Source organism: Burkholderia sp. Bp8963, assembly GCF_003854275.1.
Classification (GTDB): domain Bacteria; phylum Pseudomonadota; class Gammaproteobacteria; order Burkholderiales; family Burkholderiaceae; genus Burkholderia.
Genome location: NZ_QTQP01000007.1, coordinates 1 through 55,893, shown reverse-complemented (window position 1 = coordinate 55,893; position 55,893 = coordinate 1). Strand labels below are relative to the sequence as shown.

52 protein-coding genes, 1 tRNA gene and 1 rRNA gene (1 of these 54 only partly in view) are annotated in these 55,893 nt (G+C 67.6%); 22 read left to right on the top strand and 32 right to left on the bottom strand.

Annotated features, from left to right (window positions below):
- A protein-coding gene (gene metF, locus DID96_RS07995) for a methylenetetrahydrofolate reductase [NAD(P)H] (RefSeq protein ID WP_124598820.1) crosses the window boundary here: on the top strand, window positions 1-125 show its 3' end. 706 nt of this gene lie to the left of the window's left edge; 125 of the gene's 831 nt are visible here — the last part of the coding sequence; its start codon lies beyond the left edge, outside the window; it ends in the stop codon at window positions 123-125.
- Window positions 126-206: 81 nt separating this feature from the next.
- On the opposite strand, the gene DID96_RS07990 is transcribed toward metF, so the two are convergent.
- Both DID96_RS07990 and DID96_RS07985 read right to left on the bottom strand, forming a co-directional pair.
- Window positions 207-1,679 (bottom strand): amidase, encoded by a 1,473-nt coding sequence (locus DID96_RS07990; protein WP_124598819.1) that lies wholly within the window; start codon window positions 1,677-1,679, stop codon window positions 207-209.
- 73 nt (window positions 1,680-1,752) lie between these two features.
- Window positions 1,753-2,445 (bottom strand): dienelactone hydrolase family protein, encoded by a 693-nt coding sequence (locus tag DID96_RS07985; RefSeq protein ID WP_124598818.1) that lies wholly within the window; start codon window positions 2,443-2,445, stop codon window positions 1,753-1,755.
- Window positions 2,446-2,687: 242 nt separating this feature from the next.
- Between DID96_RS07985 and DID96_RS07980 the strand changes: the two genes are divergently transcribed.
- Complete coding sequence (locus DID96_RS07980) at window positions 2,688-3,767, top strand: nitronate monooxygenase family protein (protein ID WP_124598817.1); 1,080 nt, start codon at window positions 2,688-2,690, stop codon at window positions 3,765-3,767.
- Window positions 3,768-4,183: 416 nt separating this feature from the next.
- Window positions 4,184-5,326 (top strand): branched-chain amino acid ABC transporter substrate-binding protein, encoded by a 1,143-nt coding sequence (locus DID96_RS07975; RefSeq protein ID WP_124598816.1) that lies wholly within the window; start codon window positions 4,184-4,186, stop codon window positions 5,324-5,326.
- Between the two features lie 128 nt (window positions 5,327-5,454).
- Here the strand turns inward: DID96_RS07975 and DID96_RS07970 are convergent, their stop codons facing one another.
- On the bottom strand, window positions 5,455-6,657 hold the full coding sequence (locus DID96_RS07970; RefSeq protein ID WP_124598815.1) for an MFS transporter: 1,203 nt from the start codon (window positions 6,655-6,657) through the stop codon (window positions 5,455-5,457).
- Between the two features lie 261 nt (window positions 6,658-6,918).
- On the opposite strand from DID96_RS07970, the gene DID96_RS07965 reads away from it, so the two are divergent.
- The 3 genes from DID96_RS07965 (at window position 6,919) to DID96_RS07955 (ending at window position 9,633) form a co-directional block, all read left to right on the top strand.
- Window positions 6,919-7,578, top strand: coding sequence for a HugZ family protein (locus tag DID96_RS07965; protein ID WP_124598814.1), 660 nt, complete (start codon window positions 6,919-6,921; stop codon window positions 7,576-7,578).
- Between the two features lie 357 nt (window positions 7,579-7,935).
- A complete protein-coding gene (locus DID96_RS07960; protein WP_124598948.1) occupies window positions 7,936-8,229 on the top strand; it encodes an H-NS family nucleoid-associated regulatory protein in 294 nt (97 codons plus the stop codon).
- Between the two features lie 237 nt (window positions 8,230-8,466).
- A complete protein-coding gene (locus DID96_RS07955) occupies window positions 8,467-9,633 on the top strand; it encodes a cation diffusion facilitator family transporter (protein WP_124598813.1) in 1,167 nt (388 codons plus the stop codon).
- 34 nt (window positions 9,634-9,667) lie between these two features.
- Here DID96_RS07955 and DID96_RS07950 read toward each other — a convergent pair whose 3' ends face one another.
- The 3 genes from DID96_RS07950 to DID96_RS07940 form a co-directional block, all read right to left on the bottom strand.
- A complete protein-coding gene (locus tag DID96_RS07950) occupies window positions 9,668-10,138 on the bottom strand; it encodes an Lrp/AsnC family transcriptional regulator (protein ID WP_006477376.1) in 471 nt (156 codons plus the stop codon).
- A gap of 79 nt (window positions 10,139-10,217) precedes the next feature.
- A complete protein-coding gene (locus DID96_RS07945; RefSeq protein WP_124598812.1) occupies window positions 10,218-10,889 on the bottom strand; it encodes an exonuclease in 672 nt (223 codons plus the stop codon).
- Window positions 10,886-11,530 (bottom strand): MBL fold metallo-hydrolase, encoded by a 645-nt coding sequence (locus tag DID96_RS07940; RefSeq protein WP_124598811.1) that lies wholly within the window; start codon window positions 11,528-11,530, stop codon window positions 10,886-10,888. The genes DID96_RS07945 and DID96_RS07940 overlap by 4 nt, the downstream gene beginning before the upstream one ends.
- Window positions 11,531-12,173: 643 nt before the next feature.
- Here DID96_RS07940 and DID96_RS07930 point away from each other — a divergent pair.
- Window positions 12,174-12,782 (top strand): septal ring lytic transglycosylase RlpA family protein, encoded by a 609-nt coding sequence (locus tag DID96_RS07930; protein WP_124598810.1) that lies wholly within the window; start codon window positions 12,174-12,176, stop codon window positions 12,780-12,782.
- Window positions 12,783-12,910: 128 nt separating this feature from the next.
- Here the strand turns inward: DID96_RS07930 and rsmI are convergent, their stop codons facing one another.
- The gene (gene rsmI / locus DID96_RS07925) at window positions 12,911-13,789 is read right to left on the bottom strand and encodes a 16S rRNA (cytidine(1402)-2'-O)-methyltransferase (RefSeq protein WP_124598809.1); all 879 of its coding nucleotides are present in this window, start codon (window positions 13,787-13,789) and stop codon (window positions 12,911-12,913) included.
- 46 nt (window positions 13,790-13,835) lie between these two features.
- On the opposite strand from rsmI, the gene DID96_RS07920 reads away from it, so the two are divergent.
- The 5 genes from DID96_RS07920 to DID96_RS07900 all read left to right on the top strand — a co-directional run bounded on the left by DID96_RS07920 (window position 13,836) and on the right by DID96_RS07900 (window position 16,304).
- Window positions 13,836-14,288: a YraN family protein gene (locus DID96_RS07920; protein WP_409333766.1), complete on the top strand. Its 453-nt coding sequence runs from the start codon at window positions 13,836-13,838 to the stop codon at window positions 14,286-14,288.
- Between the two features lie 140 nt (window positions 14,289-14,428).
- Window positions 14,429-15,013: an SIS domain-containing protein gene (locus tag DID96_RS07915; RefSeq protein ID WP_124598807.1), complete on the top strand. Its 585-nt coding sequence runs from the start codon at window positions 14,429-14,431 to the stop codon at window positions 15,011-15,013.
- A 17-nt stretch (window positions 15,014-15,030) separates the two neighbouring features.
- Window positions 15,031-15,825 (top strand): BON domain-containing protein, encoded by a 795-nt coding sequence (locus DID96_RS07910; protein ID WP_124598806.1) that lies wholly within the window; start codon window positions 15,031-15,033, stop codon window positions 15,823-15,825.
- Entirely contained in the window at window positions 15,822-16,166 is a 345-nt protein-coding gene (locus DID96_RS07905; protein ID WP_124598805.1) for a c-type cytochrome, read from the top strand. Before DID96_RS07910 ends, DID96_RS07905 begins: the two co-directional genes overlap by 4 nt.
- 62 nt (window positions 16,167-16,228) lie before the next feature.
- A tRNA-Ala gene (locus DID96_RS07900) sits at window positions 16,229-16,304 on the top strand.
- A gap of 193 nt (window positions 16,305-16,497) precedes the next feature.
- On the opposite strand, the gene DID96_RS07895 is transcribed toward DID96_RS07900, so the two are convergent.
- From DID96_RS07895 to DID96_RS07885, 3 genes are all read right to left on the bottom strand, one after another.
- Window positions 16,498-17,907 carry an enolase C-terminal domain-like protein gene (locus DID96_RS07895; RefSeq protein WP_124598804.1) on the bottom strand — a complete coding sequence of 470 codons (1,410 nt, stop codon included), beginning with the start codon at window positions 17,905-17,907 and terminating at the stop codon, window positions 16,498-16,500.
- A gap of 99 nt (window positions 17,908-18,006) precedes the next feature.
- Window positions 18,007-19,347 (bottom strand): MFS transporter, encoded by a 1,341-nt coding sequence (locus tag DID96_RS07890; RefSeq protein WP_124598803.1) that lies wholly within the window; start codon window positions 19,345-19,347, stop codon window positions 18,007-18,009.
- 258 nt (window positions 19,348-19,605) lie between these two features.
- Window positions 19,606-20,514, bottom strand: coding sequence for a LysR family transcriptional regulator (locus DID96_RS07885; RefSeq protein WP_124598802.1), 909 nt, complete (start codon window positions 20,512-20,514; stop codon window positions 19,606-19,608).
- Window positions 20,515-20,620: 106 nt separating this feature from the next.
- Between DID96_RS07885 and DID96_RS07880 the strand changes: the two genes are divergently transcribed.
- Window positions 20,621-21,331, top strand: a complete 711-nt coding sequence (locus tag DID96_RS07880; RefSeq protein WP_124598801.1) for a glutathione S-transferase family protein — start codon at window positions 20,621-20,623, stop codon at window positions 21,329-21,331.
- A 26-nt stretch (window positions 21,332-21,357) separates the two neighbouring features.
- Here the strand turns inward: DID96_RS07880 and DID96_RS07875 are convergent, their stop codons facing one another.
- From DID96_RS07875 to DID96_RS07860, 4 genes are read right to left on the bottom strand one after another with little or no spacing between them, the layout of a single operon-like run.
- A complete protein-coding gene (locus DID96_RS07875; RefSeq protein WP_124598800.1) occupies window positions 21,358-22,524 on the bottom strand; it encodes an ABC transporter permease in 1,167 nt (388 codons plus the stop codon).
- 8 nt (window positions 22,525-22,532) lie between these two features.
- Window positions 22,533-23,687 carry an ABC transporter permease gene (locus DID96_RS07870; RefSeq protein ID WP_124598799.1) on the bottom strand — a complete coding sequence of 385 codons (1,155 nt, stop codon included), beginning with the start codon at window positions 23,685-23,687 and terminating at the stop codon, window positions 22,533-22,535.
- Between the two features lie 21 nt (window positions 23,688-23,708).
- Window positions 23,709-24,407: an ABC transporter ATP-binding protein gene (locus tag DID96_RS07865; RefSeq protein ID WP_124598946.1), complete on the bottom strand. Its 699-nt coding sequence runs from the start codon at window positions 24,405-24,407 to the stop codon at window positions 23,709-23,711.
- A 22-nt stretch (window positions 24,408-24,429) separates the two neighbouring features.
- Complete coding sequence (locus DID96_RS07860) at window positions 24,430-25,635, bottom strand: efflux RND transporter periplasmic adaptor subunit (protein WP_124598798.1); 1,206 nt, start codon at window positions 25,633-25,635, stop codon at window positions 24,430-24,432.
- A 420-nt stretch (window positions 25,636-26,055) separates the two neighbouring features.
- Between DID96_RS07860 and DID96_RS07855 the strand changes: the two genes are divergently transcribed.
- Window positions 26,056-26,289, top strand: coding sequence for a hypothetical protein (locus DID96_RS07855; protein WP_124598797.1), 234 nt, complete (start codon window positions 26,056-26,058; stop codon window positions 26,287-26,289).
- A gap of 72 nt (window positions 26,290-26,361) precedes the next feature.
- Here DID96_RS07855 and DID96_RS07850 read toward each other — a convergent pair whose 3' ends face one another.
- Window positions 26,362-27,105 carry a Mut7-C RNAse domain-containing protein gene (locus DID96_RS07850; RefSeq protein ID WP_124598796.1) on the bottom strand — a complete coding sequence of 248 codons (744 nt, stop codon included), beginning with the start codon at window positions 27,103-27,105 and terminating at the stop codon, window positions 26,362-26,364.
- 74 nt (window positions 27,106-27,179) lie between these two features.
- Between DID96_RS07850 and DID96_RS07845 the strand changes: the two genes are divergently transcribed.
- Both DID96_RS07845 and DID96_RS07840 read left to right on the top strand, forming a co-directional pair.
- The gene (locus tag DID96_RS07845; protein WP_409333764.1) at window positions 27,180-28,067 is read left to right on the top strand and encodes an NAD(P)-dependent oxidoreductase; all 888 of its coding nucleotides are present in this window, start codon (window positions 27,180-27,182) and stop codon (window positions 28,065-28,067) included.
- Window positions 28,068-28,142: 75 nt separating this feature from the next.
- The gene (locus DID96_RS07840) at window positions 28,143-28,781 is read left to right on the top strand and encodes a LysE family translocator (RefSeq protein ID WP_124598794.1); all 639 of its coding nucleotides are present in this window, start codon (window positions 28,143-28,145) and stop codon (window positions 28,779-28,781) included.
- Between the two features lie 81 nt (window positions 28,782-28,862).
- Here DID96_RS07840 and DID96_RS07835 read toward each other — a convergent pair whose 3' ends face one another.
- Window positions 28,863-30,146, bottom strand: coding sequence for an MFS transporter (locus tag DID96_RS07835; RefSeq protein ID WP_124598793.1), 1,284 nt, complete (start codon window positions 30,144-30,146; stop codon window positions 28,863-28,865).
- A 94-nt stretch (window positions 30,147-30,240) separates the two neighbouring features.
- Between DID96_RS07835 and DID96_RS07830 the strand changes: the two genes are divergently transcribed.
- Window positions 30,241-31,167, top strand: a complete 927-nt coding sequence (locus tag DID96_RS07830; RefSeq protein WP_124598792.1) for a LysR family transcriptional regulator — start codon at window positions 30,241-30,243, stop codon at window positions 31,165-31,167.
- A gap of 161 nt (window positions 31,168-31,328) precedes the next feature.
- Here the strand turns inward: DID96_RS07830 and DID96_RS07825 are convergent, their stop codons facing one another.
- The 6 genes from DID96_RS07825 to DID96_RS07800 form a co-directional block, all read right to left on the bottom strand.
- On the bottom strand, window positions 31,329-32,171 hold the full coding sequence (locus DID96_RS07825; protein ID WP_124598791.1) for an OmpW family protein: 843 nt from the start codon (window positions 32,169-32,171) through the stop codon (window positions 31,329-31,331).
- A gap of 16 nt (window positions 32,172-32,187) precedes the next feature.
- Window positions 32,188-33,429 carry a DUF2957 domain-containing protein gene (locus DID96_RS07820; protein ID WP_185732197.1) on the bottom strand — a complete coding sequence of 414 codons (1,242 nt, stop codon included), beginning with the start codon at window positions 33,427-33,429 and terminating at the stop codon, window positions 32,188-32,190.
- A gap of 146 nt (window positions 33,430-33,575) precedes the next feature.
- The gene (locus DID96_RS07815) at window positions 33,576-34,997 is read right to left on the bottom strand and encodes a DUF2957 domain-containing protein (protein ID WP_124598790.1); all 1,422 of its coding nucleotides are present in this window, start codon (window positions 34,995-34,997) and stop codon (window positions 33,576-33,578) included.
- 442 nt (window positions 34,998-35,439) lie between these two features.
- Complete coding sequence (argC, locus tag DID96_RS07810) at window positions 35,440-36,390, bottom strand: N-acetyl-gamma-glutamyl-phosphate reductase (protein ID WP_124598789.1); 951 nt, start codon at window positions 36,388-36,390, stop codon at window positions 35,440-35,442.
- A 251-nt stretch (window positions 36,391-36,641) separates the two neighbouring features.
- Window positions 36,642-37,235 carry a YbhB/YbcL family Raf kinase inhibitor-like protein gene (locus DID96_RS07805; RefSeq protein WP_124598788.1) on the bottom strand — a complete coding sequence of 198 codons (594 nt, stop codon included), beginning with the start codon at window positions 37,233-37,235 and terminating at the stop codon, window positions 36,642-36,644.
- Window positions 37,236-37,628: 393 nt separating this feature from the next.
- Window positions 37,629-38,315 (bottom strand): orotate phosphoribosyltransferase, encoded by a 687-nt coding sequence (locus DID96_RS07800; protein WP_124598787.1) that lies wholly within the window; start codon window positions 38,313-38,315, stop codon window positions 37,629-37,631.
- 469 nt (window positions 38,316-38,784) lie between these two features.
- On the opposite strand from DID96_RS07800, the gene DID96_RS07795 reads away from it, so the two are divergent.
- A complete protein-coding gene (locus DID96_RS07795; RefSeq protein WP_124598786.1) occupies window positions 38,785-41,055 on the top strand; it encodes an NADP-dependent malic enzyme in 2,271 nt (756 codons plus the stop codon).
- Window positions 41,056-41,197: 142 nt separating this feature from the next.
- Here DID96_RS07795 and DID96_RS07790 read toward each other — a convergent pair whose 3' ends face one another.
- Window positions 41,198-44,791 carry an indolepyruvate ferredoxin oxidoreductase family protein gene (locus DID96_RS07790; RefSeq protein WP_124598785.1) on the bottom strand — a complete coding sequence of 1,198 codons (3,594 nt, stop codon included), beginning with the start codon at window positions 44,789-44,791 and terminating at the stop codon, window positions 41,198-41,200.
- 318 nt (window positions 44,792-45,109) lie between these two features.
- Between DID96_RS07790 and DID96_RS07785 the strand changes: the two genes are divergently transcribed.
- The gene (locus DID96_RS07785) at window positions 45,110-45,304 is read left to right on the top strand and encodes a hypothetical protein (protein ID WP_124598784.1); all 195 of its coding nucleotides are present in this window, start codon (window positions 45,110-45,112) and stop codon (window positions 45,302-45,304) included.
- Window positions 45,305-45,430: 126 nt separating this feature from the next.
- Here DID96_RS07785 and hppD read toward each other — a convergent pair whose 3' ends face one another.
- Complete coding sequence (gene hppD / locus DID96_RS07780; protein WP_124598783.1) at window positions 45,431-46,528, bottom strand: 4-hydroxyphenylpyruvate dioxygenase; 1,098 nt, start codon at window positions 46,526-46,528, stop codon at window positions 45,431-45,433.
- Between the two features lie 255 nt (window positions 46,529-46,783).
- Here hppD and DID96_RS07775 point away from each other — a divergent pair, with 255 nt between their 5' ends.
- Window positions 46,784-47,308, top strand: coding sequence for an Lrp/AsnC family transcriptional regulator (locus DID96_RS07775; RefSeq protein ID WP_124598782.1), 525 nt, complete (start codon window positions 46,784-46,786; stop codon window positions 47,306-47,308).
- Window positions 47,309-47,428: 120 nt separating this feature from the next.
- Here the strand turns inward: DID96_RS07775 and DID96_RS07770 are convergent, their stop codons facing one another.
- The 8 genes from DID96_RS07770 to paaA form a co-directional block, all read right to left on the bottom strand.
- Complete coding sequence (locus DID96_RS07770; protein ID WP_185732196.1) at window positions 47,429-48,076, bottom strand: GNAT family N-acetyltransferase; 648 nt, start codon at window positions 48,074-48,076, stop codon at window positions 47,429-47,431.
- 234 nt (window positions 48,077-48,310) lie between these two features.
- A complete protein-coding gene (locus DID96_RS07765) occupies window positions 48,311-48,916 on the bottom strand; it encodes a TetR/AcrR family transcriptional regulator (RefSeq protein WP_124598781.1) in 606 nt (201 codons plus the stop codon).
- A gap of 16 nt (window positions 48,917-48,932) precedes the next feature.
- Complete coding sequence (locus tag DID96_RS07760) at window positions 48,933-49,745, bottom strand: DUF1835 domain-containing protein (protein ID WP_124598780.1); 813 nt, start codon at window positions 49,743-49,745, stop codon at window positions 48,933-48,935.
- 149 nt (window positions 49,746-49,894) lie between these two features.
- On the bottom strand, window positions 49,895-50,983 hold the full coding sequence (paaE, locus tag DID96_RS07755) for a 1,2-phenylacetyl-CoA epoxidase subunit PaaE (RefSeq protein ID WP_124598779.1): 1,089 nt from the start codon (window positions 50,981-50,983) through the stop codon (window positions 49,895-49,897).
- Window positions 50,984-50,989: 6 nt separating this feature from the next.
- Entirely contained in the window at window positions 50,990-51,547 is a 558-nt protein-coding gene (paaD, locus tag DID96_RS07750; RefSeq protein WP_124598778.1) for a 1,2-phenylacetyl-CoA epoxidase subunit PaaD, read from the bottom strand.
- A gap of 25 nt (window positions 51,548-51,572) precedes the next feature.
- Entirely contained in the window at window positions 51,573-52,376 is an 804-nt protein-coding gene (gene paaC / locus DID96_RS07745) for a 1,2-phenylacetyl-CoA epoxidase subunit PaaC (protein ID WP_124598777.1), read from the bottom strand.
- Window positions 52,377-52,386: 10 nt separating this feature from the next.
- On the bottom strand, window positions 52,387-52,671 hold the full coding sequence (gene paaB, locus DID96_RS07740) for a 1,2-phenylacetyl-CoA epoxidase subunit PaaB (RefSeq protein WP_089439024.1): 285 nt from the start codon (window positions 52,669-52,671) through the stop codon (window positions 52,387-52,389).
- A gap of 109 nt (window positions 52,672-52,780) precedes the next feature.
- The gene (gene paaA / locus DID96_RS07735) at window positions 52,781-53,779 is read right to left on the bottom strand and encodes a 1,2-phenylacetyl-CoA epoxidase subunit PaaA (RefSeq protein ID WP_124598776.1); all 999 of its coding nucleotides are present in this window, start codon (window positions 53,777-53,779) and stop codon (window positions 52,781-52,783) included.
- Between the two features lie 202 nt (window positions 53,780-53,981).
- Here paaA and DID96_RS07730 point away from each other — a divergent pair, with 202 nt between their 5' ends.
- Window positions 53,982-55,250 (top strand): SGNH/GDSL hydrolase family protein, encoded by a 1,269-nt coding sequence (locus DID96_RS07730; RefSeq protein WP_124598775.1) that lies wholly within the window; start codon window positions 53,982-53,984, stop codon window positions 55,248-55,250.
- 574 nt (window positions 55,251-55,824) lie between these two features.
- Window positions 55,825-55,893 (top strand): 16S ribosomal RNA (locus DID96_RS07720); the annotation flags it as partial.

The window sequence follows — 55,893 nt, the reverse complement described above, 5'->3', positions numbered from 1 at the left end:
TCGGCGCGGACGTCGTCACGGGCCTGTGCCAGCGCCTGCTCGACGCGGGCGTGCCGGGGCTGCATTTCTATACGCTGAACGGCGCGGCCGCGACGAAGACGATCTGCGAACGGCTCGGCGTGTAAGCCACGCTCGCGCGCCGCTCGGCGGCCGCCACCCCACGACCCCGCCCGGCGTTGCCCGGCGGGGTTTTTCTTTGGGGTGCGTCAGCGCCCCGCCTGCATCAGCGGCGGGCGGCGCTCGAACCACGGCCGCGCCTGTTCGAGCTGGCGCGCGAGCTTCAGCAGCAGCGCGTCGTCGCCGTGGCGCGCGGCGAACTGCACGCCGATCGGCAGGCCGCGCGCGTTCCAGTAGAGCGGCACCGACATCGCCGGCTGGCCGGTCAGATTGAAGAGCTCGGTGCAGCCGGCCCACGCGAACGCCTTCTGCGACGCCTTCGCGAGCATCTCCTTCAGCAGCGGTTTGATCGGCAGCGCCGCGAGCACTTTCATCTGTGCATGCTCGAACGGCGTCGGCTGCAGCTCGCCGATCTTGACGGGCGGCCCCGCGAGCGACGCGCACAGGATGACGTCGTAGCGCGCGGCGAGCCCCGTGACCTGCACGGTGAGCTGGCGCTGCCACTCGAGCACGTCCGGCAGCCGCGTGCGCGCGAGCCGCCGGCCGACGACGGCCATTGCCCACGTCGCGGCCTCGAACTCGTTGCGGCGTGGCGTGCGGCCCGTCAGTTGCCGCGCGCCGAGCACCATCTCCTCGGCGATCGCCGCATACAGCGTGAGGAAGGTTTCGGCCACGCGCGCAAAGTCGATATTCAGCGTCGCCGGTTCGACGTGATGGCCGAGCGATGCGACGAGCGCGGCCGCGTCGTCGAGCGCCGCGCGCGTGTCGGCGGCCAGCGCGGGGGCCAGCATCGGATCGGTGACGACGCCGATCCGCAGCGCGCCGGGCGGCGTGTCGAGCGCGCCGAGGAACGTGCCGGGTGCGCCGCTCGGCAGCGTCTGGCCAGTCGTCACGTCGAGCAGCAGTGCGCTGTCGCGCACGCTGCGCGCAACCGCATGCTGGACGACGAGGTCGCCGCTCATCGGCGTGTCGGCGAGCGCCGGGTTGCGGCTCGGCTTCAGGCCGAACAGCCCGCAGCACGACGCCGGGATGCGGATCGATCCGCCGCCGTCCGACGCGTGCGCGAGCGGCACGATCCCGGCCGCGACGGCGGCGGCCGCGCCGCCGCTCGAGCCGCCGGGCGTGTGGTCGAGATTCCACGGGTTGCGGCACGCGCCGAACAGCTCGGGCTCCGTGTACGGCATCTGGCCGATCTCGGACGTGTTGGTCTTCGCGAAGAAATTCAGCCCGGCCGCGCGGCTCTTCGCGATCAGCGGCGAATCGGCGTCGGGCACGTAGTACCGGTAGTGCCGGCTGCCCATCGACAGCGGCAGCCCCGCGACCGCCGCGCCGAGGTCCTTGACGAGATAGGGCACGCCGGCGAACGGGCCGTCAGCGTCGTGCAGCGTCGCGGCGCGTTCGCGGGCGGCGTCGTAGTCCTGCAGCACGATCGCGTTGATCGCGGGATTGACCGCTTCGGCCTGCCCGATCGCGGCATCGATCAGTTCGCGCGGGCTCACCTTGCGTTGGCGGACGAGATCGGCGAGCGCGATCGCGTCGTGGGCGAGATAGTCCGAATGCACCGCTGTCACCCCCGGTCATGAAAAGGGAGCGGGCGCGGGCCCCGCACGGGGGCCGGGCCCGCTGCCGGTTTGCTTACAGGTGCTCGGCGAGGAACGTCAGCGTGCGGCCGTGCGCGAGCGCCGCCGCGCGCTGGTTGTACGACGCGCGGTCCGTACAGTTGAAGCCGTGCTCGGCGCCCGGATACAGGTGGAACGCGGCATTGTCACGGCCGGCGAACGCGGCCTTGACCTGGTCGACGGCCTCGGGCGGAATCGCGTGGTCGTTCTCCGCGTAATGGAACAGGATCGGCTGCGTGACCTGGCCCGCGATGTCGAGTGCGTTCTGGATGCCGCCGCCGTAATACGCGACTGCCGCATCGATCTTGCCGGTCGCGGCCGCGCGGTACGCGAGCTGGCCGCCGAAGCAGTAGCCGATCGCGGCGACCTTGCCGGCGACTTCGGCGCGCGCGCGCAGCGCGTCGGCCGCCGCGGCGATGTCGGCGACCGCGAGCTTCACATCGGTCTTCTTCATCAGCTCGATGCCCTTGTCGCGGTCCGCGCCTTCGTAGGTCAGCTCGACGCGCGGCTGCGTGCGCCAGAACACGTCCGGCGCGAGCGCGACGTAGCCGTCGGCCGCGTACTGGTCCGCGACCGCGCGGATGTGCGCGTTCACGCCGAAGATCTCCTGGATGATGATGACGGCCGGGCCCGTGCCGCGCCTGGGCAGCGCGAGATAGCCGCCAAAGCTGTCGTTACCGGCCGGAATGTCGATCCATTGAGCAGTCACGTTGAACTCCTGACGAGCGAGGCGGCGTCGCGCACGCCTCGGCGATGAAAAAAAGGGGGCGGCCTAGTGTGCCACCAATCACCGTGCGCTGCAGCGTGCGCGGCACGCGGCGCCGGCTTCTCGCGCAGCGATCGTTCCGTTCAGGATTATTCATTTTTCGGTCGTACGACGCTTCGGTACAGTCGAAAGCATCTCCCTGCTTACAGCGCGCTTTCGCGCGTCACCGCCGAAGGATCGTTCCCATGTCAGTCCGTTCCCTGTCCACACCGTTCGCCGAACGCTTCGGCCTGCGCCTGCCGCTCGTGCAGGCGCCGATGGTCGGCGCGACCACGTCCGCGATGGTCGCCGCCGTGTCGAATGCCGGTGCGCTCGGCAGTCTCGGCGCAGGCGCGTTCGCGCCCGAGCGCCTCGCCGACGAAGTCGCGCAGGTGCGCGCGGCCACCGACCGGCCGTTTGCGGTCAACCTGTTCGTGCTGCAGGACGTGACGCCCGACGCGGCGACGCTCGCGCGCGCGCTCGCGGCGATCGATCCGCTCAACGCCGCGCTCGGCCTGCCGCCCGGCGCCGCGCCCGCGCGATTCGCGCCCGACTTCCGCGCGCAGCTCGACATGCTGGTGTCGCTGCGCGTGCCGATTGCGAGCTTCACGTTCGGCGTGCTCGATGCGGCCGACGTCGCACGGCTGAAGGCGGCCGGCACCTACGTGATCGGCACCGCGACGCACGTCGCCGAAGGGCTCGCGTGGCAGGCGGCGGGCGCCGACGCGCTGTCCGCGCAGGGCGCCGAGGCGGGCGGGCATCGCGGCACGTTCATCGGCGCGGCCGACGACGCATTGATCGGCACGATGGCGCTCGTGCCGCAACTCGTCGACGCGACGGGCCTGCCCGTGCTCGCGGCGGGCGGGATCATGGACGGCCGCGGCATTGCGGCGGCGCTCGCGCTCGGCGCGCAGGCCGCGCAGCTCGGCACCGCGTTCCTGACGTGCGCGGAAAGCGCGATCGCTGCCGACTGGAAAGCGCGCTTGCTCGCGAGCGCGGACACGTCGACGCAGGTCACGCGCGCGATTACCGGGCGTCATGCGCGCGGGCTGCGCAATACGCTGATGGCGCGGCTCGGCGAACGCATGGCCGATGTCGCGCCGTATCCGGTGCAGAACGCGCTCACGCAACCGCTGCGCCAGGCTGCCGCGCGCGCGAACGATGGCGACTACCTGTCGCTGTGGGCCGGGCAGGGCGCGCCGCTCGCGCGGCGGCGCGGCGATGCGCTGACGGCTGCGCAGCTGGTCGGCGCGCTCGACGCGGAATGGCGCGCGGCGGCCGGTTGATCGCGCGTGCCAGGCGACGTGAAGCGCGTGCCGACACACGCGTTTCATTCAACGATGCTGTGCACAGAATACCCATTCGAAATGTCGAGGGAGCGCTTTAAAGCGGCCCTTCACCGACTCGTAAGAAATTAGCGGAAACCCTTATCCCACGGTCTTTACAGCGATTTCAGAAAGGCGTCTGATATGTACTTGTATCGGTAGTGTTACCACTACCCCAAAAAAGTCCCACAAATTAATTTGATCACCTACACTTCCGCGCAAGTACGGGCGGGCGGCTGCTAAAAGCGGCTGTTTCACGTGCTTGAGGCCAAGTGCATGAAGGATGCAACCGGCGAATCGTCCAGTGATTGAGAACACAGGGATGGCAGCGGGGCACCGGGCGATGGCGTTTTTTGGGACCGAAACTGGAGACTTACATGAATATCAAGATGCAAAAGCTGTTGCCGATCACTGCAGCGGCGATGCTGTGCGTTGCAGCTGCAAGCAACGCGGCCGCCGATCAGGTCGTCAAGATTGGCCACGTTGCGCCGTTGACGGGCGGTATTGCACACCTCGGCAAGGACAATGAAAACGGCGCCCGTCTCGCAGTCGAGGAGATCAACGCCAAGGGTCTCACGATCGGTGGCCAGAAGATCACGCTGCAACTCGATGCGCAGGACGATGCCGCCGACCCGCGCCAGGCGACGCAGGTCGCGCAGAAGCTCGTCGACGACAAGGTCGTCGCGGTGGTCGGTCACCTGAACTCGGGCACGTCGATCCCGGCCTCGAAGATCTACAGCGATTCGGGCATCGTGCAGATCTCGCCGTCGGCGACCAACCCGGCCTACACGCAGCAAGGCTTCAAGACGACGTACCGCGTCGTCGCGACCGATGCGCAGCAGGGCCCGGCACTCGCGAACTACGCGCATTCGAAGGGCATCAAGAGCGTCGCGGTGGTCGACGACTCGACCGCTTATGGCCAGGGTCTCGCGAACGAATTCGAGAAGAAGGCGAAGGCACTCGGCCTGAAGGTGGTGTCGCACGACGCGACGAACGACAAGGCGGTCGACTTCCGCGCGATTCTGACCAAGATCAAGGGCGAGAATCCGGACGCGATCATGTACGGCGGCATGGACGCGACGGGCGGCCCGTTCGCGAAGCAGGCGAAGCAGCTCGGCCTGCGCGCGCGGATCCTCGCGGGCGACGGCGTGTGCACGGAAAAGCTGGCGGACCTGGCCGGCGACGCGACCGACAACGTCGTGTGCTCGGAAGCGGGTGCGTCGCTCGAGAAGATGCCGGGCGGCGGCGCGTTCAAGGCGAAGTACGAGAAGCGTTTCGGCCAGCCGATCCAGATCTACGCGCCGTTCACGTATGACGCGGTGTACATCGTCGTCGACGCGATGAAGCGCTCGAACTCGACGGATCCGGCGAAGATTCTCGCGGCCATGCCGGACACGAACTACACGGGCGTGATCGGGACGACGACCTTCGATTCGAAGGGCGACCTGAAGCACGGCGTGATTTCGCTGTACAACTACAAGGGCGGCAAGAAGACGTTCCTCGATGAAGTGAAGATGTAAGCAGCGGTCAACAGCAGGGGTAGAAACGCGCATGCGGCAACGCATGCGCGTTTCTTTTTTCGGCGCGCGCCGGCGCGCACGACACGTAGCGGGAGGTGCGCAGCGGGATGCGCGCAGCGGGAGGCACGTCAGACCTTCAGGTGCGCGAGCACTTTCGGCGCGATGGCCGCGACGAGCGCCGCACACAGCGCGACGACCGCTAGCCCGACCGTCAGGTTCGCGGCCTGCGCGACCGCGCCGATCACGACCGGACCGAACAGCAGTCCGAAATACGCGAGGCCGGCCACGTGCGCGAGGCTCTCGGCCGCGTGGATGCCCTTGACGCGCGCGGCGGCGGCGAACAGCACGGGCATCATGTTCGCGAGACCGAGCCCCATCAGCGTGAAACCCGTAAGCACCACGGCCGGATAGGGCACGAGCAGCGCGCCGACCATCCCCGCGCACGCGAGCGACGCGCTCGCGAACACGAGCTGCGGTGCGCCGAACCGCGCGCGCACCGCGTCGCCCGCGAAGCGCGCGGCCGCCATCCCGCCGCAAAACGCTGCGTATGCGGCGCTCGCCAGCGCGGGGCTCGACGCGACGACGTCGCGCATGTAGACCGTCGCCCAGTCGTACATCGCGCCTTCGGCGATCAGCGCGATCAGCGCGATGCCGCCGAGCATCCACAGCGCGGGCGAGCGCCAGCGGTTGCCGCCGCCGTGCGCGTGTTCGTGATGCGGGACGTGCGGCAGCACCGCCGGGCACGACGCAACGAACACTGCGGCGCTGACTGCCGCGGCAAGCGCGAGATGCACGGCGCCCGCCATGCCGGCCGACAGCAGCGCGCCGCCTGCCGCGGCACCCGCCATCCCGCCGGCGCTGAACATCCCGTGCAGCGACGACATGATCGGCTTGCCGAGCGCGATTTCGACCGCGCTCGCCTCGGCGTTCATCGCGACGTCGAGCGTCGCCATCGAGAAGCCGAACAGCGCGAGCACCGCGAGCAGCAGCGGATAGTCGGGCACGACGAGAATCAGCGCCGCACACGCCGACATCGCGAGGCCGCCTGCGAGGCACGCGGTGCGCGAGCCGACGCGCGCGATCCAGCGCGCGACCGTCATCATCGCGGCGATCGACCCGCCCGCGACCGCGAACAGCGCGATCGACAGCAGCGCGGGGCTCAGCGCGAACTTGTCGCGCACGGTCGGCACGTGGACGCCCCATGATGCGTACATCATCCCGGCGACGAAGAACAGCGCCATCGTGGCGGTGCGTGCGCGCTGGCGAACCGGAAGCGGCAGGGCGTGATGCGCGACGGGCGGCACGGCAAGGTCGGGGGAGGAATCGGACACGGATGACTCGTCGGAAGGAAAATGACTGGCGTCACGAACGCCGTTTGAGATTCGCCCGATTCTATCGAACCGCTTACGATTTCGCTGGCGGGTGCGTGAAGGCCGGTGTCGGGTGTTCGGTGCCCGGTGCCCGGCACTCGGCGGCGAGCATCTGGTGCCCGACCATCGACACATTTCACGATTCGCCACGCTTTCCGCCGCGAGTAACATCGATCCGCCGCGGCCCGCCCGATGCGCCGCCTTTCGACTGCAGGAGTTTCCGTGAATATCGATCCCGCCCTTCCGCTGCACCTGCTGCACCGCTGCGCGCTCGGCACGCTCGCGACGCACGCGCGCGACCCGCAAGGCTTTCCGTATCCGACGGTCGTGCCGTTCGCGCCGGATGCGCGCCATCGGCCGGTGATCCTGGTGAGCGGCCTTGCGGAGCACACGCGCAATCTGATCGCCGACCCGCGTGCCGGGTTCCTTGTCGTCGATGCGCCGGACGGCGACGTGCTCGATGCCGAGCGTGCGACGTTGCTCGGCCGCTTCGCGCCCGTCGATGCCGACCCGCATCTCGTCGCGCGTTACCTGCGTTATGCACCGGACGCCGAGCGTTATCTCGCGCTCGGCGATTTCACGTTCTGGGCGCTCGACGTCGAGCGGCTGCGCTATATCGGCGGGTTCGGCCGGATGGGCTGGGTCGACGGCGCCGCGCTCGACCCGCGTGCGCCGCTCGCGTTCGACGACGAGCAGGCGCTGTGGGCGGCGCACGACGCCGGCGACGCGTGCCAGGCTGGCCTGGACCTGCTCGGCGTCGACCGCTATGGCGCCGACTGGCGGCGCGACGGCCGGCGGATACGGACCGCATTCGACGCACCGCAGGACGATATCGACCGATTGCGTGTGCAGCTGATCGAATGTGCGCGACGTGTGACCTGACGTCGCGGAATGTGTATTGCTGATGTCGGTTGGCTATACAAGTCGGGATTTTCGATCCTGTCGTCAGATGATAGCTTTGATTTTTTTTGATGCAGGGTAATTGCGTATGTTGAAAGTCTTAATGCGTCACACGTTATGTCCTAATCTGCGTGTAAGGACGCAAGAATTTGAGATATGGCCGTCGCCGGTCGAATTGACCTGTGCGAATTACTATTCGAAGCCGGGATTTTTAATGCGCGTTGCTTCAGGCGATTCTTTTTTGTGCTAATCTCTGCCTTCAAAATCCGAGGCGAAAATATTTCAGGAATGGTGAGCTGGCCACAGAGCGGCGCCATCGATCATTTGGAAAGGGAAACTATGTCTTCTTACAAGGACCTGCTGGCCCAGCGGGAGAAGCTGGAGAAGCAAATCGAAGAAGCCAAGTCGCGCGAATACGCCGAAGTGCTCAATGATGTGAAGCAGAAAATCGCGGATTACGGTTTTTCGCTGGTCGAGCTCGGCCTGAACCGTGCGAAGCCCGGTAAGGTTGGCCGTCCGCGCGCTGGTGTCGCCGCAAAGTATCGCGATCCGGAATCGGGCGCGACGTGGTCGGGCCGCGGCAAGCCGCCGCGCTGGATCGCCGGCAAGAATCGCGAGCAGTTCGCAATTTAAGCGTTTGTTTAAGTTGTGTGGCCAAAAGGCCGCGCGTCCGCTTGGCGGAGCGCGGCCTTTTTGCATGGTGCGCGTCGGACGTGCGTGCGCCGTCACGAAAATGTCACGCCCGGGTGTGAATGAAAATGCGAGCTGTTCGCATAAGCGATTGATTTAAATGGAAAATTTTGGGTTATCGGAATAAGCGGCGGGCCAGATTTGATAGAATCCGGCATCCACTTCGATATCTCATATTTCATGTCCACCTTTTCCGGCGACGCGCAGAGCGCGGATAAGCACGCCGTCGCGCGCAAGAGCACGCTGGTCAGTATCGTACTGAATGTCGTGCTGGCCACCTTTCAGATCGTTGTCGGCACTATTGCGCATTCGCAGGCATTGATTGCCGACGGTGTTCATTCGATTTCCGATCTGGTGTCGGATTTTGTCGTACTGGTTGCGAATCGCCATAGTGGTGCATTGCCGGATGCCGACCACAATTACGGACACAGCCGCTACGAGACGGTTGCATCGCTGTTTCTCGGCGGGATTCTGATTGCGGTCGGCATCGGCATGCTGTGGCGGGCCGGCGATCGCCTCGTGCATCTCGAGGACATCCCGCCCGTGCATTTTGCCGCGCTGATCGTCGCGGCCACCGTGCTGGTATCGAAGGAAGCGCTGTTCCGCTACATGCTGCGCGAGGCGCGTCGCGTGCGCTCGGCGATGCTCGTCGCGAATGCATGGCATGCGCGTTCGGACGCCGCGTCGTCGCTCGTCGTCGCGATCGGCATCGTCGGCAGTCTCTCGGGCTTCCGGCTGCTCGACCCGATCGCGGCCGCGATCGTCGGCTTCATGGTCGCGCGGATGGGCTGGACGTTCGGCTATGACGCGCTGCAGGACCTGTCGGATCGCGCGCTCGACGAAACCGACACCACCGAGATCCGGGCGCTGCTCGCGGCGACGCCCGGCGTGCGCGACGTGCATGACCTGCGTACGCGCAAGATGGGCGACGCGGCGCTCGTCGACGCGCACATCCTCGTCGATCCGATGATTTCCGTTTCCGAAGGGCACTATATCGCCGAGACCGCGCGTGCGCGCGTGCTGACGGACCGGCGCGTGCTCGACGCGCTGATCCACGTCGATCCGGAGAACGATGCCGCGCGCCGCCCGGCGCTCGCGTTGCCGCCGCGCAGCGAGATCGCGAAGCAGCTCGAGGCGGAACTCGCAAAACGCGGGTTGCGCGCGAGCGCGATCAGCCTGCACTACCTGAGCACGGGCCTCGAAATCGACGTGACGCTTGTCGCCGATCCGCAGGCGAGCAGCGACGCCGACGCGGCGCTCGCCGAACGGCTCGACGTCGATGCGCTGGCGCGGCAGTTCGGCGCGCGCCGCATCAGCTTCACGCGCTCGGTATCGGTGCGCGCGTGATGCGCGCGCGGCCGTCTGATGGCCCGCGCGGGCGTCACAGCGGCAGTTGCGTGTCGAACTTGATTTCGCGCAGCACGACACTCGTGCGCACCTGCGACACGGCGGGGATCTTGAAGATGCGTTCGTGCAGGAACACGTCGTAGGCCTTGATGTCGGGCGCGACGATCTTGAGGATGTAATCGGCTTCGCCGGTCGTGCTGTAGCACTCGGTGACTTCCGGACAGGTCGCGATCTCGCGCTCGAACTGCTCGACGCCGCCTTCGTTGTGGCGCGTGAGGTGCACGTGCGCGAGCGCGCACACGTGCAGGCCGAGCTTCTCGCGATCGAGCAGCGCGGTGTAGCGCTGGATCACGCCCGACTGCTCCATGTCCTTGATGCGGCGCCAGCACGGCGTGCTGGACAGGCCGACCTGGTCGGAGATTTCCTGGACCGAGCGGCGCGCGTCGAGCTGCAGCAGGCGAAGGATTTTTTGCGAAAAGGAATCGAGCGTCACCTGCGCCTCCATGCGGCAGATACAACACTCCGAATGTTAGAGGTGCGAGGAAGGAAACGCAATCCGATGCGCCGTCACTGAGCGAGATTCGCTAATTTGCGCGGGGATCCGTGGGATTTTGCCCTGCTGCTCCGTTGTCTGCACCATTGTCGGCTGCGGTGCTGGCCGAGGCCGTCCGCGCGGCGAGCGCGGCCTGCTGCACGCGCAGGTCGGCGAGCATGTTGCAGAAGAGCGCGCCTTGTTCGATCGCGTCGTCGAGCGCGACGTGCGTGTGCGGATGGTCGTCGAACCAGTGCTTCGGGAAGCGCGGCTTGATCGCCTTGCGGTACGGCAGGCCCGTCATCGCGAACGCGAGCGTCTTGATGTCGAGCGCCGACCACGAGAACGGGCAGCGGCCCGCGAAGCGCATCATGTACCAGAACATGAACGTGAAGTCGAAACCGGCCGGCATCGCGACGAATACCGGCTTGCCGGGCAGCGCCTCGACCCAGCCGACGTATGCGACGAGCGCCGCTTCCGGCGCCTGCAGGTCGAGCCGGCACGCGGCCCACGCTTCGGGCTGGGTCTTCCACCACGCGTCCTGGACAGGATGCGGCGCGGCGCCCGGCAGCGTCTCGAGGTTCGCGGAGAACGTCGCGATCAGCTGCTTGTCCTCGGTGTACGCGGCGGACGCGAAGCTCAGCATCGAGTGCGGGCCCGGAATCGGGCCGTCGGCCTCGACGTCGGTGCTGACGTAGATCTCCGGAATCGCGGTCTGGCTCATCCGAACACCTTGTCCGACACGAACGGATTCGTGCGGCGCTCGTCGCCGAACGTCGACACGGGGCCGTGGCCCGGCACGAACGTGACGTCGTCGCCGAGCGGCCAGAGCTTGTCCTTGATCGAACGGACGAGGTCGGCATGGTTGCCGCGCGGGAAGTCGGTGCGGCCGATCGAGCCGGCGAACAGCACGTCGCCGACGATCGCGAGCCGGTGCGCGCGGCTGAAGAACACGACGTGGCCGGGCGTGTGGCCCGGGCAGTGATAGACCTCGAGCGTTTCGTCACCGAACTGCACGGTATCGCCATCGTTCAGCCAGCGATCGGGCTCGAACGCATCGGCGGCCGGAAAGCCGAAGCGCTCGCTCTGCATCGGCAGCTTCTCGATCCAGAAGCGCTCGTCTTCCTGCGGTCCCTCGATCGGCACGCCGTAGTGCGTCGCGAGCGTCTTCGCGCCCGCGCAGTGGTCGATGTGCCCGTGCGTCAGCAGCACCTTCTCGATCTGCACGTTCTGCTGCGCGACTTCCTGCTGGATCCGTTCGAGATCGCCGCCGGGATCAACGACGGCGGCGCGGCCGGTCGTCTCGCAGACGAGCAGCGAGCAGTTCTGCTGGAACGGCGTGACCGGGATGAGCGTGACTTTCATGGAAGCACCGGCGGCTAAAAGGTCCGATTGTACCGGGCGCGCGAGCGGCCTGCCGTCCGCATGCCGCAGGATTCGCCGCGCATGGGCGGGCAATCCCGGAGCATCCCGATTGTTACAGCCATAGCGAGAATCAATGGCCGGGACAGGCCGTTTTGCAGGACCACATTTTGATTTATGTATAATGCGGTTCATCACGCGTGATTTTCACGCGTTTCGCTGGTGTTCGAGCCCCGTCAGACAGGGGGCCATGAGCACCGTCAAAGCATCGGCCGCCGGGAGTCCGGCGGCGAATCCAGCACCGAGCGTTCGGTGCTCACGTCTTGTCCGGCCGGGTGCTACGCGCCCGCCGCGGCCTTGCTGCCGCAACGCCGGATGAGGCCTGTGCCGCCGTTCCTGTGCGTTGGCTGTTGCAACGCGCGCGAACGTGAAAGCCATGTTCGATGGCGGCATGTGGGGTCTGGTCAGGCTGCCGGGGACAGGTTGCGCCAGACGTGAAAACTAATCAGGACGGTTGCGGCAAGTACGATAGCCGCGCCCATGCAAGCCGCCTGCTCGCATTCGAGCGGGGCGTGCACGCATTTGCCGTCCGGGCCGCGTATCAACCGTTGTGAAGGAGCGGCCCGAACCAGAAGGCGACACGTCGATGAATTTTCGATTTCCGAGCCGATTCGGAACCTTGGCAGTATTTCTCGCGTTGACGGGCTGTGCCGTACCGCCCAGCCAGACGACCAGCAGCGCGAACCAGAAGAACGCGGTCAAGACGACCGGCGCCGCGAACGCGGACAACAACAAGTCGCAGATGAATTTCGATTCGGCGCTGGCATCGATGCCGGCCGCCGACAGCAAGGACGCGAAGAGCACTTCGCTGGCCGACGCGCAGCCGATCGACGGCGCCGACGTGTCCGATTTCCGTCAGAACGGCCGCGCATCGTGGTACGGCCGGGGCTTCCACGGCCGCCGCACCGCGAACGGCGAGCGCTTCAACATGAACGCGCTCACCGCCGCGCACCGCACGCTGCCGCTGTCGTCCTACATCAGGGTGACGAACCCGTCGAACGGCAAGTGGGTTGTCGTGAAGGTCAACGATCGCGGGCCGTACAAGCGAGGCCGGGTGCTCGACCTGTCGTACGCGGCCGCGAAGATCATCGGTCTCGTGCACGCGGGCACCGGGCGCGTGAAGATCGAAGGGCTGTCGCCGCAGGAAGCGCGCGAGGCGCGCGACGAGATGGTCGCGTCGAACTCGGCGAAGTAACGCGACGCGGATCGCCCCGCAGATGCAAAAAGGGCTGCCTTCGGGCAGCCCTTTGTCGTTCAGGCGCGGCGCTTTCCGGTGGTCCGGCGGCGGCCGTCGCTGCCGACCGGAGACCGGCCGCCGCGTTCTCAACCGTCCTTCAGCGCCAGCGCGCGCGCATACAGCGCGTTGCGCGGCGCGCCCGTCAGCGCGGCCGCGAGTTTCGCCGCGCTCTTCACCGGCACTTCCTCCAGCAGCAGCTTGAGCAGCGCATCGTGCGCGGTGTCGTCGGCCGCGCCCTTGTCGGCCGGCGCGCCTTCGACGACGAGCACGAACTCGCCGCGCTGCCGGTTCGCGTCGCCTTCGAGCCAGGTCAGCCCTTCGGCCAGGGTGCCCTGGAACAGCTGTTCGTGTAGCTTGGTCAGCTCGCGTGCGATCAGCAGCCGGCGCGCGGGGCCGAATGCGTCGGCGAGCGCGGTGACCGTCTCGACGATCCGGTGCGGCGCCTCGTAGAACACGAGCGCATAGGGATGCGCGGCCAGCGCCTGCAGCTCGGCGGCGCGCTGCTTCGCCTTCGGCGGCAGGAAGCCTGCGAACGTGAACGTGCCGGCCCAGTCGCCCGCGACGCTGAGCGCGGTGACGGCCGCGCTCGCGCCGGGCAGCGGAATCACCGCGAAGCCAGCCGCGCGCACCGCGTCGACGAGCCGCGCACCGGGGTCCGAAATGCCGGGCGTGCCGGCGTCCGATACGTACGCGACGCGCTCGCCGGCGCGCAGGTGCTCGATCACGCGCAGCGCCGCTTCGCGTTCGTTGTGCTCGTGCGCGGCGATGAGCGGTTTCGAGATCCCGTAGCGGGTGAGGAGCTGGCCGGTGTTGCGGGTGTCCTCGGCCGCGATGCGGTCGGCGAGGCCGAGCACATGGAGCGCGCGCAGCGTGATGTCGGCCGCGTTGCCGATCGGCGTTGCGACGATGTAGAGCGCGGCGGCCGGGTAGTGCTGCGTGTGCGCAAGTTCAAGGAGGGAAGTCATGGCGGGCAACGCGCGCGGGCGCGGCGCAAGCGGAACAAGGTCGGCATTGTGCCACGGGGCGTCGTCCGGATCGCCCGGCGGCCGCCGCGATCCGCTGCGCGCGGACGCGCAGGCAACGGCGCGTGGCGACAACTTTTCCGGCGCGGTGCGATCCAAGTCGGTCGGTGCGGCGTTCGAGGCACGGGCGCGGCAGTTCCTCGAACGCCGCCAGCTCGCGTTCGTCGCAGCGAACGTGACGATGCGCGGCGGCGAGCTCGATCTCGTGATGCGCGAGCCGGATGGCATGCTGGTCTTCGTCGAGGTGCGCGCGCGGCGCAGCGTCCGGCATGGCGGTGCGGCGGCGAGCATCGGCTGGCGCAAGCGCCGGCGGCTCGTCGCGGCCGCACAGCAGTTCTGGGCGCGGTACGGCGCCGGCGCGCCGTGCCGCTTCGACGTGGTCGCGTTCGAAGCCGGGCAGCTCGTGTGGCTGCGCGACGCGTTTCGTATCGACGACGTATAGCGACGACGTATCGCCGCGAGCTGTGACGAGATGTAAAGAGTTCTTGCCAGGCCCCCGGACGAGGCCCCGGAGTACGGTAAACTCGCCGCACCCATGATGTCGCGCGATGTCCATCACGCGTTGTACCCGGTCAGGAATCGATGTCAGTCGAACGTATTCAGCAACATTTCCGCGCTAGTGTCGCGCTTCACCTCGAAGCCGCCGACGCGCTGTCGCTGCCGATCGCAGCCGCGGTCGACGCGATGTTCGCCGCGCTGGCGAACGGCAACAAGATCGTCGCATGCGGCGACGGCCCGTCGGCCGCCGCCGCGCAATACCTCGCCGCGTCGCTGGTCGGCGGCTTCGAGCGCGAGCGGCCGGGCCTGCCCGCCATTGCGCTCGGCACCGATGCGTCCCACGCGGGCCTGACCGGTGCGGCGGCGCCCGAGCAGCTGTTCGCGCAGCAGGTGCGCGTGCTCGGGCAGACCGGCGACATCCTGCTGGTGCTCGACCCGACCGGCGCGTCGCCGCGCGTTCTGGCCGCCGTCGACGAGGCGCACGAGCGCGAAATGACGGTGGTCGCGCTGATGGGCGGCAGCAGCCATGCGCTCGCGGCCGCGCTGTCCGACACCGACATCCCGATCAGCGTGCCGGCCGAACGCGCGGCGCGCATCCAAGAAGTCCATCTGCTGACCATCCACTGCCTGTGCGACGGCATCGACGCGATGCTGCTGGGTGAGGATTGAATGAAGGAGAGCCGTCGATGAAACCAAGCCGCGTCAAACAGACGCTCGTCAGAACCACGCTGCTTGCCGCGCTGACGGCGGGGCTCGCCGTGTCGCTGCAGGGCTGCGTGCTCGGGGTGCTGGGCGCAGCAGCCGGCGGCGGCGCGCTGATCGCGACCGATCGCCGCACGCTCGGCGCGCAGACGGAAGACCGCGAGATCCAGGTCAAGGCGACGACGCAGATCAACAGCGGCCTGCCGGACCAGGCGCACGTGAACGTGACCGTGTTCAACCGCCGCGTGCTGCTGACGGGCGAGGTGCCCGACGATGCGTCGAAGCAGCGCGCCGAGGCCATCGTGCGCGGGATCAACAATGTGAACGGCATCGTCAACGAGCTGGCGATCGGGCCGGCCAGCTCGCTGTCGGACCGCGCGAACGACTCGTACCTCGAAGGGCGCGTGAAGACCGCGCTGATCGGCGAGAAGGGCATCTCGGCGAACAATTACAAGGTCGTCTGCGAGCGCGGCAATCTCTACCTGTTGGGCCTCGTGACGGTCGACGAAGGCAACCGCGGCGCGGAAGTCGCGAGCCAGGTGCCGGGCGTCGAGAAGGTCGTGAAGGTGTTCCAGTACATCAAGCCGCAGGATGCGCAGGCACTGCAGGCGGCGACGCCCGCGAGCGGCGCCGCTGCGACGTCGGCCGCGCCGGCGGACAATGCGACGGTCGGCGCCGTGCCCGACACGTCGGTGACGTCGACGCCGCTGCAGCCGCCCGCGCCGATCTCGAATTCGAGCAACGTGCATCCGGGCAACCCGAAGGCGGTGCCGCAATGAAGCTGAAGCACTGGATGCAGGGCGCGGTTGCCGCGGCGCTCGTGGCCGGCACGTTCGGCGCGGTCGCGCATGCAGACGTCGGCGACGGCCTCAAGGTCGCGCGCGGCAATGCGTGCATGGGCTGCCACGCGGTCGACCGCAAGCTGGTCGGCCCGTCGTTCAAGGACATCGCGGCGCGCTACAAGGGCGACCCGCAAGCCGTGGCGAAGCTGTCGAAAAAGGTGAAGGAGGGGGGCTCCGGCGTGTGGGGCGCGATTCCGATGCCCGCGCATCCGCGCATGAGCGATGCGGACGTCCGTTCGGTCGTCGAATGGGTGCTGGCGGGGGCGCCGTCGAAGTAACGACGCCTGTATCGACACCTATTGCCAAGCGCGCAAATGCGTGTGTATGATCAATATCTGTTGGGGCGGTAGCTCAGCTGGGAGAGCGTCGCGTTCGCAATGCGAAGGTCGGGAGTTCGATCCTCCTCCGCTCCACCAACAGATTTCGAAGGGCTCGATCGCAAGATCGGGCCCTTTTTGCTTGGTCAGCGCGGCGCCGATGCCGGCCGAGTTCCACCTCTGTGGTGGGTGGCATTGCCCGCCGCCCGCCGCCCGCCGCCCGCCGCCCGCCGCCCGCCGCCCGCCGCCCGCCGCCCGCCGCCCGCCGCCCGTCGTCCGCCACCGTCAGTCGTCACCCCCGCCCGAAACTCGGCCTTTTCGGATCGTAAGTCCACCCCGGCACGAGATACCGCATCGCAACCGCGTCGTCGCGCGCGGTGCCGCCGACCTGCATGTACAGCGCATGCGCGGCTTCCACCTGCGCCATGTCGAGCTCGATCCCGAGGCCCGGCCGCTGCGGCACCGCGACCTTGCCGCCGACGATCTCGAGCGGCTCGCGCGTGAGCCGCGCATCGCCTTCCTGCCAGATCCAGTGCGTATCGATCGCGGTGATCGCGCCCGGTGCGGCGGCCGCCGCATGCGTGAACATCGCGAGCGACACGTCGAAGTGATTGTTCGAATGCGAGCCCCACGTGAGCCCCCAGTCGCGGCACAGCTGCGCGAGCCGCACCGAGCCCTGCATCGTCCAGAAATGCGGATCGGCGAGCGGGATGTCGACTGCCTGCAGGCGCACCGCGTGATCCATTTGTCGCCAGTCGGTCGCGATCATGTTGGTTGCGGTCCTGATCCCGGTCGCGCGGCGGAATTCGGCCATCACCTCGCGTCCCGAATAACCGGCCTCCGGCCCGCACGGGTCTTCCGCGTACGCGAGCAGGTGGCCTTGCCCGCGGCACAGCGCGACCGCCTCGTCGAGCGACCACGCGCCGTTCGGGTCGAGCGTCACGCGTGAATCGGGAAAACGGGCCTTGATCGCGGCAATCGCCTCCATCTCGTCGGCGCCCGCCATCACGCCGCCCTTCAGCTTGAAATCGGCGAATCCGTAGCGTTCGACCGCCGCCTCCGCCTGCCGCGCGATCGCCACGGGCGTCAGCGCCTCCTCGTTGCGCAGCCGGAACCACGCATCACGCGCGCCGGTTTCGTCGCGATACGGCAGGTCGGTGCGGCGCCGGTCGCCGGTATAGAACAGGTACGCGAGCATCGGCACCGCGTCGCGCTGCTGGCCTTCGCCGAGCAGCGCCGCGACCGGCACGTCGAGGTACTGGCCGAGCAGGTCGAGCAGCGCGGCCTCGATCGCGGTGATCACGTTGTCGAGCCGCAGGTTGATCTCGTGCGGCTGCCGCAGCACGGCGGCTTCGCCGGCCGATGTCACCTCGTGCCGGATCGCGCGGCCGGCCGCCGCACCGGTGCCGGACAATGCCGCGCGCACGGCATTGAGCGTCGCCTGATAGCGCCCGATCGGCTGGCCGACCACGAGACCGGTCATGCGCTCGAGCGCCTGCCTGATCCCTTCGCCGCCCGGCACTTCGCCGACGCCGGTGCGCCCGCTGCTGTCGGCGAGGATCACGAGGTTGCGGGTGAAGAACGGCGCATGCGCGCCGCACAGGTTGAGCAGCATGCTGTCGCGCCCGGCGACGGGGATCACCTGCATGCGCATCACCAGCGGGGTGCCCGGCGTCGGGCCGGCGCTGCGGGGGTCGGACATCGCTTCGCTCCTGATTGCTGTTTGTGCTGTTTGTGCTGCTTGTGCTGCTTGTGCTGTTTGGCGCGGGCGGCCGGGCGTGCCGGCGCGAGCCCGCATCGTTCATTCCAGCTCGACGCGGCGGATCTCGCCGACGACGAACACGTAACAGATCACCGCGACGAGCGCGTGCGCGACGACATAGACGAGCGCGCCGTTGAACGAGCCGCTGCGATCGACGATGTAGCCGATCGCGATCGGCGTCGTGATGCTCGACAGGTTGCCGCAGGTGTTGAGCAGCGCGCCGCTCAGGCCGGCGATCTGGCGCGGCGCGGTGTCGGCATTGACGGCCCAGCCGAGCGCGCCGAGCCCCTTGCCGAAGAACGACAGCGCCATGAACAGCACGACGAGCACATGCGATTCGGTGTAGTTGCAGACCACCATCGACATCGACAGCAGCATGCCGATGACGATCGGCACCTTGCGCGCGACCGACAGCGACAGGCCGCGCTTCAGCAGCGCATCGGACACGACGCCGCCGAGGATGCCGCCGAGAAACCCGCACACGGCCGGGATCGACGCGACGAGCCCGGCGTTGAGGATCGACATCCCGCGCGCCTGCACGAGGTAGACGGGAAACCACGTGATGAAGAAGTAGGTCAGCGCGTTGATGCAGTACTGCGCGACATAGACGCCGATCAGCATCCGGCTCTTCAGCAGCGCCTTCACGTGGCGCAGCTGCGGGCCGCCGTCGCGCTGGCCGGTCGCCTGGTCGATGTTGACGAGCGCGCCGCCGTCGGCGAGATAGTCGAGTTCGGCGCGGTTGATGCGCGGGTGGTCCTTCGGGTCGTACACGGTGCGGTTCCATACCGCGACGAACGCGAAGCCGAGCACGCCCATCACCGCGAACACCGACTGCCAGCCGAACGCGTGCACGAGCCAGCCCATCAGCGGCGCGAACACGACGGTCGCCGCATATTGCGCCGCGTTGAAGATCGCCGACGCAGTGCCGCGCTCGGGCGCAGGGAACCACGCTGAAACGATCCGGCTGTTGGCCGGGAACGACGGCGCCTCGGCCGCGCCGACGCAAAAGCGCAGCGCGAACAGCAGCGCGAACGCGGCGCCGCCGCCGAAGAAGCCGATCGCGCCCTGCAGCAGCGTAAACAGCGACCAGAAGAAGATGCTGAACGCGTAGACGATGCGCGACCCGTAGCGATCGAGCAGCCATCCGCCCGGCAGCTGCGCGACGACGTACGACCAGCCGAACGCGGAAAAGATGAAGCCGATCTGCACATGGTTCAGGTGCAGCGCGCGGGCGAGGCTCGGGCCCGCGATCGAGATCGCGGCGCGGTCCGCGTAGTTGATCGTCGTGACCGCGAACAGCGCGGCCAGCACGACCCAGCGCACGCGGGTGCGCACGGCCGTCGCCGACGCGGACGCCGGCAACGCGTGAAGCGGATTCATGATGTCTCCTCCGAAAACGGAAGGGGCCGCGGTGCGGCCGGCGCGTCGGGCGCGCTCGATCTCGTGTCGGTACTGCCGGCCGGCGGCGCGGATCAGGCGGATGCCCGCCGCCCGCGCGTCGGCCGGACGCCTCTAGCGTCGCCGCGACGCGCGACGATCGAGAGCGTCAGGGGCATTCTTGCATGGCGAATATTCCGCTTTCATGCCAATTCATGACTTGATCGATGCAAATTTTGAATCGCTGTTCGGCGCGCGCCGCTACGCCGGTTCCGGCGTCGCGGCGCGCGGCCCGGCCACGTGCTGCACGAGGAAATCGACCACGGCGCGCACGGCGGGCAACTGGCCGCGGCGGTGCGGCATCAGCAGTGTCGTGGTCACCTGGCCGGCGTGCCATGCGGGCAACACGTGCACGAGCGCGCCCGTTCGCAGCGCGTCGCCGGCGATCCAGTCCGGCAGGCACGCGATGCCGAGGCCGGCGACGGCCGCCTGCAGCAGTACCGTCGATTCGTCTGCGTGCAGGCGGGGGCGCGGCGCGATCTCGACGCTGTCGGTGCCGCGGCTGACGCGCCACGGGGCGGATTGCAGGTTCGGATACAGGCCGTCGTGCTGCGCGAGTCCGGCCGGCTCGGCAGGTTCGCCGCACCGGGCAAGATAGGCCGGCGATGCGACGAGGATGATCGGCGAAACCGCGAGCGGGCGCTGCACCAGCGCGGAGTCGGGCAGCGGCGCGAAATGGCTGCGCACCGCGATGTCGAAGCCTTCCTGCGCGAGATCCACCAGCCGGTCGCCCGCATGGATCTGGAGCTGCAGCTTCGGATGGGCGGCGGCGAACGCCGGCAGGCAGGGCGCGAGGAAATGCTGCGCGACGGGCACCGAGCTCGTGATGCGGACGACGCCGCGCGGCTCGGCGGCCTGCCGCAGCACCGCGTCCCGCGCGCTTTCCGCCTCGATCACCGCCGCGCGGGCATGGATGAAGAAGTCGGCGCCGACCGGCGTCAGCCGAAAGCTGCGCGACGTGCGGTGCACGAGCCGCGCGCCGAGTGTGCGCTCGAGCTCGGCGACCCGCTTGCTCACCGTCGATTTGGGCAAGTCGAGCAGGCGGGCGGCCGCGGACATGCTGCCGGCTTCGACCGCCTGCACGAAGAGATAGAGATCGTTCAGATTCACCGGTCAGCGTCCACAAGGAGAAACGACGGGTTTCGATTTTACCGGCTACAGAAGCATCGTTCGAAATGCGAGCATTCGAGCTCCTTCAATCACCTGGATATGTCCGATGTCTCCGATCCTTTTCTACGGCGTTCCCGCCGGCTGCTCGTTCGGCTCGATCGTCGCGCTCGAGTGGGCTGGCCGTCCGTACCGGCTCTCGCGCATCACGATGCCCGGCCTCGTCACGAGCGACGCGTTTCTGACGCTCAACCCGGTCGCCGAGACGCCGGCGTTCATCACCGAGGCCGGCAACGTGCTCACCGAGAGCATCGCGATCCTCGGCCATATCAGCGCGGACGCGGCCGGCACCGGTCTCGCGTTCCGGCAGGGCACACATGACTTCGACCGGCTGAACCGGATGCTCGCGTATCTCAACACCACGTTCTTCAGCGCGTTCGGCGCGCTTTGGCACGTGTACGAGCACGGCTGCGCAGGCGCGGAGAAGGAGGTGCTGCAGGCGTTCGGCCGCAGCCGCGTGATGAAGGCGCACCGGCAGCTCGAAGCGATGCTCGGTGACGGCCCGTGGCTGCTCGGCCGGCAGCGCACGCTCGCCGACGCGTATTTCGCCGGCCTGGCCCGCTGGGCCGATTATCACCAGGTGTTCGACAGCGCCGCATTCCCGCGCATCGCCGCGCTGCGCGCACGGCTTGGCGATGATCCCGGCGTGCAATTTGCACACGCGATCGAGGACGAGCGAGCGCTGCCGGCCTCGACGGCGTTCGAAGGGCACGTCGCGCTCGATGCCGCGCTTGCGCTCGCCCGGCTCGCGCCGGCCTGACGGCGGGCGGCAGGCGGCAGGCGGCCTCAGCGCGCCCGCAGCGCGTCGACGATATTCATCCGTGCGGCGCGCAGCGCCGGCAGGAAGCCGCCGATCAGCCCCATCGTCAGCGAGAACAGCAGCGTCTTCACGACGATGGCCGGCGTGAGCACGAAGCGGAACGACAGGTCCGAGAAAGTCTGGAAATTGGTGGTCGAGAACGACGCGAACTGCATCAGCGCCGCGCAGCCGAGCCCGGCGACGCCGCCGACGAGGCCGAGCAGCAGCGCCTCGAGCAGGAACGCAGCGAGCACGTTCGCGCGCTTGAAGCCAAGCGCGCGCAGCGTGCCGATTTCCGCGACCCGGTTGGCCACCGACGCGTACATCGTGATCATCGCGCCGATCATCGCCGCGATCGAAAAGATCGACGACAGCGTGATGCCGAGGATGTTGATGAAGGTCGACAGCGCGCGCGACTGGTCGCCGTAGAACGCCTGCTCGCGCTTGGCCTCGTCGGCGAGCCGCGGATCGACGTCGATGTCCGCCTTGAAGCGCGCGAACTCGTCGGGCTGCGCGATGCGCACGATCATCGACGAATAGCTGGTGCGCCGGAACGACTGCATCAGCTGGTCGACGTCGCCCCAGATCTCGGAATCGAAGCCGCTGCCGCCGGCGTCGAAGTGGCCGACGACGGTCCAGTCGCGCTGCGCGAAGCGCAGCCGGTCGCCGATCTGCGTGCTGCTGAAGCCTTTCGCGATCGCGCTGCCGACGACGATCTCGGACGACCCTGCGTTGAACATGCGCCCGGCCGTGAGCCGCACGCGCGGGCGCAGCCCGACGCCCGCCGGCGACACGCCGCGGATCACGACGTTCGACGGCTTGCCGGTCGCGGTCTTCACGAGCGAGATCAGCACCACCGCCTCCTTCGACGCCAGCGGCCGGCCGTCGGAGCCGAGCGCGACCGACGGATGCGTCTCGATGGCGTTGGCCTGCCTGTGGTCGATCGCGCTCTGCACCTCGGTTTCCGCACCCTTGCGGATCACCACGACGTTGTCCGGCTCGCCGGTCGACACGAGCGTCTTCGTGAGGCCCGCGTCGAGCATCAGCACGGTCGCGAACACGAACACGACGAGCGCCATCCCGCCCGCGGTGAGCACCGTGGTGAGCCGGCGGGCCCACAGGTTGCGCGCGATGTAGGCGAGCGGAATGGCCATCGCGGCGCCTAGCCGATCGCCCGCAGGCCTTCGACGACGCGCACCCGCGCCGCGTGCCACGCCGGCACGAGCGCGGCCGCGACGCCAACCGCGAGCGAGCAGGCGGCCTGCAGCGCGATCGTCTGCGCGGACACGTTGAACACGGGGAACACGCCGCCGGTCGCCCGCTTGAACAGGTCCGCCGCCGGCGGCATCGCGAGCATGCCGAGGCTGCCGCCGATCGCGGCGATCACGAGCGATTCGCCGAACACGAGCAGCGCGAGGAAGCCGGGGCGGAAGCCGAGCGCCTTGAGGGTCGCGTATTCGGTCGTGCGCTCGCGCGCGCTCATCGCCATCGCATTGGCCATCACGGCCATGATGATCACGATCACCACGTAGGACACCACGCGGATCGCCGCGATGATCTGGTTCGACATCGCGACGAAGCCGAGCTGGAACGCCTGCTCGGTTTCGGTGAGGGTCTCGGCAAGCGAGTTCTTGAACACGGCGTCGACGTTGCGGGAGATCGCGGCGGCGTCGTCCGGGTTCGCGATCCCGAACACGTACACGCCGACCTGGTCGGCCTGCCGCGGCGTCGTCTTGCGCACCCGCTCGTTCAGATAGTCCCAGTGGAAGATCAGCTGCCGCGTGATCGTCGATTCGTCCCGTCCGTCCAGGATGCCGCGCACGACGAATTCCCAGGTGCCGGGGTAGATCGTGCCCTTGATCGGGATCACGTCGCCGACCTTGAAGCCGAACTGGTTCGCGAGCTGCCGGCCGATCAGGCAGCCCTTGCGGTCGCGCTGGTAGTCGGCGCGCTGCTGCGCGGGCAGGATGAACTCGGGATACAGGTCGAGATAGTTGTCCGACACGGCGAACTGCGCGAAGAAGTTCTTCGGCTCCCGGTAGATGCCGCCGAACCAGTTCGAGCGGGCGACGATCGTCACGCCGTCGACGCCGCGGATCCGGTTCTCGTAGCTCACCGGCAGCGGAAACACGAGCGAGATCGCGTTGCGCGTGACGAGCCGCGCATTGGACGCCGCGGCGGCGCCCGCGTACCACGCGTCGACCACGGTGTGCAGCAGGCCGTACGCCAGCACCGCGACGGTCAGGCCGAGCACGGTCAGCAGCGTGCGCAGCTTGTGCCGCAGCGCGTTGCGCACGATCAGCTTCAGCGCGTACATCGCGCGGCTCCGCGAGCGCGTTCAGCCGGCCTGCCCATTGATCAGCTCCCCTTTTTCCAGATGCACGAGCGCCTTTGCCGCGCCAGCCGCATGCGCGTCGTGGGTCACCATGATGATGGTCTTGCCGAGCTCGGCGTTCAGGCGCTGCATCAGCGCCAGCACCTCGCCGGCGGACGCGCGGTCGAGGTCGCCGGTCGGTTCGTCGGCGACGATCAGCGCCGGGTCGGTGATCAGCGCGCGCGCGATCGCGACGCGCTGCTGCTGGCCGCCGGACAGCTCGGACGGGTAATGGTCCATCCGGTTCGCGAGGTTCACCATGTCCAGCACCAGCTCGACGCGCTCGCGCCGCTCCCGGCGCGGCAGGTGCGTGAGCATCAGCGGCAGCTCGACGTTCTCGAACGCGGTGAGCACCGGCATCAGGTTGTAGAACTGGAAGATGAAGCCGACGTTGGCGGCGCGCCAGTCGGCCAGCGCCGCTTCCGCCAGCCGCGTGATGTCGAGGCCGCCCACGCGCAGCTCGCCGCTGTCCGGCCGGTCGATGCCGGCCACCAGGTTGAGCAGCGTGCTCTTGCCGGAGCCCGACGGCCCCATCAGCGCGACGAAATCGCCTTCGCCGATGTCGAGCGTGATGTCGGTCAGCACCGGCACGGTCTGCACGCCGCGCCGGTACGATTTCGCGACGTGGCTGATCTCGACGATCGGGGCGGGCAGGGAGGGCATCGCAGGGGGTGACGCGTTCACGCTATTTCTTCGCGACGGTCACCTTCGCGCCGTCCTTGAGCTTCGCGCCCGGCGCCAGCACGAGCGTGTCGCCCGCCCGCACGCCGCGGATCGCGACGAGTTCGCCGATCCGCGCGCCGGTCGTCACGGCCGTCTCGCGCACGGCGTCGTCCTTCACGACGAACACCACCTGGCGGCCGTCGCGCTCGGCGACCGCGCCCGCCTGCACCGCCGTCACGGGCTGCTTGTCCTGCGCCGACACGGGCTTCGACAGGAACGCGATCTTCGCGCTCATGTCCGGCAGCACGCGCTCGTCACGATCGACGAAGCGCACCTTGACCAGCACGGTCGCCTTCGAGCGGTCCACCGTCGGCACGATGCGCGACACGCGGCCGGCGAAGCGCTGGTCCGGCAGCGCATCGAGCAGGATTTCGCACGGCTGGTCGACGCGGATCCGCGCGATGTTCGATTCCGCGACATCCGCCTCGACCTCGAGCGTGTCCATGTCGGCGATCGTCACGACCGCACCCTTGCTGTCCGACGCGGACGAGAATGGCGTGATGTTGTCGCCGACGTTCGCGTGCTTTTCGAGCACGACGCCGTCGAACGGCGCGCGGATCGCGGTCTGGTCGACCGCGACCTGCGCGGCCTGTGCGTTGGCCTCGGCCGACGCGATCGCGGCGCGGTTGCTGTTGACGGACGCCCGCGCCTTGTTGACGCGCGCGAGATCGGTGTCGTACTGCGCGACGGGCACCGCGCCCTTCGGTGCGAGGATTTCGGTGCGGTGGAACGCGATTTCGGCGTCCTTCAGCTCGGCCTGCTGCAGCGCCAGGTTGGCCTGCGCGACCTTGACCTGCGCCAGCGCCTGCCCGAGCGCGGCCGCGACGTCGCGGCTCTCGAGCCGCGCGATCACCTCGCCCTCCTTCACGCGCGTGCCTTCGAGCACGCCGAGCCATTCGACGCGGCCCTGCGCCTTCGACGCGACCGCGGCCTTGCGCTGCGGCACCACATAGCCGGTCGCGTTGAGCATCGTGTCGTTCTGGAACGGGTAGGCGGTGGTCACGGTGGTCGTCTCGACCGCCGGTCGGCCGGTCAGCGCGATGCCCGCACCGATCGCCGCAGCGGCGAGCGCGGCAATGACCGCGTAGCGGAGCCACGGGCGCCGCTGCGGGACGGTCGCGGCCGGCCGCCGGTCGATTTTCAACCTGTCCAGATTGTGATCAGGCAATTTGGGATGTCTCGTGCCGGCAGCGCGTCAGCGGCGCGGCACCGTGCGGCAGGCACCTCGACCGATCGCGATCCGGTTTCCGGGGAAAGGGACGGATGGAAGCCAGTATAGCGTCGCCGCGACGGCGCGCGAGCGCGCTTGTCGGGTGGCGCGCACGCATGCCGTGACGCCGATCATGGCCGGTCCGGTCCGACGGCGCCGGCGCGTCAGGGAAAGCCCGGATGCCACGGGCCGCCTGTCAACTCACTGCAAACACGGTGCGTTATGGAGCCAGTGGGTCAGTATTCGTCAGGGCCGGAACGCGCAAGCCGACCAGCCCGGCGGCGACCGGAACCTCCGGCGCAGCTGGCGCTCCGATGCGGATGCCTCGCATCTTTTCATACCGATACATTTGATTTTTTCCCTGTTTAAGGAAGAACGATGAAGAAGACGCTCGCTTCGATCATGACCGCAGCATTCGCACTCGCATCGGTTTCGGCATTCGCACAGGCTTCGGCGCCGGCCGCCGAAGCACCGGCCGCCGCATCGGCGCCGATGAAGAAAGATCACACCAAGCCGAAGCACCAGCTGAAGCAACACGGCTCGGTGAAGGGCAAGGCGAAGGCCGCTGCAGCATCCGCCGGCGGCACGAACGACTCGGGCACGCAGAACTGAGTCGCCTCCCGGGCCGGTCATCCGGCCGGCAGTCGCAACCCCGCATGTTCCGGCACGCGGGGTTTTGTTTTTTCAGGCGCCGGGCGACACCGCGCGCATCGCGTCGACGACCATGCGCATGCGGCGCCAGTGCGAGCCTTCCCAGAACACCCGCTGGCATACGTCGCACGCGGCGAAGCGCCGGTGGCGCTGCCGGACGCCGGCCGGCACCCGCGCGGCAGCGTCGTCCGCGCTGAGCGGATGCAGCGGCGCGTTGCAGCGCAGGCACAGGCGGAATGGCCGCATCTGCGGCGCGAGATCGAGCCGCACGAACAGTTCGCGCAGCTGCGCGGCGGGCTGCAGCGCGTGCAGGTAGCAGCCGCGCGCGACCGCGCGCCGCTTCAGCAGCTCGCGGTCGCGGGTGAGCACGACGCGGCCGTCGCACGCGGCGAGCTCGGCGATCGTGTCGTCGCTGAAATGATTGTCGTAGCAGGTGTCGAAGCCGGCGAGGCGCAGCAGTTGCGCGAGGCCGCCGAGGTGAGCGTCGGCGACGAAGCGCCATTCCGGGTGCGCCGGCGCTTGCGCGCCGTCCGGCAGCGGCCGCGCGCGTTCCGGGTAGATATCGACGCTGTCGCCTTCCGCGAGCCGCCGGTCGAGCGGCGCCGGCAGGCCATTGATGCGCAAGTGCCCGACTTCCGTATGCGGGACGCCGAGCGCCTCGACCATGTGCTTGACGCTCGCCTCGGGCGCGCACGCGCGGGCAATCGCGCGGTCGCGCTGCGTGCGCGCAAGGAACGCGTTCAGTTCGCCGTGGAAACGGAAGGTCGCGGTCGCCATTCGCGCAGTATCGCATCGTGCGTGGCCGCCGTGCCTGCAAGTTGCGCACAACTGTGTTTAACTCCGGGCTTCACTTGTCGAAGGAGCGAGCGATGGATCTCGGATTTATCGGGCTGGGCGAAATGGGGCTGGCGATCGCGGCGAACCTGCTGAAGGCGGGGCACGGGGTGCGGGTCTGGAACCGGTCGCGCGAGCGGGCCGCGCCGCTCGCCGACCTCGGTGCGCAGGTCGTCGACACGCCTGCCGACGCGTTCCACGGCGATGCCGTGTTCTCGATGCTCGCGGACGACGCGGCCGCGCGCGCGGTCTTCGACGACACGTTGCTCGCGCAGGCGCCCCGCGGGCTGATTCATGTGAACATGGCGACGATCTCGGTCGCGCTCGCCGAATCGCTCGCCCACGCGCACGCGGAGCGCGGTCTTCACTACGTCGCCGCGCCGGTGATGGGGCGGCCGGACGTCGCGGCGGCCGCGCGGCTGACGATCATGGCGGCCGGCCCGGCGGAAGCGATCGAGCGGATGCAGCCGGTGTTCGACGCGATCGGCCAGAAAACCTGGCGCTTCGGCTCGCTACCGCAGCACGCGAACGTCGCGAAGCTCGCCGCGAATTTCACGCTCGCGTCGGCGATCGAGACGCTCGGCGAAGCGTCGGCGCTGCTCGCGGGGCATGGCGTCGCGATGCGCGATTTCCTCGACGTGATCACGAGCAGCGTGTTTCCGGGGCCCGTGTACGAAGGCTATGGCGGCATGATCGCCGAACGGCGCTACGAGCCGGCGCGCTTCAAGGCGCGCCTCGGACTGAAGGACGTGCGGCTCGCGCTCGAGGCCGGCGACGCGGTGTCGGTGCCGCTGCCGGTCGCGAGCCTCGTGCGCGACAACCTGCTCGACGCGCTCGCGCACGGCGGCGGCGAGCTGGATTTCGCGGTGCTCGGCGAAGTGGCGTCGCGCCGCGCGGGCCGCTGACGTTGACGCTGCGGGACAAACCCGCACCGCACGCGGCATAATCGTCCTTTCGTTTTCCTTCAGGCAGAGGCCGTGATGAATTTGCACACATGGTGGCTTTTCGTGGCGACGGTGTTCGTCGTGTCGGCGATTCCGGGCCCGAACATGCTGCTCGTGATGACGCACGGCGCCCGCCACGGGCTGCGGCGTTCGTCGTCGACGATGGCCGGCTGCCTGACCGCGCTGGTGCTGATGCTGTCGGTGTCGGCGGCCGGGCTCGGCGTGTTCCTCGAGGCGTGGCCGGCGATGTTCAACGCGCTGCGCTTCGCCGGTGCCGCGTATCTGATCTACCTTGGCGTGAAGGCGTGGCGCGCGCGGGTCGACGACGCGCCGGCCGCCGACGTCGAATCGGTGCCGCGCCAGGCCGTGGCGGCGTCGCGCTGGGCGCTGTTTCGCAACGGCTTCCTCGTCGCGGGCAGCAATCCGAAGGCGATCCTGTTCGCGGCCGCGCTGCTGCCGCAGTTCATCAACGCGGCCGAGCCGACGCTGCCGCAGTTCGGCGTCCTGGTCGTCACGTTCGCCGTGATCGAAGTGAGCTGGTATCTCGTCTATGCGTCGTTCGGCACGCGCATCGGCGCGACGCTGAAGAGCCAGAACGTCGCGAAGGCGTTCAACCGGCTGACGGGCGGCCTGTTCGTCGGCTTCGGCGCGATGATGGCGCTGGTTCGTCACTGACCGGCTTCGGTCCGCACGCCTGTCGTTGGCGTGCGCCGGCCCGGACGCCCCGTCCTCGCGAGAGGGCGGGGCGTTCGTCTTTCACGGGCGCGGTTCCGGCACGGCCACGGTGCTGGCATGTCGGCCCGAGACCAGGCCGAACAGGCCGGCTGCGCTGGTGAACGCGAGCGCGACGCAGCACACGCCGTGCCAGCCGGCCCACGCCCATGCGCTGCCCGCGAGCGCCGCGCCGGACGCGCCGCCGACGAAGAAGAGGCCGACGAACAGGCCGTTCAGCCGGCCGCGCGCAGCGGGATTCAGCAGATTGATCGCGCGTCGGCCGAGCGTCTGGTCGGTGATGACGCCCGCGTCGAGCAGCGCCGCGCCGGCGACCAGCAGCGCGAGCGCGGCACCGCGATGCGCGTGCGCATCGAAGCCGCCCCAGCCTGCGGCTGCGACGCCGATCGCGACGAGCGCGACGAGCATCGTCGCATGCGCGATCCGCAACGCGGCCGGGCCGTGGCCGCGGTCGCCGGCCCAGCCCGCGAGCGGCGTGACGATCGCTCCGCTCGCGCCGGCGAATGCGAACAGCGCGATCCCGTGCAGCCCGAACGCGAACGGCGGCTGGGCGAGCCGCAGCCCGATCGCGGTCCAGAACCCGCTGAACGCGGCCATCCCGAGCGCGGCGGACAGCGCGTGCCGCCGCAGCAGCGGCTCGTCGGCCAGCAGGCGTCCCATCGATGCGAGCAGCGCGCGGTAGCCGGCCGTCGCGTGTGGCCGTCGCATGGGCAGCCGGAACGCGAGCACCACGGCGATCGCTGCGTTCGCGGCCGCCGCGACGCCGTAGAACGCACGCCAGCCGGCCGAGCCGGCGATCAGGCTCGCGAGCGGCCGCGACAGCAGGATGCCGAGCATCAGGCCGCTCATCACGTTGCCGACCGCGCGGCCGCGCTGCGCATCGGGCGCCATCGACGCGGCCATCGGCACCAGCATCTGGATCACGCTCGACGCGGCGCCGGCGACCAGCGTCGCGAGCAGGAATACCGTGCCCGAGCGCGTAATGGCCGGCAGCGTGAGCATTGCCGCGCAGACGGCGAGCGTCGTCACGATCAGGCGGCGGTTTTCCAGCAGGTCGACGAGCGGCACGAGCAGCACCAGCCCGATCGCATAGCCTAGCTGCGGCAGCATCGCGACGAGGCCGGCGAGGCCCGGCGGCAGGTGCAGGTCGGCGCTGATCGGGCCCGTCAGCGGCTGCGCGGCGAACAGGTCGACGACGATCACGCCGACCGTCGCGGCGAAGAACAGCGTCATGCCCGCGCTCAACGCGGGTGTCGTGCCGCCGGACGGGGGCGCGGTGGCGGGGCAGAGGTCGGCAGGGCAGGTCATGGTCAGCCGGAGGGAAGGTGGAAAGTGCCCATCGTAGGCGGTTGATGTTTATGCGACAATTGAAATATGTCTATCATGATTATGCGAGTTTGTTTTGAATACGCGCGATCTACAGGCATTCGTCGCGGTGGTCGACAGCGGCTCGATGGTGGCCGCGGCGGCGAAGCTCCATCTGACGCAGCCGGGCCTCACGCGGCGCGTGCAGAACCTCGAAACGCTGCTCGGCGTGCCCCTGCTCGAGCGGCAGAGCAAGCCGCTGAAGCCGACCGCCGCCGGGCGTGAGGTCTATGCGCTTGCGCGCAACGTGCTCTGCGCGGTCGACACGCTGCTGGCGGTCGGCTCGCCGGACAGCGAGCCGTCGGGCGAGCTGCGCATCGGCGTGCCGCCGTTCCTGTCGGAGCTGGCGCTCGAGGGGCCGATCGACCGGCTGCGCGACGCATTTCCACGGCTGACGCTGCGGGTGACGGCCGGCTGGTCGCCGGCGCTGTTGCAGAGCGTCGAGCAGGGCGCGCTCGATGCGGCCACGGTGATGATGCCGGCCAGCGCGACGCTGCCGGACGCGCTGACGAAGACGCTGCTCGGCATGCAGCCGGCCGTGCTCGTCGCCGCGCGCAACTTTCCGCTGCCGGAAGGGCCGCTGACGCTCGACGCGCTGTCGCGTTTTCCGTGGGTGCTGAGCCAGGACGGCTGCGGGATGCGTTCGGCGCTGAGCCGCGCGCTCGGCGCGGCCGGGCTGCCGTTCGACGTGGCGGTCGAGGCGTTCGGCTCGGATTTGCAACTGTCACTCGTCGCGCGCGGCACCGGGATCGGCATCGCGTCGCCGGCCGCGCTCGCGCGGAGTGCGCATCGGGACGCGCTGCGGGTCGTGCAGACGTCGGGGCTCGAGACGCGGATCAACATCTGGCTCGTGCACGGCGCGCTGCCGGGCCGCCTGATGCGGCCGATCGCGCTGCTGCGGGACACGCTGGCCGACGTGCTCGACCGGAAAAATCTGATAGGGTCAGAAGAGAAGGCGGATTAGAGCAGGTCTTCGAGGGAAAATCCTTATTTTCTCTACGGAAATGTTGCGTTGCGGAAACTGTTTCGCTATAGTTGCACCTGTCTCCTCCATGTCTCCTCTGATATGGATTCAGCCCGCCTCTTCAGGCGGGCTTTTTTTCGTCCGTTTTTTCCCGGCCGTCGTCAGAACTTGTACGACATCGCGACGTAGCTGATGATCGGATCGGCCTTCAGGTCCGATTTCGATTCGGACAGCACCGTGCCGTCGGCCGCCTTGATCGTCACTGTCGACGTCGTCTTCAGCGGGATGTAGGTCACCGACGCGACGAGCCCGAAATGCTCGGTGATGTTGTACTGCAGGCCCGCGTTGAACACCGGCTGCCACGACGACGACGCCTTCGCCTCCACCGACGTCACGCCCGGCTTGCCCGCGCCCGCCGCGAGAATCGCGCCGAGGTTGTCCTGCGTCTGCTTGATGAAGTTCGTGTTGAGCTGCAGGTCGCTGAACCAGTTGTACGACACGCCGAGGCCGAGGAACGGCCGGAACTTCGCGTTCGCCTGCGCGAAGTAGTACTGCAGGATCACGGCCGGGCTCCATTGCCGCACGCTCTTCACGATCGGGTTCACCGAGCCGAGCCCGATGTTCTGCGTGCCGAGCGCGCCGGCGGGGCCGGGCGGCTTGATCGTGCCCTGGGCCGACACCTTGAACACCGGCGGCACGCCCGCCACCGACGTGACCGCGATGTGGTCGGTCAGGAAGTGGCTGACCGTCAGGCCGACGGTGTCCGCGCCGCTCGTGTGCAGCCCGGTGCCCGGCGACGTGAACGACGCCGGCAGCCGCAGCGGCGTATTGATCGGCGTCGGCGCAACGTTGGTCGTCATCGGCGTGCTGCTCTGCTGCGGCATCACGTGAAACCAGCCGAGCGTGACGACGTTGCTGCCGGCGCTTTGCGCGTGCGCGGCGAGCGGGGCCAGCGCGGCCAGCGTGGCGGCGGCGGCCGCCGCGCACAGAAGGGTTTTCTTCATGACGGCCTGTCTCCGCTTATTGGACGAACGCGCCGATCGTGAAATACGGCGTCGATCCGGCGTTGTCGAGGAAGCCGAACACGCCGCCCGTGAAGATGAACTTGCCGGTCGGCGTCGTGCTTCCCGAGCCCGAATGAACCGTGGTGACCGTGCCCGGCACCTTCTGCGTGTAGTCGAGATCGAGCGCGGTCGCGAGCGACGCCTGCGACGCGTTGAACGGATCGAGCAGCGTCGCCTGGGTGTTGATCAGCGCGGTGGTCCGGTAGTCGAACTGGCTGTCGACGCCGATGTACTCGCCGTTCTGCGAGCCGACCGCGATCGCCGTCTGCGGCGCGAGGATCGAGATGCTCGATTCGTCGTCGGCGGTGAGGCCCGGCACGCCATTGCCGTCGGGCGTCGGGTTCGGGTTCGCGACGCCGGTGCGCACGAGGATCGGCACGAGCTGGTTGCGCAGCTTGCCGACGATCATGAAGCCCTTGCCTTGCGGCAGCGTCGACAGCGTCGGCTTCAGCTGGCTCTGGTAGTTGTTGGTCTGGAACGCGCCGCTGCCGTCGGCCGACTGCGCGAAATTCGTGCCCGGCTGGCGGCAGGCGCCCGCGAACTGGCCCGTCGTGTCGCACTTGGTCCACGTGCCGTCCGCGTTGATCGTCACCGTCGCGTCGATCGATGCGGGCGCGAAGTTCTGCGACGGCACCTCGCCGAAGCCGACGTGGCTGTACTTGCCGGCGACGTTCGCGAGGTTGGTCTCGATCGCCGAGAAGCCGATGAACGGGTAGTACGGGAACTTCGTATCGGGCACCGCGGCCTGGCCGAGCACGCCGCCGAACTGGATTTCCTTGCCGGGGATCGTGCCGCCCGCGACGCCGTAGCCGACGAAGATGCGCGCCGGGCGCGTCGCATCGAGGCTCGCGCCGTTCAGGCGGAAAGCGCACTGGTTCAGCTTGTTGGTCGGCAGCAGCGTTTCCTGCGTGAGCGTGCCGCTGTCGACGGTGCCCGCGCGCGTCGGCGTGACGGTGCCGGTCGTGCGCGGAACCGGCGATTCGACGTAGGTGACCTGCCAGGTCATCTTGGTCGTGTCGAGCTGGAGCTTGACGAGTTCGCCACTGCCGGCGCCGCCCGTATAGACGGTGCTGTAGTCGAGCGTGGCAGGGCAGAGACGGTCCTCGACGAGCGGCGGCGGATTGTCGCCTCCGCTGCCGCCGCATGCCGAAAGAAGGGGCGCGGCACATGCCGCCGCCAGAATGAGGTTCCGCTTCATGATGCTCCTCCAGGATTTGTCTTGTGTGGCGGCCGGCTCCCTGTCGGCCGCTTCTTGGTTGTGCTTTGCCCTGCCGGCGCCGTGCCGGGCGCCTCTCGTTCGTTGCCGCGGCGGCGCGCGCCGCGGGGTTGCCGGCCGTTTTCCCGCTATTTGCTGATCTGCGCGCCCACGCCGAAATACGGCGCCGACGACGTGCTCGCGTTCGCCGACGTCGACGTGACGCCGCCGTTCACGGTGCCCTGCACGAGCGCCGCATACAGCCCGCCCGTCGCGATCATCACGCCCGATCCCGCGGCATAGCTCGCGCCGGCCGGCGGAATCGTCGTCATGTTCAGCAGGCCCGGTGTCGTCTGGCCGTAATCGAGCGTGAAGCCGTCTTCCGCGGCTTGCGTCGTCGGGTTCACGAACGTGCCGTTCGCGCCGCGGATCAGCGCGGCCGTGTACTTGAAGTTCGAGTCCGCGCCCGCGTAGCCGCCGTCGAAGCCGCCCGACGTGAGTGCCGTCGCGCTGCCGAGCACCGCGATGCCCGATTCGTCGTCGACCTTCGCGTCGGCATGCAGCGGCGGCGTCCCGAGGTTCACGTCGCCGGTGCGCACGATCACGGGGACCGTCGCGCCGTTCAGCTGGCCGATCACCATGTGCGCGGTGGCCGACTTGCCGGTCGCGCCGATGAGCGGCAGCTGCGTCTGCGGCAGGATCTGCGGCGCCTTCGTGCTGTCGAAGTAGCCGCCGTTCGCGCTCGTCTTCCACGGATCGCCGGTCGTCTCGCAGCCCGACGCGCCGCTTGACGTGCACGCGCCGTTCGCATCGAACGTCTCGCTCGAGTTCGTGCCTTTCGTCGCGTAGTTGCCGGACGGCACGAGGTGGTAGATCAGCGCGTTGTACGTGCCCGGCAGCTTCGTCAGATCCGTCGTCGTGCTTGCGAAGCCGAGGAACGGATAGAAGTCGAAGTGACGGTTTGGCACCTGGCCGATGTTCTGTGCAATGCCGGGGATGATCGTCAGCCCGCTGTACTGGATCGTCGCGCCCGGAATGCCGCCGCCCGCGACGCCCATGCCGACGAGCAGCATCGGCGGGTTCGCCGGGTTGAAGTCGGCGGCCGTCGAATAGGCCGAGCCGTTCCCGGCCGTGCCCGCGCCGGGCGTGAGAATGAACGCGCAACGGGTCTGTTCGGCGGTCGGCAGCGTGCCGGTCGGCGGGTGCATGACCTTGCCGGTGATCGTCGTGCCGACGCGCGTCGGCGTGACGGTGCCGGTCGTCAGCGGGATCGGGGATTCGAGCCACTTGAGCGTGTAGGTCATCGCGACCGCGTCGATGTTGACGCTGACGATCTCGCCGCTACCCGCGCCGCCGAGATACGTGCTCTTCACGATGTCGGCGTCGGCCGGGCACAGCGCGCCATTGACGGGCTGCGACGGTGGCGGCCCCTGCGTGCCGCAGCTGGAACCGGAACATTGGGGGGCTTCGATCGGGGCAGGCGAGCCGCCGGAATCCCCCCCACCACAGGCAACGAGCAAAGGGGCAATGGCAAAGGCCGTTGCCACCCCCTTCGATAAGGCGTGCGACATGCCGCTGTCTCCAATCGTTTAATTGTGCGAGCTAATGTCGCTGCACGGATTTTTGCTGTCAATTGATGAACTCGTCTAAAAAAGACGATTGAAACAGCGGGTGCTGATTACAGCCTGACGGAGAGTGGATTTCAGTAAGAATTAAAACGCCGCGCTGGCCGGAGATGGGCCGTGGAGTGGCCTGCGCGCGACGTGCGCGGCACGGCCTGACGCGCACGCGCGTATATCGGCAGCGTTTAAAGCGGCGGTATCCGGTTTATCCCTATTCGGGATTGACTGGATATAAGCGAGTCGGGATTAATGGCGCGGCAATCGCGCAATGGAAAGCTTGTAAATAATTGTAAATACGTGCGCGAATACGCGCTTATTGCTTATTGCGGTTAAATAAAAAGCCGGCCAGCGGCCGGCTTTGCATCGCGTGCGATGATGGTCAGCGCTCGAGTCAGCGCTTGAGGCCGGTGTCCTCGGCCACGCCGATGTTGAGGTTCATGCACTGGATCGCGGCGCCCGATGCACCCTTGCCGAGATTGTCGAGACGCGCGACGGTGACGAAGCGCTCTTCATTGCCGAACACGAACAGGTCGACACGGTTCGTGTCGTTGTTCGCCTGCACGTCGAAGAAGCCGGCGTCGAGGTTCTCGTCCGCATTGAACGGCGCGACGCGCACGAACGCTTCGTCCGCATAGTATTCGGCGAAGATGCGCTGCGCGTCCTGCGGCGTGGTGCGCTTCGCGAGCTGGGCCGGCGTGAAATACGTCGTCACCGCGAGACCCTTGAGGAACGGGCCGACGATCGGCGTGAAGATCGGCGCGTTCGCGAGGCCCGTGTGCGCGGCCATTTCCGGCAGGTGCTTGTGCGCGAGGCCGAGCGCGTACGGGCGCGGGCTCGCGAGCTTGTTCGCCAGCGCGGGATTCTCGTAGTCGGCGATCATCGACTTGCCGCCGCCGCTGTAGCCGGTGATCGAATGGCTGTGCGCGGCGAACGTCGGCGCGACGACGCCGGCGTCGACGAGCGGACGCATCGCGAGCACGAACGCGGACGCGTGGCAGCCCGGCACCGCGATGCGCTTCGACGTGCGGATCTTCTCGCGCTGCGTGCGCGCCAGCTCGGGCAGGCCGTACGCCCAGGCCGGGTTCGTGCGGAACGCGGTGCTCGCGTCGATCAGCGTGGTGTCGGGATTTTCGACGAGCGATGCCGATTCGCGCGACGCGACGTCGGGCAGGCACAGGAACGTAACGTTCGACGCATTGATCAGGCGGCGGCGCTCGTCGACGTCCTTGCGCTTCGCTTCGTCGATGCGCAGGATTTCGATGTCGCTGCGTGCGGACAGGTATTCGAAGATCTTGAGGCCGGTCGTGCCTTCCTGGCCGTCGACAAAAACTTTTGTGCTCATCTCGCTCTCACTGAAACGGGGCCGCGGCGCTCGCACGCCGGAAAGCAGCCATTTTAAGACGTCATGGGGCGGGCCTGCACCGCGCGAGGCGAAAAAAAGAGACGGTCTGCGGGCCGTCTTGTGTCCCTTTGCCGGGGAACGTGGTGCAGCGCGGGGCAGCGAGCCGTCGCGTCGGCGACGCGCCGGCCGGACGCCTTCGCGGTGTCGATGTCGCCGGGCAACTGCGCCTCGTCCTGCGACGCATCCGCCGGCTACTGTCCGTAGCTGACCGTGAGCGTCGCGGTGCCGAGCGTCTCCGTATCGATCTCGTGCTCGAACATCGGCGCCGGGCGGCCCTGGCCGATGCGCAGGTCGGCGCTCTTCAGCGCATAAACGGTGATCACGTAGCGATGCGGCTTGCCGGGCGGCGGGCACGGGCCGCCGTAGCCGTCGACGCCGAAATCGTTGCGCGCCTCGCTCGCGCCGATCCGCCGCAGGAAGCCCGACGCGCTCGCATCGGCGGGCAGGCTCATGACGGTGGTCGGGATCACCGCGACGGCCCAGTGCCACCAGCCGTGGCCCGGCGCGTCCGGATCGACCATCGTGACCGCGTAGCCGCGCGTGCCGGGCGGCGGGTTGCGCCACGACAACTGCGGCGAGCGGTTCGCGCCTTTGCAGTCGCCGCGGTCGAAGACTTGCGCGGCGCCGACGCGGCCGCCGGACGTCAGGTCGCTGCTCGTGACGGTGAACACGGTGTCCGCATGCGCGGGCAGGCGCGCGAAGCCGACGGCGCAAAGGAGGGCGAGGGCGAGCGGGGACAGGCAACGCAATGACGCAGGCGGAGCGATCTGGCGACCCACATGCATATGGCGCTTCTCCCGTCACGTGCGCCGGGCCGCCGGGCCCGGCATCGTTTGTTGTCGCGAAGGTGATTGCGGCGATGGGTCAAGTCTAGCATTAGGGTTCGATGAGCGATGCAGGCAATGACGCATCGTCGTCATCGGTTTCCCGGTGTGCGGACGGGCGGCCGGCGACGGGAGCCGGCAACTGCGGGCAACGGCGGACAACGGCGGGCGAAGGAGGGCGAAGGAGGGCGAAGGAGGGCGAAGGAGGGCGAAGGAGGGCGAAGGAGGGCGAAGGAGGGCGAAGGGCGTGCGGCGAGCGCCGGTGCGGCGCCAGGTTCAGGCGAAAAAAAAGCCGCCCGCCAGATGGCGAGCGGCTCGTCGAGCCATGCGGCCGGCGGTCCGCCGGCGCGGCATTTACTCCTGGGCGCCCGTCGCGCCGCCGTGCGCGGCCGACCATTCGGCCGGCGCGTGCAGGAACTTCTCGACTTCGTCGAGCGTCTTCGTCTCGAAGTAGCCCGATGCCTTCGCGACGCGCAGCACGTCCCACCAGGTCGCGAGCGCGTGCAGGTCGACGTCGATGTCCTTCAGGACCGACACGCTTTCCTTGAAGATGTTGTAGTGGAACAGCACGAAGCAGTGGTTCACCGTTGCGCCGGCGGTGCGCAGCGCGTTGACGAAGTTGATCTTGCTGCGGCTGTCGGTCGTCAGGTCCTCGACGAGCAGCACGCGCGAACCTTCTTCGAGATGGCCCTCGATCTGCGCGTTGCGGCCGAAACCCTTCGGCTTCTTGCGCACGTACTGCATCGGCAGCATCATCCGGTCGGCGATCCAGGCCGCGAACGGGATGCCGGCAGTTTCGCCGCCCGCCACCGCGTCGATCTGCTCGAAGCCGACGTCGCGCAGGATCGTCGCTTCCGCCATTTCCATCAGGCCGCGGCGCACGCGCGGATACGAGATCAGCTTGCGGCAGTCGATGTAGACGGGGCTGGCCCAGCCGGACGTGAAGATGAACGGCTTTTCGGCGTTGAAGTGCACCGCCTGCACTTCGAGCAGGATTTTGGCGGTCGTGTCGGAGATCGTCTGACGATCGAAGCCTGTCATGGGCATTCCTTGGATGGTGAGCGAGGAGCGGGCGCGGGCCCGATGGCGCAGCAAGGGGAACCCGCCCGCGGGGGCCGGGGCGCGACCGGGAAGCCGGCCGCATTGCTGCGCGCGTAGCCCGCTATTTTACCCGATTCGGGCTGATTTTCGACGGGCATCACGCGCGTTCCCGGCGGCGCGCACCACATGTGGAACAAACGGGGCCTGATCTTGCGGATGCGTGATGCGTGCAATGCGGCGCGCAATGCGGCATTGCTTAACGCGCGTCATCGGTGGGGTGTACACTAGGCGGCCCATTAGAAAACGTTCAGTACTTTGTACTTTTCTCTTGCCACCCGCCAAGGTTCGATGGCGTGCCGATCCGGCGCGCCGCGGCCGTCGCAGTCGACCATCCCCTCGATCCACGCAGACGCGGCTCCAGGTGCTGTGTACTGAACAGTCAATTTCGCAAGTCTCTCGCAGGTCAATCATGGACGAACAACTGAAGCAGGCCGCTCTCGCTTATCACCTGAACCCGAAACCCGGCAAGATTTCGGTCACCCCGACCAAGCCGCTGTCGAACCAGCTCGATTTGTCGCTCGCGTATTCGCCGGGCGTCGCGGCCGCGTGCGACGCGATCTACGCCGATCCGCTCGACGCGCAGAAGTACACGTCGCGCGGCAACCTCGTCGGCGTCGTGACGAACGGCACGGCCGTGCTCGGCCTCGGCAACATCGGCCCGCTCGCCGCGAAGCCGGTGATGGAAGGCAAGGGGTGCCTGTTCAAGAAGTTCGCGGGCATCGACGTGTTCGACATCGAACTGGCGGAATCCGACCCCGACAAGCTCGTCGACGCGATCGCGATGCTCGAGCCGACGCTCGGCGGCATCAACCTTGAAGACATCAAGGCGCCGGAGTGCTTCTACATCGAGCAGAAGCTGCGCGAGCGGATGAAGATCCCCGTCTTCCACGACGACCAGCACGGCACCGCGATCATCGCGTCGGCCGCGATCCTGAACGGCCTGAAGGTGGTCGGCAAGAAGCTCGACGAGGTGAAGCTCGTGTGCTCGGGCGCGGGCGCGGCGGCCATCGCGTGTCTGGACCTGCTGGTGAAGCTCGGCCTGTCGAAGGCGAACATCCTCGTCGCCGATTCGAAGGGCGTGATCTACGAAGGGCGCGGCAATCTCGATCCGTCGAAGCAGCGCTATGCGGCGACCACCGACGCGCGCACGCTCGCCGACGCGATCGTCGGCGCCGACGTGTTCCTCGGCTGCTCGAGCGCGGGCGTGCTGAAGCAGGACATGGTCAAGACGATGGGCGACCGTCCGCTGATCCTGGCGCTCGCGAACCCGGAACCGGAAATCCGCCCGGAAGACGCGAAGGCCGTGCGTCCCGACGCGATCGTCGCGACCGGCCGTTCGGACTACCCGAACCAGGTCAACAACGTGCTGTGCTTCCCGTTCATCTTCCGCGGCGCGCTCGACGTCGGCGCGACGACGATCACGGAAGAGATGAAGCTCGCGTGCGTGCGCGCGATCGCCGAGCTGGCGGAAGAAACCGACCAGAGCGAGGAAGTCGCGAAGGCGTATGAAGGCCATTCGCTCGAATTCGGGCCGGAATACCTGATTCCGAAGCCGTTCGACCCGCGCCTGATCATCAAAATCGCGCCGGCCGTCGCGCAGGCTGCGATGGATTCGGGCGTCGCGACGCGTCCGATCCAGGACATGGACGCGTACCGCGAGCAGCTCGGCGCGACCGTCTACCGCACCGGCATGGTGATGCGCCCGGTGTTCGCGACCGCGAAGAAGGCCGCGGCCCGCATCGTGTTCGCCGAGGGCGAGGACGAGCGCGTGCTGCGCGCTGCGCAGTTCGTGCTGCAGGAGAAGATCGCGAAGCCGATCATCGTCGGCCGTCCGTCGGTCGTCGAGATGCGCTTGCAGAAGATCGGCTCGAAGCTGAAGGCCGGCGTCGATTTCGAGATCGTGAATCCGGAAGATGACACCCGCTATCACCGCTACTGGCAGGCGTACCACGAGATCGGTGCGCGCGACGGCGTGACGCCGGAAGTCGCGAAGGCGGCCATGCGCAAGTTCAATACGCTGATCGGCGCGATGCTCGTCCACCTGGGCGACGCGGACGGCATGATCTGCGGGATGATCGACACGTACCACAGCCACCTGAAGTTCATCGAGCAGGTGCTGGGCCGCGCGAAGGGCGCCGAGCACTTCGCCGCGATGAACCTGCTGATGCTGCCGGGCCGCAACCTGTTCCTGTGCGACACGTACGTGAACGAGGTGCCGAGCGCCGAACAGCTCGCCGACATGACGATCCAGGCCGCGGCCGAGATCGAGCGCTTCGGCATTACGCCGAAGGCCGCGCTGCTGTCGAACTCGAACTTCGGCAGCGCGCCGTCGGCGTCGTCGCGGCGGATGGCCGAGGCCCGCAAGCAGATCGTCGCGCGCGCGCCGCACCTCGAGGTCGACGGCGAAATGCACGGCGACGCGGCGCTGTCCGAAGTGGTCCGCAAGGCCGCGTTCCCGGGCACGACGCTGACCGGTGAAGCGAACCTGCTGATCATGCCGAACGTGGAAGCGGCGAACATCGCGTACAACCTGCTGAAGATGGTCGGCGGCGAAGGCGTGACGGTCGGCCCGCTGCTGCTCGGCGCGGCGAAGCCGGTGCACATCCTGACGCCGGCCGCGACCGTGCGCCGGATCATCAACATGACGGCCGTTGCGGCCGCGAACGTGAATACGAAGTAACGCGCTCGCGCTGACCCGCCGCGCCGTGCCGAAACGCACGGCGCCATGCAAAACGCCACGGAACCAGCGTTCCGTGGCGTTTTTTTATGGTGAGCCGCCAACTGCGGCGGCCGGCGCCGGTCCCGCGCGCTCCGTCATCCCGTCACGCGACCTGCTGCCGGCCCTGGCCGCCCGTCGGCGAACGCCACTGCGCGAGCAGCGCGTCCCACTTCTGGCGCACCGCGCGCAGGTTGTTCTCCTTCACATGGCCGTAGCCGCGGATGCCGTCCGGCAGCGCCGCGAGCTGGAGCGCGAGCGGCTGGTTGACGGCGTTCAGCTTGCCGACGACTTCGCCGATCAGTGCCTCGTACTCGCCGATCAGCGCGCGCTCGGTGCGGCGCTCGTCGGTGCGGCCGAACGGATCGAGCCCCGTGCCGCGCAGGAACTTCAGCTTCGCGAGCATCCGGAACGCGGACATCATCCACGGGCCGTAGGCCTTCTTCACCAGGTGGCCGTGCGCGTCCTTCTTCGCGAACAGCGGCGGCGCGAGGTGGAACTTCAGCTTCCAGTCGCCTTCGAACTGCGCGGACACGCGGGCGAGGAACGCCGGATCGGACTGCAGCCGCGCGACCTCGTATTCGTCCTTGTACGCCATCAGCTTGAACAGGTTGCGCGCAACCGCCTCGGTCAGCAGCTCCTGCGCAGTGTCGCCGTCGGCCAGCGCGCGTTCGGCGGCGCGCACCTTGTCGACGAACGCGGTATAGCGCGCCGCGTAGGCCGCATTCTGGTACGCAGTGAGGAACTCGGCGCGCGTCGCGATCAGCGCGTCGACCGACTTCTTCGTGTGCAGTGCGATCACCGTCGCGCCCGGCTGCGCGGCACGCGCGTCGCCAGCCGCGGCCTGCTGCACGCTCGCGAGGTCGTGCGCGGCACGGCGGCCCCAGTCGAACGCCGCACGGTTCTTGTCGACCGACACGCCATTCAGCTCGATCGCGCGCTCGAGCGACGCGAGCGTGAGCGGCAGCCAGCCTTTCTGCCACGCGTAGCCGAGCACGAACGGGTTCGTGTAGATCGCGTCGCCGAGCAGCGCGACTGCGAAGTGGTTCGCGTCGACGATGTCGACCGCTTCGCCCGCCGCCGCGCGGATGTCCTGCTCGGCCGACAGGCCCGGGAACGCCCAGTTCGGGTTCTTGATGAACTCGGCGGTCGGCGTCTTCGCGCTGTTGACGACCACGCGCGTCGCGTCGTGCCGCATCCGCGACGTGCATTCGTCGCCCGCCGTGACGAGCGCGTCGCAGCCGATCACGAGGTCGGCTTCGCCCATCGCGATCCGCGTCGCGTGGATGTCGGTCGGCGCGTGCGAGATCTGCACGTGGCTCATCACGGCGCCGCCCTTCTGCGCGAGGCCCGTGACGTCGAGCACGGTCACGCCTTTGTTCTCCAGGTGCGCGGCCATCCCGAGCAGCGCGCCGATCGTGACGACGCCCGTGCCGCCGACACCCGTGACGAGCACGCCGTACGCGCGGTCGATCGCCGGCGGCGCCGGTTCGGGGATCGGCGCAAGTGCGCCGCCGTCGACCGACACGGCCTTCGGCTTCTTCAACTGGCCGCCTTCGACCGTGACGAAGCTCGGGCAGAAGCCCTTCACGCACGAGAAGTCCTTGTTGCAGCTCGACTGGTTGATCTGGCGCTTCGTGCCGAACTCGGTCTCGAGCGGCTCGACCGACAGGCAGTTCGACTGCACCGAGCAGTCGCCGCAGCCTTCGCACACCGCATCGTTGATCACGACGCGCTTCGCCGGATCCGGATACGTGCCGCGCTTGCGGCGGCGGCGCTTCTCGGTCGCGCAGGTCTGGTCGTAGATCAGGATCGTCGTGCCTTCGATCTCGCGCAGCTCGCGCTGCACGTCGTCGAGCTGGTCGCGGTGATGGATCGTGATGCCCGGCGCGAGCAGCGCCTTCTTGTCGTCGTACTTTTCCGGTTCGTCGGTGACGATCACGATCTTCTTCGCGCCTTCGGACGCGAGCTGGTGCGTGATCTGCGGCACCGTCAGCACGCCGTCGACCGGCTGGCCGCCCGTCATCGCGACCGCGTCGTTGTACAGGATCTTGTAGGTGATGTTCGCCTGCGACGAGATCGCCGCGCGCACCGCGAGCAGGCCCGAGTGGAAATAGGTGCCGTCGCCGAGGTTCGCGAACACGTGCTTCTCGTCCGTGAACGGCGCCTGGCCGATCCACGGCACGCCTTCACCGCCCATCTGGCTGAAGGTGCTCGTGCTGCGGTCCATCCACACGGTCATGTAGTGGCAGCCGATCCCAGCGATCGCGCGCGAGCCTTCCGGCACGTTGGTCGACGTGTTGTGCGGGCAGCCCGAGCAGAACCACGGCTTGCGTTCGGCCGTCACGTGCGGCTTCGCGAGCGCGCTTTCCTTCGCGTTGATCACCGCGATCCGCGCGGCGATGCGCGTGCGCACGTCGGACGGCAGCTCGAACTTGTCGAGGCGCGTCGCGATCGCCTTCGCGATGATCGCGGGCGACAGTTCGTAATGCGCGGGCAGCAGCCAGTTTCCCATCGGCACCGACCATTCGCCGCCGGCGCCGTCCTTCTCGTCGAACTTGCCGAACACGCGCGGACGCTGCGTATCGGGCCAGTTGTACAACTCTTCCTTGATCGCGTATTCGAGGATCTGGCGCTTTTCCTCGACGACGAGGATCTCTTCGAGCCCGCGCGCGAACGCCTGCGCGCCTTGCGCTTCGAGCGGCCACACGCAGCCGACCTTGTACAGCCGGATGCCGATGCGCGCGCAGGTTTCGTCGTCGAGGCCGAGGTCGGTCAGCGCCTGGCGCACGTCGAGGTACGCCTTGCCGCCCGTCATGATGCCGAAGCGCGCGTGCGGCGAATCGATCTCGATGCGGTCGAGCTTGTTCGCGCGCACATACGCGAGCGCTGCGTACCACTTGTAGTCGAGCAGGCGCGCTTCCTGCACGAGCGGCGGGTCGGGCCAGCGGATGTTCAGGCCGCCGTCCGGCATGATGAAGTCCGACGGCAGCACGATCTCGGTGCGATGCGGGTCGATGTCGACCGATGCCGACGATTCGACGACGTCGGTCACACACTTGAGCGCGACCCACAGGCCCGAGTAGCGGCTCATCGCCCAGCCGTGCAGGCCGAAGTCGAGGTATTCCTGCACGTTCGACGGGAACAGCACGGGCAGGCCGCAGGCCTTGAAGATGTGTTCGGACTGGTGCGCGAGCGTCGACGATTTCGCCGCGTGGTCGTCGCCGGCGAGCACGAGCACGCCGCCGTGCTGCGACGAGCCGGCCGAGTTCGCGTGCTTGAAGACGTCGCCGGTGCGGTCGACGCCCGGGCCCTTGCCGTACCACATGCCGAACACGCCGTCGTGCTTCGCGCCGGGGAACAGGTTCACCTGCTGCGAGCCCCACACGGCGGTGGCGGCGAGATCTTCGTTGAGACCGGGCTGGAAAACGATCTGGTGGGCGGACAGGTGCTTCTTGGCCTTCCACAGCGACTGGTCGAGGCCGCCGAGCGGGGAGCCGCGATAGCCGGAGATGAAGCCGGCCGTGTTCAGGCCGGCGGCGCGGTCGCGTTCCTGCTGGAGCATCGGCAGCCGCACGAGCGCCTGGATGCCGCTCATGTACGCACGGCCGCGCTCGAGCGTGTATTTGTCGTCAAGCGTGACGGACTTCAGCGCAGCTTCCAGGGACGCGCGTTGGTCTGCGTCTAGCGGGGCGTTCATTGATGTGTCTCCTCCACCCGGTTTGGGATCGCCAAAACTTCCAGCGCGTCGGCATCTTGTGGACGCGTCGGCAGTGGCCGGCATATTGGCCGGTTTCAGCCGATGGTAGCACTGGGATAAACCCGCCGCTCACCGTCAAAATTGCCGCGGAGGCCCGCCTGTGAGCAGAATTTGCGCGTTACAGCATGTAAAAGCATGTAAAGCCGCTCACGTCGTCGGTCAATTGCCGTTAATCTGGCCGGCCTGTCGGAGGTGCCCGCATACGTCGATCGTTGTGACGAAAGCGGAGAGGCGCCGGCAGTTCAACAGGAGGTGCCAATGAACACACGTCATATCCAGAGTTTCCTGATCGTGTCCGCCGCGTTTTTCGCGATGACCGGCCCGGTGCACGCGCAAGGCGCGAGCGCACTGGCGGCAGCCGGCACGCGGATGCGTCAGATCGCGCCGGCGCAGGTTGCCGCCGCACAGCCGTCGAGCGCGCGCATCGTCGCGCGCGCGGCAAAGGCGCGTTGATCCGACCGCGCGGCCGTCGCGCCGCGCCGATGCGAAAAAGGGAAAAAAGGGCGGGAATCGTGAGATTCCCGCCCTTTTTTCATCTGCCGGGCGCCCGCGTCGGCGGGCGCGTCCGTGCGTGGTGCGTCAGGCCTTGTCCTGCACGACGCCGCGGCGGATCTGGTCGAGTTCGATCGATTCGAACAGCGCCTTGAAGTTGCCTTCGCCGAAGCCCTGGTTGCCCTTGCGCTGGATGATCTCGAAGAAGATCGGCCCGATCTGGTTCTCGGTGAAGATCTGCAGCAGCAGGTCGTCGTGTGCGCCGTCGATCAGGATCTTGCGCTTCTTCAGTTCTTCGAGCGGCTCGCCGTGGTCCGGCACGCGGCGGTCGACGAGTTCGTAGTACGTGTCGATCGTGTCGAGCAGCTTCACTTCCTTGCTGCGCAGGCCGTCGACCGCACGATAGATGTCCGATGCGCCGAGCGCGATGTGCTGGATGCCCTCGCCGTGATACGCGTCGAGGTATTCCTGGATCTGGCCAGCCGTTTCCGAGCCTTCCTCGTTGATCGGAATGCGGATCTTGCCGCACGGCGACGTCATCGCCTTCGACTTCACGCCGGTGACCTTGCCTTCGATGTCGAAGTAGCGCACTTCGCGGAAGTTGAACAGGCGCTCGTAGAACTCCGCCCATTCCTGCATGCGGCCGCGGTGGACGTTGTGCGTCAGGTGGTCGATATAGGTGAGGCCGTGGCCGACCGGGTTCGGGTTCGCGCCCGGAATCGGCTCGAAGTCGACGTCATAGATGCTGATGTCGCCGATCGCGCCCGGCTGCGCGCCGTTCTTGCCGCGCCAGCGATCGACGAAGTAGATCAGCGAATCGCCGATGCCCTTGATCGCCGGGATGTTCAGCTCCATCGGGCCTGTCTTGTTGTCGAAGCCCCACGCGCCGAGCTCGAGCGCATGCTTGTAGGCCTTCGCGGCATCCTGCACGCGGAACGCGATCGCGCAGATCGACGGGCCGTGCAGACGTGCGAAGCGTTGCGCGAACGAATCCGGTTCCGCGTTGATGATGAAGTTGATGTCGCCCTGGCGGTACACCGTCACGTCCTTGTGGCGATGACGCGCGATCGCGGTGAAGCCCATCCGCTCGAATAGCTGGCCGAGCGCCTTCGGGTCCGGTGCGGTGTACTCGATGAATTCGAAGCCGTCGGTGCCGACGGGATTGTCCCAGGTGGGGATCTGCATGTATGTCTCCAATGTCGACCAGAGTGAGTGCTTTAGCGCTCGTGTCGACCGGTAGCCGTGCTTCAGCGCTTGCTCCGGTTCCACGCTTCGCACTCCGGTCCCATGCCACGGTTGGGTCGCGCCGCGACGTGCGCGATGAATGAGTGCGTGCGACAAAGTGTAGCGGCGGACGCGGAGCGGAAACTTGCGAACTTGATCGCGCGTGACTACGATGGCGCAATTTCTAGTCTCGAATTCATGCTTGGGAGGCAGAAGATGGCGCAAGTCGAATTGGATGCCATCGACCGGCGGATTCTCGCGATTCTTCAGGAGAACGGTCGCCTGTCGAACCAGGAGATCGCCGAGCGGGTGAACCTGTCGCCGAGCCCGTGCCTGCGGCGGATCCGGCGCCTCGAGGAGATCGGCGTGATCACCGGCTACGTCGCGCTGCTGAACCCGCAGAAGCTCGGGCTCGACCTGCTCGCGTACGTGAGCGTGCGGCTCGAGAAGCGGGGCGGGCTCGCGCCGGTGCGCGTGGACGAAACCTCGGCGCGCGCCGGCGCAACCCACGCGGATCTGTTTCGCGCGGCGGTGCAGGCGTGGCCGGAAGTGGTCGCCTGCCATGCGATGACGGGCGACATGGATTACCTGCTGCGGGTGCAGGTCGAGGACATGGCGCATTTCTCCCGTTTCGTGCAGGAGCAGCTGCTGCACCATCCGTCGGTGATCGACGTGAAGACGAGCTTTTCGCTCGAATGCTTCAAGGAGACGACGGCGCTGCCGATCCGCTCGATGCGGTAGCGCGCGACTCGGCGTCGGGCGGCGGGATCGGCGATCGGGATTGCGCGGGCGGTCCCGCGAACGAACCGGGCGCGCCGCGCGGGCGCGTGGCCCGGGCGAACGCGGCCCGATCGACTGGCGTCAGGCCGTCAGCGCGACGGGCATCAGCGATTCGATGAACTTGGACGTGCGGCGCGCCTGGCGCTTCATCGCATAGTCGAACACCGCGGCCTGCTCCTGCATCATCTCGGCGATGATCGTCGAGTGGTCGGCAGGCGGCAGCGACAGGTACGCATCGGCTTCGCCATACGCGTACTCGATCCGCATGCCGGATTTCTTCGCGATGTGCATCATCGTCGCGTTGCGCGACAGGAAATGCATGTACAGCACCGTCACGTGCGTATTGCGGCTGCGGATCGCCGCGCGCTCGAACAGCTTCGTGCCGACGCCGCAGCCGCGCGCGCTTTCGAGCACCGACACGCCGAATTCGGCGGTGCGCTTGTCGCCTTCCGCGGGCAGGTAGGCCAGATGGCCGACACCGATCAGCTCGAGCTCGCGATTGAACACACCGAACACGGTGTCGCGGCCGAAGTCGATCGTGCGGACGTAGTTCTCGATCACGTGGTCGGGCACCAGCTGGCCGAAGCGCAGCAGGCGGTCCTCTTCGTCGAGCGAGAGAAAGTGAGTGAGCATCTGCTCACGGTCTTTGGAAGCCAGTTCCCTGACGAGAACCGGCGCACTACCGGCGGTGCCGACGACATCGGCAGCGTCGTGGAATTGCGTGTTCATCGTGGGTTCCTCAATGTGTGACCGTACAGCGGGTTGTGCAATGCAACAGCATTGTACCCGACTGGCGGCTTCCGGATTGGGGAAAACCCGAATGCGATTTCGAGGGTAAATTCTAGATACGCTTAACTTAACACGCAAGTCATTGATTTTAAGCAGTTTTAAAATTGGTCGTACAAAATGTGTGGCAGGCGGACGTAGTGTGTCCGTTGCGCAACGCGTGCTGCTTCGCCGCAATCAGGCCGGCGAAGACAGCCCGCGCTCGATCATGTCGATCACCTGCTCGGCGAAGTCGCGGTAGCCGAGGCGTCCGCCCGGCTTGAGCCAGGTGAAGGTCCAGTTGATCATCCCGAACACCATCATCGTCACCGACGTCTGGTTTTCCTTCGAGATGCGGTCCGGAAACGCGCGCGCGAGCTGGCGCGCGAAGGCCGCGACGACGTCGCGCTGGCGGTCGAGCACGATCTCTCGCTGCGCGTCCTCGAGGTACTTCACGTCGTTGAGCAGCGCGACGTGGCGGCTGTGTGACGTCTCGTATTCGATGAGGAACGCGCGCACGAGCTCCGCGAACGCCTCGCGCTCGGTGAGGCCGCGCCGCTGGCTGCTGCCTTCGACCTCGGCGATGATCAGCATCAACCGTTTCGTGTAGCGGTCGAGCAGATCGAACAGGATTGCTTCCTTGCTCTCGTAATAGTGATAGAGGCGCGCCTTCGACGTGCCGCTCGCGGTCGCGAGGTCGGACATCGACGTGCTCGGGTAGCTCGTCTGAGCGAATTTTTCGGCGGCGAGATCGAGGATCTGCTCGCGCTGGGATTCATGATCGGGGGCTCGGGTGCGGGCCATGGTCGAATGCGGGGGATTAGCGGTGAGGGGCGGCGGCGCGGGCCGCGCGCACTTCGGCGGATCGAAGGTCGGAGTGGGTGTCGCCGCGCATCTCGAGACGGCCGGCCGCCGCAAGTTCGCGGCAGCGCCAGAACGCGATCTGGTCGCCGACGAACAGGCTGCCGTGCTCGATTTCGCCGATCACGGAGCCGACGACGGTCGCGACGTGCGTCCAGTCGTCCTGAAGCCGCGCCAGGATGCGCGTGTCGAGGTCGTCGTAGTGGCCGCTCTTGATCGTATTGCTGACCCAGTAGCGGAGTTCGGCGTCCAGGTGCTTGGCTTCCTGCCATTCGAGTGCGAGACGGCCGATGCGCAGCACCGAGATCGGCGCGGCTTCTGGCAGTTTCGCGCGCAGTTGAGCCGGCGAGAACATGCTGGTCACGCAAGCGCGGTCGGCGCGCGGTGAGCCCGCGCCGAGATCGGCGTCCGACAGCCGGACCTCGTTCAGGCGCTGCGGCACGTTGCGCAGATGGTACGCGACACGGCGCAGCAGCAGCTTGTCGCCGACGCTCGGCGCGTGCCAGACGACCACCTGGCCGGTATCCATCGCAAGCAGGTCGAGGCGCGCAAATTCGCGTTCGGCTTCCGCTTTCCAGTCGGGAATCGGGTCGCCGAGCACGCGCTGCCAGAACGCGGCGCGGGCATCCGGCGTCTCGTCGACGCCTTTGAGCGGCCCGACGGCCAGGTCGTCGAGCAATCCGACGACGCGCTCGTCGCGTCCGGTTTCCGCGAGCGCCTCGCTAAGCGACGCGGCGGCGGTGCCGCCCTGAATCACGTGAATGGTACTCATCGGCCTGTCGTCAACAAAAGAAAACCGCCGGCCGGCCGGACCTTGCGTGGTCCAGCCGGCGGGCGGCCCCTAGTGTAAGCGAGATGTGTGACGCGAGAAACCGTTCGGCGGGCCGGCGCCGGGCAGCGTGACGCCCGGCGGGGTGCCGCTCAACGCTCGTCGTAGCTCACCACGACCTTGTCGCTGACCGGGTGGCACTGGCAGGTGAGCACGAAACCGTCCTTCACCTCCTGCTCCTCGAGCGTGTAGTTTTTTTCCATCCGCACTTCGCCTTCGAGCACCTTCGCGCGGCACGTGCAGCACACGCCGCCCTTGCACGCGTACGGCAGCGCGAGGCCGGCGCGCAGGCCGACGTCGAGCAGGCTCACGCCTTCGTACGGCAGGCGCAGCTTGCGCTTCTTGCCGTCGAGGACGACTTCGAGGTCGGCGGCGGGCGTCGCGTCGGTGATCTCGACGACCGGCACGCCGGCCTGCGGCAGCGGCGAGCCGAAGCGCTCGACATGGACTTTCGCCTGCGGCACGCCGGCTGCCTTCAGTGCGGCCTCCGCCGCGTCCATCATCGGCGCGGGGCCGCAGATGAACGCTTCGTCGATCGAGTCGGCCGGCACCAGCGTGTCGAGGAACGCCGCGCACTTCGCCTGGTCGAGCACGCCGTTGAACAGCTCGACGTCCTGCAGGTCGTCCGACAGCACGTGATACAGCACGAAGCGGTTCATGTAGCGGTTCTTCAGGTCCTCGAGCTCCTCCGCGAACATGATCGCGTCGACGCTGCGGTTCCCGTAGATCAGCGTGAACGTGCTGCACGGCTCGAGTTCGAGCGTCGTCTTGACGATCGCGAGCACCGGCGTGATCCCGGAGCCGCCGGAGAACGCGACGTACTGCTTGCCGTGCTCCGCGTTCAGATGCGTGAAGAAACGGCCGTCCGGCGTCATCACGTCGATCGTGTGGCCCGGCTTCAGCGTATCGAACGCGAAGTTCGAGAAGCGGCCGCCGCGCACGCGTTTGATCCCGATGCGCAGCTCGCCGTCGCGGTCGTAGTCGGTCGTGCCGACGCAGATCGAATACGAGCGGCGCGTCTCTTCGCCGTCGATATGGGTTTTCAGCGTGACGAACTGGCCTTGCGTGAAGCGGTATGCGTCGCGCAGCTCAGGTGGGATCTCGAACGAGACGGTCACGGCGTCGGCGGTCTCGGGCCGCACGTCGCGGATACGCAGCGGATGGAATTGCGGGGTCGCCATATCAGCTCAGTAAGGTTTGAAGTAGTCGAAGGGCTCGCGGCAGTCGACGCAGCGATACAGCGCCTTGCAGGCCGTGGACGCGAATTGAGCGAGGCGCTCGGTGGCCGCGGAGCCGCAGCGCGGACAGACAGGCGCCGCGACCGGCCGCGGCACGAAGCGCACGACGTTCTCGCGCGGCGCGGCGCTGCCGCACTGGCCGACCGGCGGCGCGATGCCGTACGCGCGCAGCTTGTCGCGCGCTTCCTGCGTGATCCAGTCGGTCGTCCACGCGGGCGCGAGCACGGTCTCGACGCGGTGCGGCGGCAGGTCGGCCTGCTGCATCGCGGCCGCAATGTCCTCGGCGATCTGCGACATCGCCGGGCAGCCCGAGTAGGTCGGCGTGATCACGACCTCGAGCAGCCCGTCGTCCGCGCGCCGGACGTCGCGCAGGATGCCCAGCTCGCGGATCGACACGACGGGGATTTCCGGGTCGGGCACGGTTTCCAGTACTTCCCACGCGCGCGCGAGCAGCGGATCGGCGTGGTGCGAGGCGGTCGCGCAGCGCGCGGCGGTCGGGACGGACATCGTGGAGCTCCGGTGAGTCGGTGCGTTACCAGGTCGCGCCGGGGTGCTGGCGCGCGAGGCTCTGCAGTTCGGCGAGCAGGTAGCCCATGTGCTCCGAATGCTCGCCCTGCTTGCCGGTCGTGACGTGCTTCACGGGGGCCGGCAGCGCAAGCGTGGCCTCGGCGAGCGCGTCGTCGACGTCAGCGCGCCATGCGGCTTCGAGCGATGCCGGCGCCGGGCCGATGCCCAGCGCGGCGATTGCGTCGTCGACCTGGTCCGCTGCGAAGAATTCGCGCGTGTACGGGATCAGGTAGTCGAGCGCAGCCTGCGCGCGGCGATGCGATTCGTCGGTGCCGTCGCCGAGGCGCACGAGCCATTCGCGTGCGTGATGCACGTGATAGCGGGTTTCCTTCACCGATTTCGCGGCAATCGCGGCAAGCGTCTCGTCGGCCGACGTTTCGAGCGCGGTCCACACGTGCAGCATCAGCGTCGTGTACAGGAAGTTGCGCACGATCGTCACCGCGTAGTCCTTGTCGGCGTGCGCGTTGCCGGACACCGGGCCGTAATGCGGCAGCTCGGCGAGCGTGAAGTTCGCGAACTCGCGCTCGGTGCGGAAGTACGCGTAGTCGTCCTCGGTCTTCGCCGCGCCGTTGATCTGGCGCTCGAGTCCGGCCGCGTGCGTGTACAGCATGCGCGCCTGGCCGATGAGGTCGAGGCTCATGTTCGTCAGCGCGATGTCTTCTTCGAGAACCGGGCCGTGGCCGCACCATTCGGCGTTGCGCTGACCGAGGATCAGCGCGTTATCCGCGAGGCGCAGCACGTAGGAGAGATGTTCGGGCGTAATCGTCATGGCGCGGGCGTTACATGTGGTTGACTTCGTCGGGCAGCGTATAGAACGTCGGGTGACGGTAGATCTTGTCGCCCGCCGGCTCGAACAGCTCGGCCTTTTCGTTCGGATCCGACGCGGTGATCGCCGCCGACGGCACCACCCAGATGCTCACGCCTTCCTGGCGGCGCGTGTAGACGTCGCGTGCCATGCGCAGCGCCATCGACGCGTCGGCCGCGTGCAGGCTACCGCAATGCTTGTGATCGAGGCCCTGCTTGCTGCGCACGAACACTTCCCAAATCGGCCATTCCTTGTTCATCACTCTCTCCTGTCGAGCAGAGCCGGCGCTTCAGCGCTTACTCTGGCCCCATGCAATGCTGAATTCGATAAATGCCGGCGCCGAACAACACGCCGCCGGCGCGTGCCGCTCAGGCGGCGTGTTGTTCGGCGCGGGCGCGGCGCTTCGCTTCGTGCGCGAGCGCGGCTTCGCGTACCCAGGCACCGTCTTCGTGCGCCTTCACGCGGGTCGCGAGGCGCTCCTTGTTGCATGGGCCATCGCCGTTGACGACGCGCCAGAATTCCTCCCAGTCGATCACGCCATAGTCGTAGTGGCCACGCGACTCGTTCCATTTCAGGTCGGGATCGGGCAGCGTGACGCCGAGTACCTTCGCCTGTTCGACGGTCGCATCGACGAATTTCTGCCGCAGGTCGTCGTTCGTGATCCGCTTGATGCCCCACTTGGCCGACTGGTTGCTGTGCACGGAGTCCGCATCGCTCGGGCCGAACATCATCAGCACGGGCCACCACCAGCGGTCCACTGACTGCTGGACCATCGCGCGTTGCGCTTCAGTACCCTTCATCATCGACAGCAGCGCATCGAAGCCCTGGCGCTGGTGGAACGACTCTTCCTTGCACACGCGGATCATCGCGCGCGCATACGGGCCGTACGTGCAGCGGCACAGCGGGATCTGGTTCATGATCGCGGCGCCGTCGACGAGCCAGCCGATCACGCCGACATCCGCCCAGGTCGGTGTCGGGTAGTTGAAGATGCTCGAGTATTTCGCCTTGCCTGCATGCAGTGCGTCGATCAGCGCATCGCGCGACACGCCGAGTGTTTCGGTGGCGCTATACAGATAGAGGCCGTGGCCCGCTTCGTCCTGCACCTTCGCGAGCAGGATCGCCTTGCGCTTCAGGCTCGGCGCGCGCGAGATCCAGTTGCCTTCCGGCAGCATGCCGACGACTTCCGAGTGCGCGTGCTGCGAGATCTGGCGGATCAGCGTCTTGCGATAGGCGTCGGGCATCCAGTCCTGCGGCTCGATCTTGCCGTCCGCGCCGATGACCGCGTCGAACCGCGCCTGCTCGGGCGACTCGGCTGCGGCGTCGAGCGGAGCGACGTTGCCGGGGATGTCGAGGGATTGCGTGTACATGGCGAGGCTCTCGTCCGGTTGAATGTGTGCGCAGTATAAACCTACCGACCGGTCGGTTAATAAATTATTTTCGCGATTTGCCGTGTGTCGCGGGTAAACGAGGGGGGCAAGGTCCGGCCGTTTTTCGGGGCCGGTACGGCCGCGGTGCGGCGCATACACGCTTCTGCGGCACAATGCCCGCTTTCCGATGAGGATTTTGCCGATGTCATTTCGAAGCAGTGTCGCCGCGGTCGCGTTGGGCGCGTCCGTTCTCCTGTCGCCGCTTGGCGCCGGGGCCGCGCCCGCGGTGGAGTGGGTCGCCGCATGGGCGACTGCGTTGCAGCCGATTCCCGACCTGGCCGCGCCGCCGCCGCTCTATCGTGCACCCGACGTGGCTGGCAGGACCGTGCGTCAGGTCATCTATCCGACGGTCGCCGGGCGGGCGGCGCGCATTCGTGTGAGCAACGCTTATGGCCGCGCGCCGCTGGTCGTCGAGTCGGCGAGTCTCGCTCGGGCGGGCGATGGCGCCGCACTGGCGGACGGCGCGGCGACGCCGGTGCGATTCGGCGGCAAGGCATCGATCACGTTGGCACCGGGCCAGGAGATCGAGAGCGATTCGGTAGCGATCGACGTGACGCCTGGCCGGCCGTATGCCGTATCTATTTATATGGGTGCCCGCCAGCAGATGACGGTCTGGCATCGGGTGTCGAACCAGTTGAATTATGTGTCGGGGCAGGGTGACTACACGAAGGACGCGAGCGCCGCCGCGTTCCGGACCCGCTTTACCCAATACGCGTGGGTGACCGAATTGGCCGTCGAGGGCGGGGCCGCGCGGGCGAGCGTGGCGGCGATCGGCGACTCGATCACCGACGGGCTCCGCTCGAGCCTTAACCGGAATCGCCGCTGGCCGGACGCGCTCGCGCGCCGGCTGGTGACATCGGGCGCGGATACGCTCGGCGTCGTGAATTTGGGGATCAGTGGCAACCGCCTGCTCAGCGATTCGGCATGCTACGGCACTGCGCTGCAGTCGCGTTTCGAGCGCGACGCGCTGTCGCGCTCGGGCGTGAAGGCGGTGATCCTGCTGATCGGCATCAACGATATCAACTTCGCGGCGATGCCGCCCCGTGCGGGCCTCGATTGCGACCATCCGCATACCCAGGTCACGGCTGACGCGCTGATCGGCGGTTATCGGCGGCTGATCGACGCTGCGCATCGCCAAGGGGTGAAGGTATTCGGCGCGACGCTCACGCCGGCGGCGTTGCCGGCCGGGCGCGAAGCGATCCGTCTGGAGGTGAACCGCTGGATCCGGAGCGGCGGGGAGTTCGACGGCGTTGTCGATTTCGATCAGGCGCTGCGTGACCCGGCGCGCCCGAGCGTTCTGCAACGCCGCTACGACAGTGGCGACGGCATTCATCCGAGCGATGCCGGTTATGCGGCGATGGCCGAAGCGGTTCCTGTCGAGCGGCTGCAGGCGACTGTTGCTGCGAAGTGAGGCGCGAGCGGCTACGCGTTCCTCTTATATATAGATGGATGCGAGCTGGCACGCGGGCAGCGATGCCACGTTCGTCTGCCTGAAAGCCCCCGTGCGCGCCAGCGCACGGGGGCTTTCAAAATATTTCCATAAAGGGCTTGCGCAGGCGGGGGCGGATGCCTACAATCACGCCTCTTTCGCGCTGACGGCAACGCGGCGCGGGAGAGGGGAAGCGAAGTTGGCCGGATGTCTTGTTAGACGTTTGGCTGGCCAAGGAAGATGAACCCCGCAGTCGCAACGAGGTAGTAAAGAAAGTTGTTGACGAACTGCGAAACAGTGTTCATAATCTCGTTTCTCTGCTGCTGAAAACGCAGCGCTGCTGAGAAAGCGGTCCTTCTCGCAGAAATGCTCTTTAAAAATTAACAGCCGATAAGTGTGGGCGCTTGATGACAGCGAGCCCGGTCCTCGGATCGGGATAGCAAAAGTATCAAGAGTCTCACACTAAAGTAAGTCAGGTTTATGAAGCAATTCATATGACCTGTCAGCTTTGAGTGAGCGACCGGTTTCTAACGAAACCGAAAACAGTAACAGGTTTGAACTGAAGAGTTTGATCCTGGCTCAGATTGAACGCTGGCGGCATGCCTTACACATGCAAGTCGAACGG

Coding starts and splice junctions, on each gene's coding strand:
- DID96_RS07980 (WP_124598817.1), top strand. CDS start 2,688: ATGTCAGTCCGTTCCCTGTCCACACCGTTCGCCGAACGCTTCGGCCTG.
- DID96_RS07975 (WP_124598816.1), top strand. CDS start 4,184: ATGAATATCAAGATGCAAAAGCTGTTGCCGATCACTGCAGCGGCGATG.
- DID96_RS07960 (WP_124598948.1), top strand. CDS start 7,936: ATGTCTTCTTACAAGGACCTGCTGGCCCAGCGGGAGAAGCTGGAGAAG.
- DID96_RS07955 (WP_124598813.1), top strand. CDS start 8,467: ATGTCCACCTTTTCCGGCGACGCGCAGAGCGCGGATAAGCACGCCGTC.
- DID96_RS07950 (WP_006477376.1), bottom strand. CDS start 10,138: ATGGAGGCGCAGGTGACGCTCGATTCCTTTTCGCAAAAAATCCTTCGC.
- DID96_RS07945 (WP_124598812.1), bottom strand. CDS start 10,889: ATGAGCCAGACCGCGATTCCGGAGATCTACGTCAGCACCGACGTCGAG.
- DID96_RS07940 (WP_124598811.1), bottom strand. CDS start 11,530: ATGAAAGTCACGCTCATCCCGGTCACGCCGTTCCAGCAGAACTGCTCG.
- DID96_RS07930 (WP_124598810.1), top strand. CDS start 12,174: ATGAATTTTCGATTTCCGAGCCGATTCGGAACCTTGGCAGTATTTCTC.
- rsmI (WP_124598809.1), bottom strand. CDS start 13,789: ATGACTTCCCTCCTTGAACTTGCGCACACGCAGCACTACCCGGCCGCC.
- DID96_RS07915 (WP_124598807.1), top strand. CDS start 14,429: ATGTCAGTCGAACGTATTCAGCAACATTTCCGCGCTAGTGTCGCGCTT.
- DID96_RS07910 (WP_124598806.1), top strand. CDS start 15,031: ATGAAACCAAGCCGCGTCAAACAGACGCTCGTCAGAACCACGCTGCTT.
- DID96_RS07905 (WP_124598805.1), top strand. CDS start 15,822: ATGAAGCTGAAGCACTGGATGCAGGGCGCGGTTGCCGCGGCGCTCGTG.
- DID96_RS07895 (WP_124598804.1), bottom strand. CDS start 17,907: ATGTCCGACCCCCGCAGCGCCGGCCCGACGCCGGGCACCCCGCTGGTG.
- DID96_RS07890 (WP_124598803.1), bottom strand. CDS start 19,347: ATGAATCCGCTTCACGCGTTGCCGGCGTCCGCGTCGGCGACGGCCGTG.
- DID96_RS07880 (WP_124598801.1), top strand. CDS start 20,621: ATGTCTCCGATCCTTTTCTACGGCGTTCCCGCCGGCTGCTCGTTCGGC.
- DID96_RS07875 (WP_124598800.1), bottom strand. CDS start 22,524: ATGGCCATTCCGCTCGCCTACATCGCGCGCAACCTGTGGGCCCGCCGG.
- DID96_RS07870 (WP_124598799.1), bottom strand. CDS start 23,687: ATGTACGCGCTGAAGCTGATCGTGCGCAACGCGCTGCGGCACAAGCTG.
- DID96_RS07865 (WP_124598946.1), bottom strand. CDS start 24,407: ATGCCCTCCCTGCCCGCCCCGATCGTCGAGATCAGCCACGTCGCGAAA.
- DID96_RS07855 (WP_124598797.1), top strand. CDS start 26,056: ATGAAGAAGACGCTCGCTTCGATCATGACCGCAGCATTCGCACTCGCA.
- DID96_RS07850 (WP_124598796.1), bottom strand. CDS start 27,105: ATGGCGACCGCGACCTTCCGTTTCCACGGCGAACTGAACGCGTTCCTT.
- DID96_RS07840 (WP_124598794.1), top strand. CDS start 28,143: ATGAATTTGCACACATGGTGGCTTTTCGTGGCGACGGTGTTCGTCGTG.
- DID96_RS07835 (WP_124598793.1), bottom strand. CDS start 30,146: ATGACCTGCCCTGCCGACCTCTGCCCCGCCACCGCGCCCCCGTCCGGC.
- DID96_RS07825 (WP_124598791.1), bottom strand. CDS start 32,171: ATGAAGAAAACCCTTCTGTGCGCGGCGGCCGCCGCCGCCACGCTGGCC.
- DID96_RS07820 (WP_185732197.1), bottom strand. CDS start 33,429: ATGAAGCGGAACCTCATTCTGGCGGCGGCATGTGCCGCGCCCCTTCTT.
- DID96_RS07815 (WP_124598790.1), bottom strand. CDS start 34,997: ATGTCGCACGCCTTATCGAAGGGGGTGGCAACGGCCTTTGCCATTGCC.
- argC (WP_124598789.1), bottom strand. CDS start 36,390: ATGAGCACAAAAGTTTTTGTCGACGGCCAGGAAGGCACGACCGGCCTC.
- DID96_RS07805 (WP_124598788.1), bottom strand. CDS start 37,235: ATGCATGTGGGTCGCCAGATCGCTCCGCCTGCGTCATTGCGTTGCCTG.
- DID96_RS07800 (WP_124598787.1), bottom strand. CDS start 38,315: ATGACAGGCTTCGATCGTCAGACGATCTCCGACACGACCGCCAAAATC.
- DID96_RS07795 (WP_124598786.1), top strand. CDS start 38,785: ATGGACGAACAACTGAAGCAGGCCGCTCTCGCTTATCACCTGAACCCG.
- DID96_RS07790 (WP_124598785.1), bottom strand. CDS start 44,791: ATGAACGCCCCGCTAGACGCAGACCAACGCGCGTCCCTGGAAGCTGCG.
- DID96_RS07785 (WP_124598784.1), top strand. CDS start 45,110: ATGAACACACGTCATATCCAGAGTTTCCTGATCGTGTCCGCCGCGTTT.
- hppD (WP_124598783.1), bottom strand. CDS start 46,528: ATGCAGATCCCCACCTGGGACAATCCCGTCGGCACCGACGGCTTCGAA.
- DID96_RS07775 (WP_124598782.1), top strand. CDS start 46,784: ATGGCGCAAGTCGAATTGGATGCCATCGACCGGCGGATTCTCGCGATT.
- DID96_RS07770 (WP_185732196.1), bottom strand. CDS start 48,076: ATGAACACGCAATTCCACGACGCTGCCGATGTCGTCGGCACCGCCGGT.
- DID96_RS07765 (WP_124598781.1), bottom strand. CDS start 48,916: ATGGCCCGCACCCGAGCCCCCGATCATGAATCCCAGCGCGAGCAGATC.
- DID96_RS07760 (WP_124598780.1), bottom strand. CDS start 49,745: ATGAGTACCATTCACGTGATTCAGGGCGGCACCGCCGCCGCGTCGCTT.
- paaE (WP_124598779.1), bottom strand. CDS start 50,983: ATGGCGACCCCGCAATTCCATCCGCTGCGTATCCGCGACGTGCGGCCC.
- paaD (WP_124598778.1), bottom strand. CDS start 51,547: ATGTCCGTCCCGACCGCCGCGCGCTGCGCGACCGCCTCGCACCACGCC.
- paaC (WP_124598777.1), bottom strand. CDS start 52,376: ATGACGATTACGCCCGAACATCTCTCCTACGTGCTGCGCCTCGCGGAT.
- paaB (WP_089439024.1), bottom strand. CDS start 52,671: ATGAACAAGGAATGGCCGATTTGGGAAGTGTTCGTGCGCAGCAAGCAG.
- paaA (WP_124598776.1), bottom strand. CDS start 53,779: ATGTACACGCAATCCCTCGACATCCCCGGCAACGTCGCTCCGCTCGAC.
- DID96_RS07730 (WP_124598775.1), top strand. CDS start 53,982: ATGTCATTTCGAAGCAGTGTCGCCGCGGTCGCGTTGGGCGCGTCCGTT.